Source organism: Methylobacterium sp. Leaf85, assembly GCF_001422125.1.
In the GTDB taxonomy this organism is placed as follows: Bacteria; Pseudomonadota; Alphaproteobacteria; order Rhizobiales; family Beijerinckiaceae; genus Methylobacterium; species Methylobacterium bullatum.
Genome location: NZ_LMME01000005.1, coordinates 1 through 55,647, shown reverse-complemented (window position 1 = coordinate 55,647; position 55,647 = coordinate 1). Strand labels below are relative to the sequence as shown.

General features: G+C 69.0%; 55 protein-coding genes and 1 pseudogene (1 of these 56 only partly in view). 24 read left to right on the top strand and 32 right to left on the bottom strand.

Going from position 1 to position 55,647, the window contains the following annotated elements:
• From ASF08_RS05160 to ASF08_RS05140, 5 genes are all read right to left on the bottom strand, one after another.
• Positions 1–376: the 5' portion of an urease accessory protein UreF gene (locus ASF08_RS05160; protein WP_056142211.1), read on the bottom strand. 323 nt of this gene lie to the left of the window's left edge; only the first 376 of its 699 coding nucleotides appear in the window; its start codon is at positions 374–376; its stop codon lies off the left edge, out of view.
• On the bottom strand, positions 376–840 hold the full coding sequence (ureE, locus tag ASF08_RS05155) for an urease accessory protein UreE (RefSeq protein WP_056142209.1): 465 nt from the start codon (positions 838–840) through the stop codon (positions 376–378). The genes ASF08_RS05160 and ureE overlap by 1 nt, the downstream gene beginning before the upstream one ends.
• Before the next feature lie 340 nt (positions 841–1,180).
• The gene (locus ASF08_RS05150) at positions 1,181–1,351 is read right to left on the bottom strand and encodes a hypothetical protein (RefSeq protein WP_244474460.1); all 171 of its coding nucleotides are present in this window, start codon (positions 1,349–1,351) and stop codon (positions 1,181–1,183) included.
• Between the two features lie 170 nt (positions 1,352–1,521).
• On the bottom strand, positions 1,522–5,139 hold the full coding sequence (locus ASF08_RS25970; protein WP_056142202.1) for a M10 family metallopeptidase C-terminal domain-containing protein: 3,618 nt from the start codon (positions 5,137–5,139) through the stop codon (positions 1,522–1,524).
• Between the two features lie 386 nt (positions 5,140–5,525).
• Entirely contained in the window at positions 5,526–6,221 is a 696-nt protein-coding gene (locus ASF08_RS05140; RefSeq protein ID WP_018043951.1) for a GntR family transcriptional regulator, read from the bottom strand.
• A gap of 139 nt (positions 6,222–6,360) precedes the next feature.
• Here ASF08_RS05140 and ASF08_RS05135 point away from each other — a divergent pair, with 139 nt between their 5' ends.
• Together ASF08_RS05135 and ASF08_RS05130 are read left to right on the top strand one after the other, a co-directional pair.
• On the top strand, positions 6,361–7,332 hold the full coding sequence (locus ASF08_RS05135) for a PfkB family carbohydrate kinase (RefSeq protein ID WP_200931830.1): 972 nt from the start codon (positions 6,361–6,363) through the stop codon (positions 7,330–7,332).
• 88 nt (positions 7,333–7,420) lie between these two features.
• Entirely contained in the window at positions 7,421–7,903 is a 483-nt protein-coding gene (locus ASF08_RS05130) for a hypothetical protein (protein ID WP_056142196.1), read from the top strand.
• Here the strand turns inward: ASF08_RS05130 and ASF08_RS05125 are convergent.
• Positions 7,894–8,724, bottom strand: coding sequence for a hypothetical protein (locus ASF08_RS05125; protein WP_056142194.1), 831 nt, complete (start codon positions 8,722–8,724; stop codon positions 7,894–7,896). The genes ASF08_RS05130 and ASF08_RS05125 overlap by 10 nt on opposite strands.
• A gap of 91 nt (positions 8,725–8,815) precedes the next feature.
• Positions 8,816–9,484: a LuxR C-terminal-related transcriptional regulator gene (locus ASF08_RS05120; RefSeq protein WP_187273511.1), complete on the bottom strand. Its 669-nt coding sequence runs from the start codon at positions 9,482–9,484 to the stop codon at positions 8,816–8,818.
• Positions 9,485–9,832: 348 nt separating this feature from the next.
• Here ASF08_RS05120 and ASF08_RS05115 point away from each other — a divergent pair, with 348 nt between their 5' ends.
• The 12 genes and pseudogenes from ASF08_RS05115 to ASF08_RS05065 all read left to right on the top strand — a co-directional run bounded on the left by ASF08_RS05115 (position 9,833) and on the right by ASF08_RS05065 (position 21,854).
• Positions 9,833–10,420 carry a hypothetical protein gene (locus ASF08_RS05115; protein ID WP_018043946.1) on the top strand — a complete coding sequence of 196 codons (588 nt, stop codon included), beginning with the start codon at positions 9,833–9,835 and terminating at the stop codon, positions 10,418–10,420.
• Positions 10,421–10,423: 3 nt separating this feature from the next.
• Positions 10,424–11,214 (top strand): annotated as a pseudogene (locus ASF08_RS26110) (AAA family ATPase); the annotation flags it as partial.
• Between the two features lie 17 nt (positions 11,215–11,231).
• Positions 11,232–11,615, top strand: a complete 384-nt coding sequence (locus ASF08_RS26105; protein WP_338011742.1) for a hypothetical protein — start codon at positions 11,232–11,234, stop codon at positions 11,613–11,615.
• Positions 11,616–11,681: 66 nt separating this feature from the next.
• Positions 11,682–13,706: an AAA family ATPase gene (locus tag ASF08_RS05105; RefSeq protein ID WP_056142187.1), complete on the top strand. Its 2,025-nt coding sequence runs from the start codon at positions 11,682–11,684 to the stop codon at positions 13,704–13,706.
• Positions 13,707–13,725: 19 nt separating this feature from the next.
• Positions 13,726–15,105 carry a hypothetical protein gene (locus tag ASF08_RS05100; RefSeq protein ID WP_056142184.1) on the top strand — a complete coding sequence of 460 codons (1,380 nt, stop codon included), beginning with the start codon at positions 13,726–13,728 and terminating at the stop codon, positions 15,103–15,105.
• The gene (locus tag ASF08_RS05095; RefSeq protein ID WP_056142183.1) at positions 15,102–16,463 is read left to right on the top strand and encodes a hypothetical protein; all 1,362 of its coding nucleotides are present in this window, start codon (positions 15,102–15,104) and stop codon (positions 16,461–16,463) included. The genes ASF08_RS05100 and ASF08_RS05095 overlap by 4 nt, the downstream gene beginning before the upstream one ends.
• The gene (locus ASF08_RS05090; RefSeq protein ID WP_056142179.1) at positions 16,460–17,839 is read left to right on the top strand and encodes a peptidoglycan-binding protein; all 1,380 of its coding nucleotides are present in this window, start codon (positions 16,460–16,462) and stop codon (positions 17,837–17,839) included. The genes ASF08_RS05095 and ASF08_RS05090 overlap by 4 nt, the downstream gene beginning before the upstream one ends.
• A 9-nt stretch (positions 17,840–17,848) precedes the next feature.
• On the top strand, positions 17,849–19,177 hold the full coding sequence (locus ASF08_RS05085) for a hypothetical protein (protein WP_056142176.1): 1,329 nt from the start codon (positions 17,849–17,851) through the stop codon (positions 19,175–19,177).
• A 44-nt stretch (positions 19,178–19,221) separates the two neighbouring features.
• Positions 19,222–20,043, top strand: a complete 822-nt coding sequence (locus tag ASF08_RS24575) for a hypothetical protein (protein ID WP_244474459.1) — start codon at positions 19,222–19,224, stop codon at positions 20,041–20,043.
• Positions 20,044–20,128: 85 nt separating this feature from the next.
• Positions 20,129–20,326, top strand: a complete 198-nt coding sequence (locus ASF08_RS05075) for a hypothetical protein (RefSeq protein ID WP_018043941.1) — start codon at positions 20,129–20,131, stop codon at positions 20,324–20,326.
• Between the two features lie 147 nt (positions 20,327–20,473).
• Positions 20,474–20,893 carry a lysozyme inhibitor LprI family protein gene (locus ASF08_RS05070; RefSeq protein ID WP_018043940.1) on the top strand — a complete coding sequence of 140 codons (420 nt, stop codon included), beginning with the start codon at positions 20,474–20,476 and terminating at the stop codon, positions 20,891–20,893.
• 124 nt (positions 20,894–21,017) lie between these two features.
• Complete coding sequence (locus tag ASF08_RS05065; RefSeq protein WP_056142173.1) at positions 21,018–21,854, top strand: alpha/beta fold hydrolase; 837 nt, start codon at positions 21,018–21,020, stop codon at positions 21,852–21,854.
• Positions 21,855–21,920: 66 nt separating this feature from the next.
• Here ASF08_RS05065 and ASF08_RS05060 read toward each other — a convergent pair whose 3' ends face one another.
• The 3 genes from ASF08_RS05060 to ASF08_RS05050 form a co-directional block, all read right to left on the bottom strand.
• Positions 21,921–22,313, bottom strand: a complete 393-nt coding sequence (locus tag ASF08_RS05060) for a response regulator transcription factor (protein ID WP_056142170.1) — start codon at positions 22,311–22,313, stop codon at positions 21,921–21,923.
• A gap of 201 nt (positions 22,314–22,514) precedes the next feature.
• On the bottom strand, positions 22,515–23,186 hold the full coding sequence (locus ASF08_RS05055) for a response regulator transcription factor (RefSeq protein WP_056142167.1): 672 nt from the start codon (positions 23,184–23,186) through the stop codon (positions 22,515–22,517).
• The gene (locus tag ASF08_RS05050) at positions 23,183–25,126 is read right to left on the bottom strand and encodes a PAS domain-containing sensor histidine kinase (protein WP_056142164.1); all 1,944 of its coding nucleotides are present in this window, start codon (positions 25,124–25,126) and stop codon (positions 23,183–23,185) included. The genes ASF08_RS05055 and ASF08_RS05050 overlap by 4 nt, the downstream gene beginning before the upstream one ends.
• A gap of 694 nt (positions 25,127–25,820) precedes the next feature.
• Here ASF08_RS05050 and ASF08_RS05040 point away from each other — a divergent pair.
• Positions 25,821–27,479, top strand: a complete 1,659-nt coding sequence (locus tag ASF08_RS05040) for an FAD-dependent oxidoreductase (RefSeq protein WP_056142157.1) — start codon at positions 25,821–25,823, stop codon at positions 27,477–27,479.
• 263 nt (positions 27,480–27,742) lie between these two features.
• On the opposite strand, the gene ASF08_RS05035 is transcribed toward ASF08_RS05040, so the two are convergent.
• From ASF08_RS05035 to ASF08_RS24570, 3 genes are all read right to left on the bottom strand, one after another.
• Positions 27,743–27,988: a hypothetical protein gene (locus ASF08_RS05035; protein ID WP_018043932.1), complete on the bottom strand. Its 246-nt coding sequence runs from the start codon at positions 27,986–27,988 to the stop codon at positions 27,743–27,745.
• Positions 27,989–28,172: 184 nt separating this feature from the next.
• Entirely contained in the window at positions 28,173–28,796 is a 624-nt protein-coding gene (locus tag ASF08_RS05030) for a response regulator transcription factor (protein WP_018043931.1), read from the bottom strand.
• 35 nt (positions 28,797–28,831) lie between these two features.
• Complete coding sequence (locus ASF08_RS24570) at positions 28,832–29,104, bottom strand: hypothetical protein (protein WP_156629466.1); 273 nt, start codon at positions 29,102–29,104, stop codon at positions 28,832–28,834.
• Between ASF08_RS24570 and ASF08_RS05025 the strand changes: the two genes are divergently transcribed.
• Both ASF08_RS05025 and ASF08_RS05020 read left to right on the top strand, forming a co-directional pair.
• The gene (locus ASF08_RS05025; RefSeq protein ID WP_156629465.1) at positions 29,087–29,983 is read left to right on the top strand and encodes a helix-turn-helix domain-containing protein; all 897 of its coding nucleotides are present in this window, start codon (positions 29,087–29,089) and stop codon (positions 29,981–29,983) included. The two genes, ASF08_RS24570 and ASF08_RS05025, sit on opposite strands and share 18 nt — an antisense overlap.
• A 210-nt stretch (positions 29,984–30,193) precedes the next feature.
• Positions 30,194–31,126: a helix-turn-helix domain-containing protein gene (locus ASF08_RS05020; RefSeq protein ID WP_244474458.1), complete on the top strand. Its 933-nt coding sequence runs from the start codon at positions 30,194–30,196 to the stop codon at positions 31,124–31,126.
• A 24-nt stretch (positions 31,127–31,150) separates the two neighbouring features.
• Here ASF08_RS05020 and ASF08_RS05015 read toward each other — a convergent pair whose 3' ends face one another.
• From ASF08_RS05015 to phnG, 9 genes are all read right to left on the bottom strand, one after another.
• Positions 31,151–31,771 carry a pyridoxamine 5'-phosphate oxidase family protein gene (locus tag ASF08_RS05015; protein ID WP_018043928.1) on the bottom strand — a complete coding sequence of 207 codons (621 nt, stop codon included), beginning with the start codon at positions 31,769–31,771 and terminating at the stop codon, positions 31,151–31,153.
• 148 nt (positions 31,772–31,919) lie between these two features.
• On the bottom strand, positions 31,920–32,456 hold the full coding sequence (gene phnN, locus ASF08_RS05010; protein ID WP_200931829.1) for a phosphonate metabolism protein/1,5-bisphosphokinase (PRPP-forming) PhnN: 537 nt from the start codon (positions 32,454–32,456) through the stop codon (positions 31,920–31,922).
• A complete protein-coding gene (locus tag ASF08_RS05005; RefSeq protein WP_056142148.1) occupies positions 32,456–33,598 on the bottom strand; it encodes an alpha-D-ribose 1-methylphosphonate 5-triphosphate diphosphatase in 1,143 nt (380 codons plus the stop codon). The genes phnN and ASF08_RS05005 overlap by 1 nt, the downstream gene beginning before the upstream one ends.
• Positions 33,599–33,627: 29 nt before the next feature.
• On the bottom strand, positions 33,628–34,341 hold the full coding sequence (gene phnL, locus ASF08_RS05000) for a phosphonate C-P lyase system protein PhnL (RefSeq protein WP_018043925.1): 714 nt from the start codon (positions 34,339–34,341) through the stop codon (positions 33,628–33,630).
• Between the two features lie 11 nt (positions 34,342–34,352).
• A complete protein-coding gene (phnK, locus tag ASF08_RS04995) occupies positions 34,353–35,141 on the bottom strand; it encodes a phosphonate C-P lyase system protein PhnK (RefSeq protein WP_082473066.1) in 789 nt (262 codons plus the stop codon).
• Positions 35,138–36,025 carry an alpha-D-ribose 1-methylphosphonate 5-phosphate C-P-lyase PhnJ gene (locus ASF08_RS04990; RefSeq protein ID WP_056142144.1) on the bottom strand — a complete coding sequence of 296 codons (888 nt, stop codon included), beginning with the start codon at positions 36,023–36,025 and terminating at the stop codon, positions 35,138–35,140. The genes phnK and ASF08_RS04990 overlap by 4 nt, the downstream gene beginning before the upstream one ends.
• The gene (locus ASF08_RS04985; RefSeq protein WP_056142140.1) at positions 36,022–37,134 is read right to left on the bottom strand and encodes a carbon-phosphorus lyase complex subunit PhnI; all 1,113 of its coding nucleotides are present in this window, start codon (positions 37,132–37,134) and stop codon (positions 36,022–36,024) included. The genes ASF08_RS04990 and ASF08_RS04985 overlap by 4 nt, the downstream gene beginning before the upstream one ends.
• On the bottom strand, positions 37,125–37,751 hold the full coding sequence (phnH, locus tag ASF08_RS04980; RefSeq protein WP_056142138.1) for a phosphonate C-P lyase system protein PhnH: 627 nt from the start codon (positions 37,749–37,751) through the stop codon (positions 37,125–37,127). The genes ASF08_RS04985 and phnH overlap by 10 nt, the downstream gene beginning before the upstream one ends.
• The gene (gene phnG, locus ASF08_RS04975; protein ID WP_082473065.1) at positions 37,751–38,194 is read right to left on the bottom strand and encodes a phosphonate C-P lyase system protein PhnG; all 444 of its coding nucleotides are present in this window, start codon (positions 38,192–38,194) and stop codon (positions 37,751–37,753) included. The genes phnH and phnG overlap by 1 nt, the downstream gene beginning before the upstream one ends.
• A gap of 120 nt (positions 38,195–38,314) precedes the next feature.
• On the opposite strand from phnG, the gene phnF reads away from it, so the two are divergent.
• Complete coding sequence (phnF, locus tag ASF08_RS04970) at positions 38,315–39,061, top strand: phosphonate metabolism transcriptional regulator PhnF (protein WP_056142131.1); 747 nt, start codon at positions 38,315–38,317, stop codon at positions 39,059–39,061.
• A gap of 91 nt (positions 39,062–39,152) precedes the next feature.
• On the opposite strand, the gene ASF08_RS04965 is transcribed toward phnF, so the two are convergent.
• Positions 39,153–39,596 carry a PACE efflux transporter gene (locus tag ASF08_RS04965; protein ID WP_056142128.1) on the bottom strand — a complete coding sequence of 148 codons (444 nt, stop codon included), beginning with the start codon at positions 39,594–39,596 and terminating at the stop codon, positions 39,153–39,155.
• 89 nt (positions 39,597–39,685) lie between these two features.
• On the opposite strand from ASF08_RS04965, the gene ASF08_RS04960 reads away from it, so the two are divergent.
• Positions 39,686–40,594, top strand: coding sequence for a LysR family transcriptional regulator (locus tag ASF08_RS04960; protein WP_056142123.1), 909 nt, complete (start codon positions 39,686–39,688; stop codon positions 40,592–40,594).
• Between the two features lie 26 nt (positions 40,595–40,620).
• Here ASF08_RS04960 and phnE (ASF08_RS04955) read toward each other — a convergent pair whose 3' ends face one another.
• The 6 genes from phnE (ASF08_RS04955) to ASF08_RS04930 form a co-directional block, all read right to left on the bottom strand.
• Positions 40,621–41,472, bottom strand: coding sequence for a phosphonate ABC transporter, permease protein PhnE (gene phnE / locus ASF08_RS04955; protein WP_056142120.1), 852 nt, complete (start codon positions 41,470–41,472; stop codon positions 40,621–40,623).
• Positions 41,469–42,347: a phosphonate ABC transporter, permease protein PhnE gene (gene phnE / locus ASF08_RS04950; protein WP_018043915.1), complete on the bottom strand. Its 879-nt coding sequence runs from the start codon at positions 42,345–42,347 to the stop codon at positions 41,469–41,471. The genes phnE (ASF08_RS04955) and phnE (ASF08_RS04950) overlap by 4 nt, the downstream gene beginning before the upstream one ends.
• A 42-nt stretch (positions 42,348–42,389) precedes the next feature.
• Entirely contained in the window at positions 42,390–43,316 is a 927-nt protein-coding gene (gene phnD, locus ASF08_RS04945) for a phosphonate ABC transporter substrate-binding protein (RefSeq protein WP_056142117.1), read from the bottom strand.
• 28 nt (positions 43,317–43,344) lie between these two features.
• Positions 43,345–44,148: a phosphonate ABC transporter ATP-binding protein gene (gene phnC / locus ASF08_RS04940; RefSeq protein WP_056142114.1), complete on the bottom strand. Its 804-nt coding sequence runs from the start codon at positions 44,146–44,148 to the stop codon at positions 43,345–43,347.
• Positions 44,149–44,237: 89 nt separating this feature from the next.
• On the bottom strand, positions 44,238–44,867 hold the full coding sequence (locus ASF08_RS04935) for a DapH/DapD/GlmU-related protein (RefSeq protein WP_056142112.1): 630 nt from the start codon (positions 44,865–44,867) through the stop codon (positions 44,238–44,240).
• Positions 44,868–44,878: 11 nt separating this feature from the next.
• Entirely contained in the window at positions 44,879–45,544 is a 666-nt protein-coding gene (locus tag ASF08_RS04930) for a DUF1045 domain-containing protein (RefSeq protein ID WP_056142109.1), read from the bottom strand.
• Between the two features lie 245 nt (positions 45,545–45,789).
• Between ASF08_RS04930 and ASF08_RS04925 the strand changes: the two genes are divergently transcribed.
• The 3 genes from ASF08_RS04925 to ASF08_RS04915 are packed head-to-tail and all read left to right on the top strand — an operon-like array spanning position 45,790 to position 50,691.
• Positions 45,790–46,806, top strand: a complete 1,017-nt coding sequence (locus tag ASF08_RS04925) for an endonuclease domain-containing protein (protein ID WP_244474457.1) — start codon at positions 45,790–45,792, stop codon at positions 46,804–46,806.
• 13 nt (positions 46,807–46,819) lie between these two features.
• Positions 46,820–47,530, top strand: coding sequence for a hypothetical protein (locus ASF08_RS04920; RefSeq protein WP_056142107.1), 711 nt, complete (start codon positions 46,820–46,822; stop codon positions 47,528–47,530).
• Positions 47,527–50,691, top strand: a complete 3,165-nt coding sequence (locus ASF08_RS04915; protein ID WP_056142103.1) for an ATP-binding protein — start codon at positions 47,527–47,529, stop codon at positions 50,689–50,691. Before ASF08_RS04920 ends, ASF08_RS04915 begins: the two co-directional genes overlap by 4 nt.
• A gap of 76 nt (positions 50,692–50,767) precedes the next feature.
• Here the strand turns inward: ASF08_RS04915 and ASF08_RS24565 are convergent, their stop codons facing one another.
• Complete coding sequence (locus ASF08_RS24565; protein WP_156629464.1) at positions 50,768–50,905, bottom strand: hypothetical protein; 138 nt, start codon at positions 50,903–50,905, stop codon at positions 50,768–50,770.
• Positions 50,906–51,369: 464 nt separating this feature from the next.
• Between ASF08_RS24565 and ASF08_RS24560 the strand changes: the two genes are divergently transcribed.
• Positions 51,370–51,978, top strand: coding sequence for a hypothetical protein (locus ASF08_RS24560; RefSeq protein ID WP_156629463.1), 609 nt, complete (start codon positions 51,370–51,372; stop codon positions 51,976–51,978).
• Positions 51,979–52,599: 621 nt separating this feature from the next.
• Here the strand turns inward: ASF08_RS24560 and ASF08_RS04905 are convergent.
• Both ASF08_RS04905 and ASF08_RS04900 read right to left on the bottom strand, forming a co-directional pair.
• Positions 52,600–53,850 (bottom strand): hypothetical protein, encoded by a 1,251-nt coding sequence (locus ASF08_RS04905; RefSeq protein WP_056142098.1) that lies wholly within the window; start codon positions 53,848–53,850, stop codon positions 52,600–52,602.
• A gap of 388 nt (positions 53,851–54,238) precedes the next feature.
• The gene (locus ASF08_RS04900) at positions 54,239–54,871 is read right to left on the bottom strand and encodes a recombinase family protein (protein ID WP_056142094.1); all 633 of its coding nucleotides are present in this window, start codon (positions 54,869–54,871) and stop codon (positions 54,239–54,241) included.
• A gap of 158 nt (positions 54,872–55,029) precedes the next feature.
• Between ASF08_RS04900 and ASF08_RS04895 the strand changes: the two genes are divergently transcribed.
• The gene (locus ASF08_RS04895) at positions 55,030–55,407 is read left to right on the top strand and encodes a hypothetical protein (protein ID WP_056142091.1); all 378 of its coding nucleotides are present in this window, start codon (positions 55,030–55,032) and stop codon (positions 55,405–55,407) included.
• Positions 55,408–55,647: the final 240 nt, after the last annotated feature.

The following is a 55,647-nucleotide window of genomic DNA, read 5'->3' as shown; positions in this document are numbered from 1 at the left end:
GAAGCGGGCCGTCGCGCACCGCCATGCGCAAGCCTTCGGCTCCCGGCGTCCCGATGCGGGTATGGGCGGCGAGCAGCGCCCCGCCGTTGCGTCGGCTGCCCGTACGCATCGGTTCCGCCAGGCAGGCCGCCTCCACGGCGGCGTCGATCCGGGCGAGGCGGGCGAGATCCCCTTGCGCGCGATGGGCCAGAACCAGGGCGACCCGGTCGCTGCCGGCCCAGCGATGACGCAGGATGACCTCGACCGCATGGCCGAGTTCCGCCCCGCCGAGACCGTCCGGGAGCGCCGCGAGCCCCTCGATCCCGTTCGAGAAGGCGAAGCTGCCGCTGGGAAAGGCCGAATCCGCCTGCTGGAGGGCGATGAGCCGCTGCAGCATCAGGCGGCCTCGTTCCGCCCGTCGACACCATGGACCACGCGGCGGGACGCCGTCAGATCGCCGAGCCGCGCCAGATAATCCTCCGGCGGGCCTTCGAGGGCCACGAGCAGGTCTTCGCCGTCGAAGCGCACGCGCCAATGCAGGTTGCCCGCGTGGTAGCCGAGTTCGAGGGCGGCGGCCTTGTCCGCAGGCGCCAGCCGAAGCCAGCGTTCCGCCCCGACCCGCACCACCAGGGCGCGGTCCGTGTCGAGGATCAGGACGGCACCGTCGAACAGGGTTTCCTCGCGGGGCAGGGCGATGGCGATGTCCTCGCCGCCCTGTGTCGTCGCCCGCAAACGCCGCCGGGCCATGTCGGCGCTGTCGATGGCCAGGATGTCGACGGCATGGTGGTGATCGAGATGATGCAGGCGGTGTGCGATCTCGGGATCGAGCCTGCTGCCCACGATACGGTCGATGACGCGCATTCGGTCTCCACTCTCCCGGTGGGGCCACTGGATTCACACATCCAGGCAGAGCGCGTCCCTCTCCCCCCTGTGGGGAGAGGTTAGGAGTGGGGGTGGCTCCGCCAGCCTCCGCAAGCTGAGGGTCGCCCAACCACCCCCACCTCCAACTCCTCCCCACAAGGGGGAGGAGGGCAGGGCGGCGCATCCCGCGAGATGTGTGAAGACCGTAGCGGCCAGGTCCAGGAGAGGAAACTAACCGGGTTCGCATCGGCACGCCAGCGCCTCCCCGCGCTCGGGCCTTCCGGCGCGGACGAAAGTCCGTGGTCGACCGACGCATCGGGTCGGGACAGCGCTGCGCGCGCTACGCCGTCGCCGTCCTGACGGTCGGCGGCGGGCGATAGAAGGCCCCGATCTCGCGGATCAGGTCGCGCCTCTGCTCCTCGACCAGATCGGAGAGGATATCATCGTGATCCCGGTTGATGACCGATAGCAGGCGCATATCGGGATACCGACCTTCGAAGACAACGAACACCTCCGATCCCTCATGGGGATCCAAAGGATCCAGGCAGTAATGGTTCGCCATGCCAGCCCTCCGAATCATCACGACGAGGGAAAACCTCTCCTCGACATCCTTCCGATCACACGAATCATAGGCCGTTTCCTCGACGCATCACGCATCTTCAACGGCTCGTCAGGTCGACGCTACAGGATGAAATCCGCCGTCTGGAGGGCAAAGGTGCCGCTCAGGAGAATGGCGAAATCGGCCTTCGCATCGCCATTCACATCACCGCTCACCAGGGTATTGCTTCCTGAGACGATGGAGCGAAGCTCGCCCGCCCTCATCGTGAACGCATCGTCCTCAATGAACCGGAAGGCCTGGTTCACCACGCCGCCGGCGACCGCATCGATGAGGTGAAGGTCGATCCGGTCCCCCTGGGACGTGCTGAAATCCTTGAGCGTATCCCGTCCGGCGCCGGACACGGTGCTGTCGCCGAGCCGGTCGAAGACGAAGGTATCGGCGCCCCCTCTGCCATAAAGCAGATCGGCCCCATCGCCGCCGGACAGGATGTTGAACCCGTCGTTGCCGAGGATCTTGTTGGCGAATTCGTTGCCCGTCAGGTCGATGGCGGCGGTGCCGGCATCCCGCACCGTCCGCAAGGTCTCGATGGATTGGCCGGCGGCGAGCACGTAATCGACCGCCGCCCTCACCGTGTCGGCACCGTCGTTGAGCGCTTCGAAAACTTTGTCGGTCGCCGCCGAGACGATGAACGTGTCGTCCCCGTCCCGCCCGTACAGGCTATCGGCCCCGGCGCCGCCGTCGAGAACGTTGGCCCCGTCATTGCCCACSAGCTTGTTGACSAGKTCGTTGCCGGTGAGGTCGATGGCGGTTGTGGCGGTGTCGAGGATCGTCCGCAGGGTCTCGATGGACTGGCCGGCGGCCAGCGCGTAGCTCACGGCGGCCCTCACCGTGTCGATCCCGTCGCCGAGCGCCTCGAAGACCTTGTCGGTCGCCGCCGAGACGATGAACGTGTCGTCCCCGTCCCGCCCGTACAGGCTGTCGGCCCCGGCGCCGCCGTCGAGGAGGTTGGCCCCGTCATTGCCCACCAGCTTGTTGACCAGGTCGTTGCCGGTGAGGTCGATGGCGRYKGTGSCGGTGTCGAGGATCGTCCGCAGGGTCTCGATGGATTGGCCGGCGGCGAGCCGGTAGCTCACGGCGGCGAGCACCGTATCGGCCCCGCCCCCCGCGACCTCGAAGACGAGATCGCCGCTGTCGTCGACGACATACACATCGTCGCCGCCGAGCCCCTGCAGGCTGTCGGCCCCGGCCCGCCCGTCGAGGAGATCGACCCTGAGCGTCCCGACCAGGGTATCGGCGAAGCGCGATCCCGCCACCCGCTCGATCCCGACGAGGACATCCCCCGCCGCGTCGCCGCCGCTCACGGCCCCGGTGGAGAGGTTGACCGACACACCGGCGGCGGAGGCGCCGTAATCCAAGGTGTCGAAGCCGGCACCGCCATCGAGCCTGTCCGCGCCCGCGCCGCCCAGCAGGGTATCGTCGCCGTCATAGCCGTAGAGCGCGTCGTTCCCGGCGGCGCCGCTGAGGATGTTGGCCAAGCCGTTGCCGGAGAGCTTGTCGTCGAAGGCCGAGCCGAGGATGTTCTCGAAATCCACCAGGGCGTCGCCCTCGGCGCTGCCGCCGATGCCGGCGACCTTGCCGGCGCTGATGTCCACGGTCACGCCCGCACTCGAGTCGCTGTAATAGGCCCAGTCGACACCGTCGCCGGCCGTCATGTAATCGGCCCCGGCCCCGCCCGTCAGGATATCGTTGCCGTCGCCGCCCCCGAGGAAATCGGCCCCTTCGCCGCCGGCGAGGGTGTCGTCTCCGGCCAGGCCGCTCAGCGTATTGGCGGCGGCGTTACCGACGAGGTTGTCGTCGTAGCCCGAGCCTTCCAGGTTCTCGATGCTGACGAGGGTGTCGTCGTTGGCATCGCCGTAGAGCACCTTGCCGAGGGACAGGTCGATATAGACGCCGGCGCTCGACCCCGCATAGCTCGCCGTGTCGATCCCGTCGCCGCCGTCGATCCTGTCCGCACCCGCGCCGCCCTCCAGCTTGTCCGCGCCGCCGTTGCCGGAGAGGCTGTCGTTGCCGCCGCGGCCCAGGAAATCGTCGGCCGAGGCCGCGCCGACGAAGGTGTCGTCGAAGTTACTGCCGGTATAGCGTTCGATCGAGGAGAACAGGTCACCGGCGGCGTCGCCGGCATGGTTTCCGGTGGTCAGGTTCACTGTGACGCCGGCGCTGCCGTCGAACCCCGCGATGTCGAACCCGTCGCCGCCGAACACGATATCCGCCCCGGCGCCCCCCACCAGGGTATCGTTGCCGGCCTCGCCATAGAGGATGTCGTTCGCCCCCAGGCCCCGCAGCCTGTCGTCGCCGCCGCCGCCGTACAGGCTCGATGTCGTGGATGCGCCGCTGAGCGTATCGGCGTAGGCCGACCCGTAGACGCCCTCGATCCCCGTGATCGTATCGCCGTTGGCGTAGCCGCCGAGCACCTTGCCGACCGACAGGTCCATCGTGACGGCCGCCGTCGAACCGGCATAGCTGGCATAGTCGAACCCGGCCCCGCCATCGAGGACATCGTTGCCGGCGCCCCCGGAGAGGGAATCGCTACCGCCGAAGCCGTAGATCCGGTCGTTCCCCCCGTTCCCCGTCAGGGTGTTTCCGCTGGCATTGCCGTAGATCGTGTCGTTGCCCGACCCGCCGACCGCCGCCTCGATCACCGTGTTCCGGGCGATGGCGACGTTGTCGGTCATGCTGCCGATGTCGGAGAAGGTGCCCGCGCCGAGATCGATCAACTGGTTCGTGGTGAATCCCGACACGTCCAGGGTGTCGTATCCCCCCGCATCGTAGATCGCGATGACGGGGTCGGTGTTCAGGGTGAAATCGAAGGCCCCGCGGCCCGCATTGGCGTTGAACCCGTAGGTCGTGTTGCCCACCCGGGTGTTGGGATCGGCCCCGTACTTGGCCTGGATCGCCGCGATGTCGTCGAGGAGCGGCGTCGCGCCGTAGGTCACGTTGAAACTGCGGCCGACATGATCGACGCCGGTCCCGTCCTCACTTGCGTCGAAATAGGACATGACGGTGTATTTCCGCGTGTCCTGCGCGTATTCGGCGTTGCCGTCATACGTGATCGACCCACCGGACCCGGCATTGTACTTGCCGGGATGCGAGAGGCCGAGGGTGTGGCCGATCTCGTGGACGTAGGTCTGGACCCCGTAGCCGCCATAGAACATATCGGCATCGGTATCGTGACTCGTCCAACTCGAATTCATCCAGACCCGCTGCTTGGTGATCGTGTCGACGCCGTTATTCCCCTGGGTCACGGTCGGTGAGGCATAGGTTCCGCCCCCCCGGGTGACGGAGGTATAGGCGAAGCTGATGTCGTGATTGGTCGCGGACGTGGTCTCCACGAGGTCGATGGCGATCAGGTCGTCCCAGAGCTCGAAGGCTTCGCGGGCCCGGTCGACCATCAGCGTGGTCATGACCCTGAACCCGGTCGCTTCGCTCGCATTACTGCTCGGCGGCGAGGTCGAGGGAATCGCGTAGGTCAACTGCGTCCCCGCCCAGGTCCGGGCGTCGTTCTCGGCCGGCTGGCCGGCGGCGACGGTCCACGAGGTGGTGAGCTGGTCGATGACCCTGGCGAGATCGCCGGGGGGAGGGGCGGAGACCGCCACCGCCGCGAGCGAGGCGCTCCCCGCCGACGGCCCGGACATCCAATGCCGGGACACGTAGCCCGGCTCATCGCTGCACAGGATGCACATCGCCCGATTTCTCCCATGAGTCCCCGAGCCCGCGCGCCGATCCAACGGCTCGCGAGAGGAAGAACTTTGCGTGGATGCCCTGGAAGCATCGCCCTCGAATCGGTCCGTCCGACCGACTCAAGCGCTACCATGCAGAAGTAATGGATGCTACCAAAACAGAACCAAAATAGTGATCGCGATAGTATTCGATGGCAAGCTTCAAAAAATGGTATCCTTCGATGGTACCAAAACCAGAAAATGCCGGCACAGCTCCCGCAATGGCGGGCCGTCGTCGAAACGCCGCCGCCGCGACATCCTCACGGACAGCGCAACCGTGGCGACGCGTCGAGATGTCGGCGTCGGATCGTCTTGTCGGGGAGCGGGTACCGATCGCGCGGGATCAGGCCCTATGCCCGCAGGCGCAGGCGGTAGGCGTAGGAATCGCCGCGAAAGAGCCCTTCGACATACTCGATCATACGGCCATCGGCGCCGTAGGAACGGCGCTTGATGAGCAGGCAGGGAAGCGGTTCGGAAAAGCCGAAGACCGCGCATTCCTGCGGCTCGGGAGAGGCCGCCTCGATGGTCTGCTCGCAATCGACGAGAGGCGCGCCGCATTCCAGGAGGCGGGCATAGATGGAGCCCGACAGGTCCGCCTCGGCGAGGCCGGGCGCGATGCCGACATCGTACCAGGCCTTCTCCACCGACAGGGGGATGCCGTCGCCGAGACGGACGCGCACGAGCCGGAGGAAGCGGGCCGTGGAGGAGAGGCCGAAGATCGAGGCGATGGAGCGGTCCTCGCCCACCGCCCGTTCGAGGATGCGGGTGGAGGGGACGCGCCCCAGTTCCTGCATCTCCTCGGTGAAGCCCTTGAGACGCTCCATGCCGGGCTTGATGCGGCGGAAGCCGTCCTCGACGATGTAGCCGTTGCGGCCATGCGCGCTCACCAGCCGCTGCTGGCGCAGGGCATCGTAACATTGCTGGACGGTCTTCCGGCTGATGCCGAGGTCGAGGGCCAGCTTTCGCTCGGCGGGCAGGGTGGCTCCGGCGGCAAGAAGACCATCCGTGATCATGGCCCGGAACTGGTGCTCCAGTTGCCGATACATCGGGAGAGCCGTGTCGTTCTGGATGCGGAGGCTCGCGAAAACGCTTTGTGTTCTGGTCAATGCGGCGGCATCGTAAGAAGGGCGGGCAGGGCGCGCGTCACACTCCCTCCCTTATATGACCTTGCGAGGGACTGGCCACATGGGAAGCGCCTTCGTGCTCGGCAGTTTCGTCACGGCGGGCACGTTCCGGGTCGACCGGCTTCCCCGTCCCGGCGAATCGCTACTGGCCTCCGCCGTCGTCTGGGAGGCGGGCGGCAAGGGGTTCAACGTCGCCGCCGGCCTCAGCCGCCTCGGCGTGGAGGTGGACGGCCTGATCCCGGTCGGCACCGACCATCTCGCGGCACTGGCCGAGCCGGCACTCGTGCGGATGGGCCTGCCGGCCTCGATGATCCGGGTCCATCCCGGCCCTACCGGCATCGGCGTCGGCTTCGTCGGAGCCGATGGCGAGAACTGCCTCGCGGTCCATCCCGGTGCCAACCTGCTCCTGTCGCGGGAGACCGTGCGGGCGGCAACGGCGCGCATCGCCTCCGCCGCGATGGTGCTCGCGCAGTTCGAGATCGGCGACGGCCCCATCGCCGAAGCCTTCGCGATCGCCCGCGCCGCCGGCGTCCCGACCCTGCTCAACCCGTCGCCGTTCCGGATGACGAGGCCGGAGACCTTGGCGGAAATTCTGGCCTCCACCACGATCCTCGTGGTGAACGAGACCGAGGCGGAGGCCCTTTTCGGATCCTTGTGCCCCGGACAGGCCGGCACCGGGACTCTGCGCGCGGCGGCGGAGGAGCTCGGGCGGGTGCTGTACGAGCGCGGCGTCGAGGCGCTGGCGATCACCTTCGGCGCGGCCGGGGCGAGGATCGTCCTCGGCGGTACGACGATCCTCGATCAGCCGGCCTATCCGGTGGCCGCCATCGACACGATGGGTGCCGGCGACGCCTTCACCGCCGGCCTCGCGGCCGGGCTCGTGGCGGGCAGGCCCTGGGATGCGAGTTGCCGGATGGCGGCGGCCTGCGGCGCCCTCATGGTGACCCGCGCCGGAATCCTCGACGGCTTGCCCGATCCGGGGGAGGTGACGGCCTTCCTCCGCGCCCACGTGCCCGGGACGGCGGCCCCATGAGCCGAAGACCATGACCCGCGCAAGACCCTGACCTGCGCAAGACCCTGACCCGCACCGCGTTCGCGCGCGCAAGACGAGGAGCACATTCATGGCTGTGACGATCCGTGCCCTGGACCCTTCCTATGCGACGCTGGGGATCGCCCTTCACTTCCTCGCCCGCCGCGCGCCCTTCTCCGGCTTCCGCTTCGGCGACCTGACCCAGACCGTGGACGACCAGATCCGCCGCGGCCATGCGCTCTTCGCCTTCGACGACAGGCGGGTCGTCGGCTATCTCGGATGGCATCTCTACAGCCACGCGGAGGCCCGCGACTTCGCCCGGACGGGCAAGCCGCCACCCCTCGACCGGCCCGACGGCGCCGATGTGGCCTGGGTGATGACGGCGGCCGCAGCCTTGCCGCAGACGCTGATGGCGCTCGTGGAGGCCGGCAAGGCCCTGAACATCGGCCGCCGGGCGATGGGCGTGCGCTACAGGACAACGGGCAAGCGTGTGATCTTCGATCAGCTGATCGCGCCGCGCCGCGCGACGACGGGCGCGGTCCGGGATGAGGATGGCGCCCGACCTCAGCGATAGGCGCCCTTCGCCTCGTCGAACGCGAAGGTCCTGGCATCCCGGTCCGTCGCGGGACGGACCTTTCCGTCCTCGCCACGGACCGTGCCCGTGAGGGTGACCCGGACGGGAGGCCATGCGAGGGGCTTGAACGACTCCTCCGGCAGGATCTCGAGCCGGCCCTCGCTCTTGCCCATCCGGCAGGGCTCGCCGTCATCGGTATCGCAGGCGGCGGTCTCGTCGGACCCGGCGGGGACCTCCCCCGCCACGCTCCAGCGCAGCGGCACCTTGCTGAATTGCAGCAGGAGAAACGAGAAGCTGCGCGCGCCCGCCGCTCCATACGAGGTGAGGCGCAGGCCCATCACCAGGCGCACCCGGTTCACGGCCCTGGTCACCGCCCCGAGACCCTCGTCCACCTGCGGAGCGTCCCCGTTGCGGTTGCCGGTGCCGATGCGCCCGATCTCGGTCTGCACACCCTTGAGGCGCCAGCGCGAATCCTCGAACGCGAAGGTCGCCGCCGCGACGGTCCGCCGGTTGGGCGTGTCCGCGTCCTCACCCGGCGCCGGCATCGTCGCGAAGCCCGTGAACCAGGTCCCGGTGGCGGCGGGGATCATCGCCCCGTACCAGAACGCCGCCGGGCGGCCGTCCTTCATCCGGCAGGTCCCGGTCTCCGTGCGCGCCGGATTCCCGCAGATCGCCGCCAGCACCGTCTCCTCGGGCGGCCCGACGAGGTCCGGATCGGCCGCGGCGGGGGAGACACCACCGATGGCCGAGGCCGCCAGAGCCAGCAGCGCCGGCGCGCTCACGCGGGCCGAACGCCCGCACAGCCCCTTCAATCGCTTCATGCCCTTCGATCGCCTCATGGGGCCGAGCAATGCCACGGGCGCCGCCGGTCCGACACCGGGACAGATGTACGATGGCCGGGACCGGGGCCGGTCACCCGCACACCCCGGCATCGGCCGCCTTCGCCGCAGCCGCGGAACGGGAGGTGACGTCGAGGGCCCGCAGGAGCGCCGAGACATGGACCCGGACCGTGAACGGGGAGATGTCCAGTTCGCGGGCGATCTCCTTGTTGGTGTGCCCCATGGCCACGAGGCGCAGGACGTCGCGCTGGCGCTGCGTCAGGGCCGGCAGGGGAGAGCGCGGCGCGGAGAGGCCCGAGGCGAGGTCGCGCCGGATCACGAATTCGCCATTGCGGATCGCCGAGATCGCCCGCGCGATCTCCTTCGCGGGCAGGGATTTGCGGATGAATCCGTCGGCGCCCTCGGCCATGACCGCGCGGATCACGGCGTCGTCCTCGATCATCGAGACGACGACGATCGAGGCCCTCGGAAGCTCCTGGCGCAGCGCACCGATGGCGCGATGGGGATCGAGGCCGGAAAACACGGGGTCGAGGAAGACGATTTCCGGCGGCGGCCCCGCGCGCGACAGCGCCAGAACCTGTTCCAGCGTGGCGGCCTCCTGCACGAGCGCTTCCGGGTAGAGCCGTTCGGCGATGTGCACCATCCCCGCGCGGAACAGCGGATGGCCATCGGCGACGATGATCGTCTCTTTCACCGTTCCACTCACTCCACTCCCGATCACAAGATCGGACTTAGCCCCCATGCGACCGGATTGGCTGCCTAGAGCTGCGCCCGACCACGTTGGGTCGGGGCACATCTCTAGACCTTTGTTGTGCCGCGCTCTTTTTCGCCGAACCGGCATCCACTTCGGCGGAGAGCGCTCTAGTGCCAGGCAAGGGGCAGGAGGGGTCAAGGCCAAGGCCATAGGTCATGTGTACTAGTAGACCGGTTTTTGGCGGGTGCATAGAAGCTCGAACGAATAACGAACGCATCTTCGCCGAGAATTTTTAGAATAATTTTAATTCATGCGATGAGCGATGTTCGTGCGAAAGACGAAATCCAACAAAAAGCAGCGAATAGGTTGAGTCAGTCAAGATAAAGGGCCGGATCAATGTCGAATACTGAGCACCAGACGCAGGCTCAGGTTAAGGGCGCCGAGAGCAAGGCCGCCCCGTCCGGACCGGGCCCGTCGAAGCCAGCCCTCTCTCCGAGCGTCATCGCCCTCGCGGGCGGCGTCGTGGCGGCGGGCGCCATCGCGGGTTTCCTGCTCCTGAGCGGCGGCGGGGAGACGGCCGGGACCGTGGAGCGGCCGGCCCTGAACCTCGTCAAGACGAGCGAGATCGACAAGGCCGCCGAGACCCTGGTGCCGGAGGAGAAGGAGAAGCTCGTCAGTCAGGCCAAGGCCTGCACCGCGCCCCTCGGCAACATGCGCCTGTCGAAGATGACGGCGAATGCCGGCGGCGTGGTGCGTATCCGGGCGGGCAACTACCTCTCGCCGGCCTTCAACGTCGCCGAGGGGCCGATCAACATCGCGGTCCCGTTCCCCGCCCCCTACGAGGTCGGCAAGGGAGAGATCGTCGTCGAGGGCGCGGCCAAGGACGTCTTCTTCGAGCTGACGCCGGGCCTGAAGATCGACACGACGGGCGGCGTCCAGCGGATCCCCGTCATCTGGAACACCAGCAAGCCCTGCGGAGGCTGACCGATGTCGAAATCCGCCATCATCCCGTTCGTCATCTCGGGACTTCTCGTCGCGATCCTGACGCCTTTGCTGATGAGCACGGAGTACGGGCCGGTGGCATGGTGGAACGCCGCCGGAAGCGAATTGCGCTGGCAAGCCGCCATCGGGTCGGCCGCCGCCCTGTTCGCCGCCCTCGGCCTCGTGGTGACGGCCACGGCCGCGCGGCGGGCCGAGGCGGGCCTGGGGCAACCGGCCGGGGGCTTGAGCCTGCCGCGCCTGCTCTTCGCCCCGCGCCGCATCGTCGAGGCGCGGTCGCCGGAAGAGGTCATCGCCACGCTCGAGGGCATGGTCGGCCTCGCGCCGGTCAAGCGCGAGGTCAACGCCCTCATCGCCCGGCTCGAACTGGAGCAGCGCCGCCGCGCGGAAGGCCTCCCTGTCTCGGCGATCAGCCAGCACATGATCTTCACCGGCCCTCCCGGCGTCGGCAAGACCGAGGTCGCCCGGGCGATCGGCGAGATCTTCCGCGCCCTGAACGTCCTGCGCCGGGGCCATCTCGTGGAGGTCGACCGCGCCGGGCTGGTGGCGGGCTATGTCGGGCAGACCGCCGCCAAGACCCTGGAGAAGTGCCAGGAGGCCCTCGACGGGGTGCTCTTCATCGACGAGGCCTACACCCTCGCGGGCGGGGCCGGCGGCGATTTCGGCAAGGAGGCGATCGACACCCTGCTGAAGTTCATGGAGGACAACCGCGACCGGATCATCGTCATCGTGGCCGGCTACACCAACGACATGCGCCGGTTCATCGACACCAATCCGGGNCACCCTGCTGAAGTTCATGGAGGACAACCGCGACCGGATCATCGTCATCGTGGCCGGCTACACCAACGACATGCGCCGGTTCATCGACACCAATCCGGGTCTCGCCGGGCGCTTCACCAAGACCATCGAGTTCCCGCCCTACAAGCCGAAGGAGCTGTGCGAGATCCTCCGGCGCATGGCCGCCCGCCAGCAATTCGCGCTGCCAGAGGGATTCGAGGCGGCGCTGACCCCATGGCTCGCCCAGCGTTCCCGCTCCGACGACTGGTCGAACGCCCGCGAGATGCGCACCCTCCTGGAAAAGGCCCGCGAGGCGCAGGCCGCCCGCGTCGCCCTGGAGGGCGGCGACATGCGCCGCCTGGAGATCGTCGACCTGCTCTTCGCGATCGGCGAGGACGCCTGAGGGCCAGCGCCCATTCCGGACCGCGACACGCACCGCGCCCGACCCGCATCAAGGCACGTCACATCCATGGAACGCCTCGACAAGCATCCCGCCGCCCTCTTCCTGGCCATCGTGCTCGGCGCGACCGCCCTGGTGGTCGCCCTGCGGCCGGACGTGCTCGCCCCCCTGGCGGCGACACCCTCGGCCCTGCTGCGCAACGTTCTGATCCTGGGGGGAATCGTCGGCGGCCTGCTCGCCGCCACCTACATTCCGGCGCGGATCGCCGGCATGCGGCGCGCGATGGATCAGGAGAGGGCGAACCGGAAGATCCGTCCGATCCAGTTCGAGGATGACGGCGCGGCGGTGGAGAAGAAGGACCTCCTCGCCACGGCGCTCGCGACCCTGGACGGCATGGTCGGCCTCGCGCCGGTGAAGGCGGAGGTGAAGGGCGTCATCGCCCGGATGCAGGTGGAGCAGCAGCGCCGCGCCCAGAACCTGCCCGTGGCGGCCATGAGCCAGCACATGGTCTTCACCGGTCCCCCCGGCGTCGGCAAGACTGAGGTGGCGCGGGTGCTCGGCAGCGTCTTCAAGGCGCTGAAGGTACTGCGCAAGGGACACCTCGTCGAGGTCGACCGGGCCGGGCTGGTAGCGGGCTATGCCGGCCAGACCGCGATCAAGACCCTGGAGCGCTGCAAGGAGGCCCTCGACGGCATCCTGTTCATCGACGAGGCCTACGCGCTGGCACCCGGCGGGGCCGGCGGCGGCGATTTCGGCAAGGAGGCGATCGACACCCTGCTGAAGTTCATGGAGGACAACCGCGACCGGATCATCGTCATCGTGGCCGGCTACACCAACGACACCCTGCTGAAGTTCATGGAGGACAACCGCGACCGGATCATCGTCATCGTGGCCGGCTACACCAACGACATGCGCCGGTTCATCGACACCAATCCGGGGCTCGCCAGCCGCTTCACCAAGACCATCGAGTTTCCGCCCTACAGCCCGCCGGAACTCGCCGAGATCCTGCAGCGCATGGCGGCCAACCAGGGCTTCGTCCTGCCGGAGGGCTTCCAGAAGGAGCTGCTCCCCTATGTGAGCGCCCGCTCCCGCGCCGAGGATTGGGCCAATGCCCGCGAGATGCGCACGGTGCTGGAGAAGGCCCGCCAGGCCCAGGCGATGCGGCTCTCCGCCCATCCCGGCGGCGACATCAACCGGTTCGAGCCCTCGGACATCGCCGCCGCCCTCGGCAGCCAGGGCGCCGGCGCGATCGACATGGAGGAGGCGCGCAGGGTCATCGGCCGCCTTGAGGCGATGATCGGGCTCGCCCCGGTCAAGCAGCAGGTGAAGACCGTGGTGGCGCGGGTCCTGGTGGATGCCAAGCGGCGCGCGGAGGGCATCGAGGTCGGCGCGGTGAGCCAGCACATGGTGTTCACCGGTCCTCCCGGCGTCGGCAAGACCGAGGTGGCGCGCATCATGGGCGACATCTTCAAGGCTTTGGGCGTCCTGCGGAAGGGCCACGTGGTGGAGGTCGACCGCGCCGGGCTGGTGGCGGGCTATGTCGGGCAGACCGCGGCGCGGACCCTGGAGCGCTGCAAGGAGGCCCTCGACGGCATCCTGTTCATCGACGAGGCCTACACGCTGGCCGCAGGCGGCGGCGGTGGCGGCAGCGATTTCGGCAAGGAGGCGATCGACACCCTGCTGAAGTTCATGGAGGACAACCGCGACCGGATCATCGTCATCGTCGCCGGCTACACCGAGGACATGAGCCGGTTCATCGACACCAATCCGGGGCTTGCCGGCCGCTTCACCAAGACGATCGAGTTCCCGGCCTACGATCCCTACGACCTCCTCGAGATCCTGCGCCTGATGGCGACCCGGCAATCGTTCCGGCTGCCGGCCCGGTTCGAGACCCTGCTGCTCCCGTGGATCGAGCGGCGCGCGCAAGGCCGCGACTGGGCGAACGCGCGCGAGATGCGCACGCTCCTCGAGCGCCTGCGCGAGGCCCAGGCCCTGCGGCTCTCGGCCGATCCCCTGGGCGATCACGGCCAGTTCGAACTCGTCGACGTCGAGCGCGCCATCGGGGGCGCGGCGCCCTCCGCCACGGCGTCGTGAGCGCATGAGATCCGGCACGATGACCCCGCGCGCGGCCGTCCATGGCAGCCTGTGGTACGAGGATCCCTGGTACAGGCTGGCCTGGCTCGCCCTGCCGCAGGCCGGCACCGTTCTGCTCGCCAACCTGCTCTTCGCCCTCGTGGCGCAGGGCGAATGGGGTCGCCCCGCCACCGGGTCCCGGCAGCGCGCCGCCGAACTCGAAATCCTGCGCGACCGCGCGGGCGGGGAGGGCGACGCCGCCGCGCTGAGCCAGCTCGCGGCCGGAGCCAAGGCGGGGGAGATCGACGCTCAGACCCGGCTGGCGACCCTCTACGATCCCCTCGTCGCCGGAAAATTCCCGCGCAAGGCCGTGCCGAGCGATCGTGCGCGCGCAACCGAGCTCTACCGCGCCGGCAGCGAGGCCGGAGACCTCGTGGCCATGGCACGCCTCGCCGACCTGCTGCTCGAGGAAGCCGGTTCCGAGGACGACCGGAGACGGGGATGCCGCCTGGCCAAGGCCTGGCTCGACCATCCGGCGACGACGCGGGACATGCTTCGCGGGGAGGAGCGCCTGGCCGAGAAGCTCGCCCGCTGCCTCGTCGATGCCGAGAGCGGCATTCCCCAGGATCCGCGGCGGGCCGGCGACCTCATCGTCGACACCCTCCGGCTGAAATACGAACCGTCGATCCGCACCTATGTGCGCGGCCTCGGCCTGCACAAGCCCGCGCTGATCCGCGCGCTGCAGGAGGCGATGGCGGCGCGGACCATCGGCCGCTACACCGGTCCGGTGGACGGGCTCGTCCACCCCGAGACGATCGCGGCGCTGGAACGGGAGGCGGGCCTGCGCCCGTTCCTGCCGGATCCCGCCCCGGAGCGCCGTGCCGAGACCGGCACCGGCCTGACGGCGGAGGAGTTCCGCAGCCTCGCCCAGGCGGCGACCCGGGATCTCGCCGCCCTGGCGCGGGTCCAGGCCATCGCCGACCGGGGGGATGCCACCGCGCTGGCGACCCTCGGCTACCTCTACAGCCCGTTCCTCAACAAAGGCGAGGTCTTCGCGCCGGACGCCCGGCGGTCCGCCGCCAATTTCGAGCGGGCGGCAGCGGCCGGCGCCCGCGACGCCGCCGCCCAGGCGGCGGGTCTCTACGACAAGGGCGCGGGCGCCCTGGAGAAGGACCCGGACCGGGCGGCCTCCCTCATCCTTCGCCAGCTCGAGCTCGATCCGGGCTACCAACTCTTTCTGACGGACCCGGTCTTCGGCGCGACCTGGAGCCCCGCCTTCTGGGGAGCGCTCCAGCGAGCGCTCGCCGCGCGCGGCATCTACACCAACCCGGTCGAGAACCGCCGCAACGACGCGGTCATCGCCGCGATCCGACGCTTCGCCCAGGCGAACGAAACGGCCCGGAGCCCATCGAGACCATGAGCAACGCGCGAGACGAGTGGCTGCGCGCACACGCGGCCCTATGGTACGGCGATGCCCGCTACCGCCTGGCCTGGTTCGGCCTGCCGCAGGTGGTGACGCTGGGGCTGGCGGGGCTGTGCCTGTCCCTGGCCGCGCAGGGGGAATGGGGACAGCCGGCCACGGTCTCGAAGGCGCGGGTGGCCGAACTGACGACCTTGCGCGACCGGGCCGGCAAGGAGGGCGACCTCAAGGCGTTCCAGGAACTCACCGCCGCGGCCACGCGCAACCAGATCGACGCCGCGACCAAACTCGGCACGCTCTACGACCCGCTGACCGCCGCCTATTTCCCGAAGAAGCCGTCGCCCAACGACTTCTCCCGGGCCGCCGCCCTCTATGCTCCCGGCGCCGCGGCGGGCGACCTCCTGGCGATCACGCGCCTGGCCGACGTGCTCCTCGACCCCGCCAACCCCAATGGCGACCTCAAGCGCGGCTGCCGCCTCGCCCAGACCTGGATGGACGACCCGGAGACGCTCAACCGGACGATTACCGGCGAGGAGCGCGTCACCATCAAGCTCGCCAAATGCTATGTCGAGCCCGAGAGCGGCCTGCCGCAGGATCCCGTCCGGGCGGGCGAGCTGGTGACCGCGGTGCTGTGGCGCAAGCACCAGCCGACCATCGACGCCTTCGTCAACAATCTCGGCATGCAGAGCCCGGCCCTGGTGGCGGGGATCCAGCGCCATCTCGCCAAGTCCGGGCGCTATATCGGCCTCGTGGACGGGCGCGCCAATCCCGCCATCGTCACGGCCCTCCAGGTGGAGGCCGGGATCAAGAACACCGTCGCGGCCCCGAGGCCCGAGCCGCGCAAGGTGGCACCGAGCGGGCCGGACCCGGAAGTCACGGCCCTGGCGGGGGCCGCCATGGCCGGAGACCGGGGGAAGATGGCGCAGCTCAAGGCCCGGGCCGATTCCGGCGACGCGGACGCGCAGATCGCCTATGCGCGCCTGTACAATCCGGTGCGGAACAAGGGACAGGTCTTCGCGCCGGATGCGCAGGTCGCCGTCGCCTATTACGAGCGCGCCGCGGCCGCCGGCAACGTCATGGCGGCGGGTGAGGCCGCCTCGATCTACGATCAAGGCTGGGGCAACGTCGCCAAGGATCCGAAGAAGGCGGCCGCCCTCGCCCTGCGCGGCGTCGACCTCAAGGACGACCAGGTCACCTTCTGGCTGTTGTTCGAGGAGGCGGGCAGCTGGAGCGGCCCGTTCTGGGGCGCCCTCCAGGCCGAGCTGACGGCGCGCGGCTTCTACACGCTCCCCGTCGAGAACAAGCGCAACCCCGCCGTCATCACGGCCCTGCGCGCCTACATGAAGGCGAAGTCGTGAGCGGGACCGACCGGCTCGGCGCGCACGCCGCGCTCTGGTACGCGGATGCGCGCTACCGTCTCGCCTGGTTCGCCCTGCCACAGGTGGCGGTCGCCCTCGCGGCCGGCCTGGCTCTCGCGGTGCTGAAGCCCGCCGGGGAATGGGGCAAGCCGGCCGACAGCAAGGAGAGCGAGAAGACCTATCTCGACCTCCTCGACAAAGCCGGCAAGGATGGCGACAAGGCCGCCTTCGACAAGCTGAAGGCCGCGGCGGATGCCGGCGACATCTCCGCCCGCTCGTTCATGGGCGCCCTCTACAATCCCGAATGGGCCGGGATCTACGTCAAGAACCCCGTCAAGGCCGATGCCGCCACCGCCCTGAGCTATTATCAGAAGCCCGCCGATCTCGGTTATCCGGGCGCCCAGCGGGGCATGACCGACCTCCTGCTCAACCGCGGGCGCGGCCAGTACGACCTGAAGCGCGGCTGTCGCTACGGGCTCGCCTTTCAGGCGAACCCGGTGGCGATCCGGAACAACTATCTGAACTCCTGGTCGACACTCTTCTGGATCGCCGGCTGCTACGCCGACGCGGAGAGCGGCGTGCCGAAAGACCCGCAGAAGGCCGCCGACATCTACATGGACACGGTGGCGGCCAGGCTGCCGCTGGCCATAGGCACCTTCACCGACGATCTCGGCCGCCAGCCCCCCGATCTCGTGGCCGCGATCCAGCGCAATCTCGCCCGGCGCGGCTTCTATTCCGGGCCGACCGACGGGGCGGCGACGCCCCAGACCCAGGCGGCCATCCGTGCCCTGTCCGGCACCGCCGCCGCTCCGCAGGGCCGGCCGGCCGATCCGGGCCAGCCGCCGCCCCAGGCGCGCCCCCCGGCACCGGCACCGGCGCCGGCGCCGAGCACCGACGAGATGATGGCGCTCTTCAAGAGCGCGACCACCGACGCCGCCGCCGAGGGGAAGCTTCGCGCCCTGGCGGAGAGCGGCGTATCGGTGGCGCAGTATCTCTATGCACTCCTCCTGTCCCCGGCCAACACCAACAAGCAGCGGATCACCGCACCCGACGCCGCCCTGGCGAGCCGGTATCTCGAACGCCTCGTGGCGGAGCGGTCCTTCGCGCCAGCGGCCGCGGCGGCGGCCTTCCTCTACGATGTCGGCGGCGCCAATTTCCCCCGCGCCCCCGGGAAGGCGGCGGACATGACGATCCGCGCCCTGGAATTGAAGTCCACCGACATCATTCAGAACCTCAGCGAGGACAAGTGGGGCGCCGGCTTCTGGGCCGCCCTGCAGCAGCGCCTGGCCGACCGGAATCTCTATCAGGGCCGCATCGTCGACCAGCGCAACGACCGGACCATCCAGGCGGCGCGCCGCCTCCTCGGCAACCCTTAGGAGATGCGCGTGGCGGCTGATCGCGAACCGAACATTCCCGACTCGCCTTGCCGGCGGGTCGGCCGTTGCCTCGCCCTCCTGGCGGGCATTCTCATGCTGGCCCTCGTCCAACCCGGCAGCGCCGAAGCGCAGATCAAGGTCCGCAAGGCCGATTGCTACGTCGAGGCCGATGGCAGGATCGCCATCAACGGCGTCTGCGAGTTCCTGACCGACGCGCGCAGCTACGGGACGGGCGGGTTCCGTCTCGCCACTTACGAGAACGGCTACCTCCGCTACGGGGTGGTGGTGGCGGTGACGAGCCCCGGAAGCGGCACGGCGACATGGAACGAGACGCCCGGCGGCAAGCCGGACGAGGGCCCCTCCGAAGCCGTCACCTCCGGCGGGGCCTGCTGGACGGGACCACGCACCCGGACCTGCGCCTGGAAGATCGGCGAGGGCCGTCCCGGTTTCGCCGGGGGCGGCGTCGCGCCGGCACCCGGGATCGGCGCGCCCCGCACCGCCGATTGTCTCATCGAGGTCAGGGGCGCGGCCCGGATCGACGGCCCCTGCCAGTTCCGGGTGGATGCCGGACAGGACGGGGCGAGCGGATTCGAGGTCCGCTCCTATGCCAGGGGAGGGCTGGACTTCATCGCGCGGCTCACCCGCGATCCACGGGACCCGCAGAAGGCCACCGCCTCGTGGAATGAGCGCCCCGGCGCACCGCAGGCGACGGCTCCCCTCGGCACCCTGGCGCCCAAGGGGCCGTGCTGGGAGGGTGCGGAGGCGCGTCTCTGTGTCTGGCAGGCCGGACAGCCTCGCGACGCGTCGGACCGGCCCGGTACCGATCCGGGCCGCGCCCCGCCCGCCGAAACGCCGCCGGCCGAGACCGCGCGCCCGGCCTCGCCGCCCGTGCCCCGGGACAATGCGGGGACGGAGACGGGAGAGACACCGCCGGGGATGGTCCTGAAGCTGACCTTCAAGGGCCACTGCGAATCGCTGGTGGTCGATGGCGAGGACATCACCGCGTCCTGCGCCCCCACCGCCAGGAATTCCTCCACCACCGGGTCGGCACGGGCCGAGTTCGTGTTCGGAACCACCGACGACCGGGAGGTCAGCTTCCTCGCATCGGCGAAGGGATGGGTCGAGAGCGGCACCCTGCGTCAGCCCATCGACGAAGTCATGTACGAGGAGCGCGGCCAGAGCCTCCTCGTGAAGGCCAAGGGCGTCTGCGAGATGCCCAACCCCATGGGCGGTCCCGTGGTGATCACGTGCAGCGCCCAGACGTCCAACAGCACCTACACCGTCCGCTTCCGCACGGATGGCGGCAAGCCGGTCCTGGAGCGGTCCAGCCCCGGCTGAGCGCCCGCCACGACACGCCCGTCCCGAAGCCGAGGAGAAGCCCCATGAAACACCGTCTCCCGAACTTGGCCTTGCGATCCTTGGCCCTGCGATCCTTTGCCCTCCGATCCTTGGCGCTCGCCGGCCTCCTCGGGCATGGCCTCGTGCTGCCGGCGCAGGCGGAGACGGAGAACAAGACCGCCCGCCCGGGCCAGCGGATCTTCCTCCAGGGCTTCACCCATTACTTTCCGACGCAAGGATGCCGCTCCAAGGCGGCCCTGGTCGATATGGTCTCGCCACCGCGCGGCGGACGCGTCGAAATACGCCGCGAGTTCAGGATCCTCAGCAACAAGATCGACGAGCGGGGCGCCACGATCCGGCAGGTGGATGGCTGCGAGGACGTGAAGAAGGATTCGATGTCGATCTTCTATACCGCACGGCCCGATTTCTCCGGTCTCGATACCCTGTCCGTCGCCGTGACCTTCCCCGACGGAACGACGGTGCCCTACACCTTCCGGATCACGGTGCCGGAGGGCGAACGCCGCCAGGCTCCCGCCGTCTCGCAGGCGCCCGCACCGCGCGGCAACGGCGCGGGCCAGGCCGCCGGGACCACCGCGACGGCACCGGCGGCGCGGGCCGCCAGCACCGGCGACTTCCTGCGCGACACGGTCCGCGGGGCGACACCCGCGCCCCGGCAGGTGCCGGCTTCTCCGCCACCGCCGGCGGCGAACGCGCCCGGCGCCACCGCCGCCGCCGGCGTGGCAGCACCTCCCGCCCGCGTCGAAGCCCCGCCGCCCGCGCGGATCGAAGCCCCGGCGTCTCCGCCCGCCCCGCGAGAAATGGCGCCCGCGCCCCGGCCCCGTCCCGCTGCCATGCCTCAGCTGTGATGTGTCCCGCCTCGGAATCCGCCGGTCCGAGCGAGCGCTGCCGCAACACCGCCGTCGATGACCTGCCGAGCGGTGCTGTGAGGCGATGACGCAGCTTCTCATCGGGGCGATCGTCGCCCTCGGCGCGATCCTCTCTGTCGCACGCGTGCGGCAGATGCTGAATGCCGCCACGCGCGCGCATTTCCCGCGACGAATCCTGCTGGTCTACATCCTCGTCCGGACACTGATCTTCGGGGCCGTCCTTGCAGGCGGCATCTGGCTGGTGTCCTGGCTGATGCGCTGACGGGGGGACGACCGGCAGCGCCTTGCGGAGCGGGGCGGGATCATTGCAGAACCGGGCGCCATGACGTCCGGCTTCCACGGCCACCTGAGAGCCGGCTTCATACCGGTCAGATCATGGCTGTTCTTGTCTGGAGAACCGAAGATCACAATGACTCGCACACTAGCCTTTCCCGTCGCCGTGATGGTCAGCCTGCTCGGCAGCATCGTCGTCGAGCCGTCCTACGCCGCCGGCATGAATACGCAGACCTATTCACCGGACTACGATAAATGCATGGACAAGTCCGGTGGCGTCACGGCCGAGATGCTGGATTGTGCGTCCGCCGAACTGTCGCTGCAGGACAAGAAGCTGAACGCCGCCTATCAGGCGCTCATGCGCAAATCGACGGACGAGGAGAAGACGGCGCTGCGCGATTCCCAGCGGGGTTGGCTGGCCTACAGGACCGCCTCCTGCAAGCTGACGATGATCTTCGGGGGAGGCGGGACCATGGACCTGATCGCCGCATCGAGCTGCAATCTCGATGAGACGGCGCGGCGGGTGTTCTTCCTGGAAAGCCTGCTCGCCGAATAGGGCCGTCCGGCCGAGGGCATCGGCAATGGCGCATTCGTCCAAGCGGTGACGCGAATCGTCAAGCCGGCTCGGCGCCTTGCTTCCATAGCTCGGACCAGCCCCCTCCCGAACCGGACATCCTCCCATGCCCTTCGTCACCACCCAGGACGGCGTCGAGATCTTCTTCAAGGATTGGGGTCCCAAGAGCGCCCAGCCCATCGTGTTCCACCACGGCTGGCCGCTCTCGTCGGACGATTGGGACGCGCAGATGCTGTTCTTCCTGCATCACGGCTACCGGGTCGTGGCGCATGACCGGCGCGGCCATGGCCGCTCGGCCCAGGTCGATACCGGCCACGACATGGATCACTACGCCGCCGACGCCTTCGCGGTGAGCGAGTCGCTGGATCTGCGCGACGCCGTGCATATCGGCCATTCCACCGGCGGCGGCGAGGTCGCCCGCTACGTGGCCAAGCACGGAGAGCCGGCCGGCCGCGTGGCCAAGGCCGTGCTGGTCTCGGCGGTGCCGCCGCTGATGCTCAAGACGGAGGCCAATCCCGAGGGTCTGCCGATCGCGGTGTTCGACGGGTTCCGCGCGGCCACCGCCGCCAACCGCGCGCAGTTCTTCCTCGACGTGGCGAGCGGCCCCTTCTACGGCTTCAACCGCGACGGCGCGACCGTGCAGCAGGGCGTGATCCGGAATTGGTGGCGCCAGGGCATGATGGGCAGCGCGAAGGCCCATTACGACGGCATCGCGGCGTTCTCCGAGACCGACCAGACCGACGATCTGAAAGCCATCACGGTGCCGACCCTGGTCCTGCATGGCGAGGACGATCAGATCGTCCCGATCGCGGATGCGGCGCTGAAATCGGTCAAGCTCTTGGCCAATGGCACGCTCAAGACCTATCCGGGATTCCCGCACGGGATGCTCACCACCCACCACGACGTCATCAACCCCGACCTCCTCGCCTTCGTGAAGGGCTGAGCCGGGTTTTCGCGACGGCCGACGCACAGGCGCGCCGGTCGCCGCCCGCTCACTGCTTGACGCCGATCACGCCGTCGCATCCCTCGCCGACCCGCCCATCAGGGCGTGCTCCAGGGAGCGGATGATCGTCGCGCCGTCGCACGGCTTGCCCAGGAAGTCGCTGGCGCCCGCCGCCAGGACGGTGTTGCGCAGGGCTTCGGTGGGGAACGCCGTCACGAAGATCACCGGCACCCGCGACCCCAGGGCGAGCAGGCCCCGGTGCATCTCCACGCCGGTCATGCCGGGCATCTGCATGTCGGTGATGACGCAGTCGGGCGCGTCCACCGGACAGCTCTCGAGGAAATCACGCGCCGAGGCGTAGATACGGGCGGTGTAGCCGAGGGAGCGCACGAGGCTTCCGGTCGCCACGCGCACGTCCTCGTCGTCGTCGACGATCGCGATCACAGGCAGAGTTGGCATTCCATTGACCTACGGGTTCGCCTTCCGGTCCCTGTGACCGGCGAGTCTTGGACTGGGAAGTCTTGGCCTGGGAAGTCTTGGCCTGGGAAGTCTTGGACCGGTAAACGTTGGCCCGAGCCGAGATATGGTCCCTCGCACCGTGGGTTGGAATCATACGGAGGTTTGCCGGCCTCCACCTTTCGCTAATGGCCGGCGGATCGGTCACCGCGTCGGCGCGCCGCCGGCATGCGAGACGCCGAGGGCTTCGGCGCTGCGAACCAGATCGGCCAGGGAGCGCGCCTTCATCTTGCGCATGACGTGGCCCCGGTGGATCTTCACCGTGATCTCGCTGAGCCCGAGATTGCCGGCCACCTGCTTGTTCATCAGGCCGGCGGTGACCTGCGCCATCACCTCGCGCTCACGCGCGGTGAGGGTCTCGTAATCGGCCCTGAGATCGTCGAGGGCCGCATGCGCGCTGCGCTGGACCGCGTCGCGCGCCAGGGCGGTGCCGATGGCGTCGAGGAGGTCCTGCTCGCGGAACGGCTTGGCGAGGAAGTCCACCGCCCCGGCCTTCATCGCCTTCACGGTCATCGGAATATCGCCGTGCCCCGTCATCAGGATCATCGGCAGGTCGATCCCCAGCGCGCTGAGCTGGCCCTGGAACTCGAGGCCGCTCACGCCCGGCAGGCGAACATCGACCACGAGGCAGCCGGCGCCCAGGGGGCGCGGCGCGGCCAGGAACTCCGCCACCGACGCGAAGGCGGCGCAGGCGAGATCGATGGAGCGGAGCAGGCCGGACAGGGCCTCCCGGATATCGGGGTCGTCATCCACGACGAAGACGGTCTGCCTCGCGGCCGACGCGCGTGCCGGCCCCGCCGCGTTGCCTCGGATCATGGTTCCCTCTCGGCCGTGGTCGGTATGGTGAAGTGGAAGGCGGCACCCGGATCGTCGTGACCGGTGATCCAGAGGCGCCCCCCATGCGCCTCGACGATCGAGCGGCAGATCGCCAGCCCCATGCCCATCCCGTCCGCCTTGGTGGTGAAGAACGGCTGGAAGACCCGCTCGACGGCCTCCGCCGCGATCCCCCCGCCGCTATCGGCGACGGTGACGCGGACATGCTCTGCCCCGTCCGGCGCGACACGGATCGTGAGGAGGCGGGGCCGTTCGGTGACCGTGGCCATGGCCTGGATCGCATTCACCATCAGGTTGATGAGCACCTGCTGCAACTGCACCCGGTCCCCGTGCACCAGGGTCACGTCGGAGGCGACGTCGCGGATCAGGCGCACGCCGCCGCGGACCATCTCGCGCTCCACGAGAAGGACCGATTCCCCGATCATCTCACGCAGGTCGAGCCAGTCGCGCGGGGGCGGCGTCTTGGCGAGGAAGGTCCGGATGCGGGACACGATCTCGCCGGCCCGGCTGCCGCTCGCCACCACCCGGGTCACCGCGGCCGAAACCTCGCCGAGGTCCGGCGGGCTCCGCCTCAGCCAGCGCAGGGCTGCCTCGCCATTGGTGACGATGGCCGCCAGGGGCTGGTTCACCTCATGGGCGATGGAGGCGGTGAGTTCGCCGAGCGTCGTCACCCGCGCGGTATGGGCCAGCTCGGCCTGGACCGCCAGCAGCGCCTCCTGCGCCTGCTTGCGCTCGGTGATGTCCACGGCGAAGACCAGCACGCCCTCGAACCCGTCCGCATGGGACGGGAACGTGATGCCGAAGAGGATCGGCACCGGATCGCCGGACAGCGCGCGGATCGTGGTCTCGCCCTCGAAGAAGGTCTCGCCCCGCGCCAGCGCCAGCAGCGCCTCGATGAAGGTGGGCTCGTCCTCGAACAGGAGCGCGTCGAGGGATCGCGGCGCCGCAGCGCCCGCATCGGCGCCGATCAGCCGCCGCAATTCGGCATTGGCGTCGACAATGGTGACGCTGCGGCGGAGATCGCGGACGACCTCCGGATGGGCGTGGAGATGGGCGCGAAGAGGCGTGGCCGCATCGGGCGGGACCGCGTCGAGGACAGCCTTCACCTCGCGCCAATCCTGCTGCAGGATCGCCACGCGGGCCGTATCGAAGATGGTGCGGTAGCGCCGCTCGCTCTCGGCCAGGGCCGCATGGGCGCGCTTGCGCTCGGTGATGTCGGTGTTCGTCTCGAGGACCGCGAGCGGCTGGCCGCCGGCATCGCGCTGGAGCGACCAGCGGCTCTCGACGACCACCCGGGCGCCGGACCGCACCGTCTGGACGAGTTCGCCCTCCCACCGCCCGTTCCGCATCAGCGCGTCTCTGATCGCCGCCTCGCCACCGGGGAAGGCCGTGCGCAGGAGGACGTGCACGTTGCGCCCCCGGACCTCGTCCCGGCGCCAGCCGTAGAGGTCTTCCGCGGCGCGGTTCCAGAACGTCACCGTATCGGTGGGCGTGCGCACGAAGATGGGATCGTGGGTGAGTTCGAGCAGTTCGGCCTGCTCCGCGAGGATGCGGGCCGCCGCCTGATTGCGCAGCACCAGGAGCGCGCTGATCGCGATGGCCGCCAGGCTGACCAGGGCGCGCAGCAGCGCCGAATCGCTGTCGAAGAAGCGATGCGACAGGAAATAGGCCACCGCCGTCAGAAGCAGGCAGCCGGACGCCGTCAGGATCACCCCGTTCCGCCGGAACGCCCGCGCCGAGACGAGCACGACGACCACGTAGAGCACGGCCACCGCGCCTTCGAGGGGCGTGAACGCATCGACGAGGAAGATCGCCAAGGCGAGACCGAGGGCAAGGACACCCAGGAGCCGGCCCGTCCGGCGGGTGTCCGGGACGATCCCGGAACGGGGAGGCGAGGGGGCCGCTACGACAGGCGCGTCCATCGCCCCTCCCTGGCCTCGACACGGCACCGAGGCGCCCCGTCGTCCGGCAGGTCGGCACACGGTAGCGTGACGGAGAACCGGGAGCCGACGCCCTCCAGCGACCGGACCGTCTGGCGCACGATCGCCGGACCCTGTGCATGAACGGCCTGACGCATCGCCATCTCCCCATTTCCGGCGGCCTGGACGGCGGATGAATGCCTCGGCCGTTCGAGCGGACCATGAAGCGTGACCGCATGCCGTGTGAACTATACTGTCGTTTATTGGCGAGGGGGCGCGGCGTTCGCGTGGACGACGAAGGGACCGGGCTGCACCGCCGATCCGGCCGGCATCGAGTCATCATGGGCCGGGCCACTCGTCTTGCACGGACGTTCCATGATTTGAACGATCCGCGTCAAGCAGAGCGACGCGTTAGCGAGCCAACGCTTCGCTCTCTGGTGTGTCGCAGGTTCTTGTCGCAGAACCGGGGGCCACTTCTGCGAAACCTGATTCGCCGGAGGACCATCCCTCTTCTTGAGCGCGTCACCCCGGCCGATCGAGCGGCAGCCGGGAATTGGCGCCGGACCGTGCAAAACATCGCGTGATCGGACAAGCCAGGGAGCGTGCCGTCCCTGCAGCTACGGTGGCGGCGGCGGGACGGGACGCCATCCGGGGCAGGGGTGGCAGGTTCGCCTTCGACGAGACGGAGTGATCCGAGATGACCGACCCCCTCCTCCCGGCGGAATCCGACGGCGACGACCGGACGGCGCAGACCTTCCCCCGCCTCGGCGCGGAGATGGAGAGCCGGGTCGCCGACTACGGCATGGAGCAGACCCTGCCGGCGGGTACGCTCATCTTCGCCAGGGGCCAGCGGCGGGTGGATTTCTTCCTCGTCCTCGCCGGCCGGATCGAGATGTTCGAGACCGACCACGAGGGGGCCGCCAGGGTCTTCGTCGTCCACACCGAAGGTCAGTTCACGGGCGAGCTCGACCTGTTCAACGACCGGGAGATCCTGGTCTCCGGCCGAACCGTGGTGGAGACGCGGGTGGTGCGGATCGACCGCGCCGCCTTTCGCCGCCTGGTCACCGCCGAACCGGATATCGGCGAGATCATCATGCGGGCCTTCATCCTGCGCCGGGTCGGCCTGATCCGCCACGGGCGGGGCGGCGTCGTCCTGATCGGCCCCGGCCATCAGCGGGAGACCCTCCGCCTGGAGCGCTTCCTCGTCCGGAACGCCTACCCGCACCGCATCCTCGACACCGCGAGCGACCCGGCGTCCCGCAACGCCCTCGACGGGTTCGGCCTCACCGAGGCCGACCTGCCGGTGGTGATCGCGCCGGGCGCGGCGGTGATGCGCAATCCCACCAACGCGGCGCTGGCGGACGCCCTCGGGCTGACGGAGGCGATCGATCCCGGCCGCGTCTACGACGTGGCGGTGATCGGTGCCGGACCGGCGGGCCTGGCGGCCGCCGTCTATGCCGCCTCGGAGGGGCTCGACACCATCGTCATCGAAGGGCTCGCGCCCGGCGGCCAGGCCGGCACCTCCTCGAAGATCGAGAACTATCTCGGCTTTCCGACAGGGATCTCCGGTCAGGCCCTCGCCGGCCGCGCGCAGGTCCAGGCCCAGAAGTTCGGGGCGCGGCTCGCGATCTCCCGCATGGCGACGGGGCTCGATTGCGGTGGGTCGCCCTTCCGGGTGATCCTCGAGGACGGCACCGCCGTCCCGGCACGCGCCGTCATCGCCGCCACCGGCGCCCGCTATCGCCGCCTGGATCTGCCGCGCTACGCGCATTTCGAGGGGCAGGGCATCCATTACGCCGCCACCGCCATGGAAGCGCAGCTCTGTGCCAGCGAGGCGGTGATCGTGGTCGGCGGCGGCAACTCGGCCGGCCAGGCCGCGATGTTCCTGTCCCGCACGGTGGCGCACGTGCACCTCCTCGTGCGGGCCGACGGCCTCGCCGCGACGATGTCCGACTACCTCGTGCAGCGGATCGCGTCGTCGCCGCGCGTCACCCTGCATACGCAGACCGAGATCACCGCACTCGTGGGCGACGACACCCTGACATCGGTGACCTGGACCGACCGGGCGAGCGGGGTCAGCGAGACGACGGTCATCGGCAACGTCTTCGTCATGATCGGCGCCGTGCCGAATACCGGATGGCTCGCGGACTGCCTCACCCTCGATCCGAAGGGGTTCGTCCCGACCGGCCTGCTGAGAGACGGCACGCCCGCCCTGTCGCCCTACGCCACAGTGGTCCCCGGTCTCTACGCCGTGGGTGACGTGCGCGCGGGCTCGGTGAAGCGGGTCGCCTCCGGGGTGGGGGAGGGGTCGGTGGTGGTCCAGGCCGTCCACGGCTTCCTGCATCCGGAACCGTGAGCCCCGCGCCGCCGGCCGGAACGCGAGACGCTTACTGAGGACGCCGATCCATGCGTCGATGGGCGTGGCGCCGATCGGGCCTGGCGACAATGGGAGCCGACGCCATCCAGGAGGACACGATCGGCCCCGCCGGAGGCGTGGAGGATCGCGCGAAGGGCATCGTCGACACCAGCGCCAGAATGGCCGCGAGAGACGGTCTGATGAGAAGGTTCATGGCCGCTCTCCCGGGTTCGAGGACCGCGCTGGCGCGATGGGTCGGAGGATCAGTCGGCGGGTCCGCCCGAGGTGGTGCCGAAGTTCGGAACCGCGTGGTTGGTCTCGTCGGCATTGCCGCCCTTGGCCGAACTGTCGATGGTCCGGGACGCCTGCGGCTCTCCGAAGGATCGCGGGGCGCTCTCCAGGTCGACCCGCTCGACGATGGTGTGGGACGGACGATGCTCCGGCATCGCCAGGGCAGGGGCCATCAGGCCAAGCTGAAGAAGGGTGATGGAAGCGAGATGCTTGATCATGGTGCGTCTCCTGATGTCGGACTGGTTTCGAGGACAGAACGGAGCCGCTCGAAATCTCTGCTGCAGCCCTGAGTTCATGTCCGGATCTTAGCCCGTCGGAGGATCCTGAATATTATACGGCGGATCACCGGATCGATGCTTAGGTTATGCCTCCTCATACGAAGGTTTCGGCTGCCCCTCTTTCTCAGCGCTGGCGGGTGGCGGCGACGCCGAGTTGATCCGCCATGCGGACGAGGTCGGCGAGGGATCGCGCCTGCATCTTCTCCATGACGCGCCGCTTATGGACCTTGGCGGTGATCTCCGTGATGCCGAGTTCGGCGGCGATCTGCTTGTTCATCAACCCGCCGATGGCGCAGCGCATCACGTCGCGCTCGCGGGGCGTCAGGGTGGAGAGCCTGGCCGAGAGGTCGTCCCGGGCGCGACGGTCGGCGAGCGCGACGGCATCGGCCGCCAGCGCCTTGCGGATGGCGGCGAGCAGAACCTCGGCGATGAAAGGCTTGGTCAGGAACTCGACGGCCCCGCCCCGCATGGCGCGGACGGACATGGGAATCGTGCCGTAGCCGGTCAGGAAGATGATCGGGACCGTATTGCCGTCCGCGCGCAACGAGTCCTGGACGGCCAGCCCGCTCTGTTCGGCGAGGCGCACGTCGAGAAGGACGCATTCGGGGGATCGGCGCCGGAGAGACTGCGCCAGTCCGCCGGGATCTCCGTGCCCGACCGCCGCCAATCCGTCGGACAGGCAGAGGCTCACCAGCGCTTCGCGTAGCACCGGATCATCGTCGACGATATGAACGGTCGCTTCGGGCATGGTTCTCGATGCGCACCTCGCCGATGCGAATACGTTCACCTGATACACGATTTGGGTCGCATGGCGATTGCAAGCTTGACGATTGCCTTCGCCTCGACATGAGCTTCGGCGTCTTCCGATGGCCCATACCCGGCGATCCGCATCGGGTGGGGACTCGGCCAGGCCACCGCGAAAGGACCGACGGCTTCCTCTCGCCCGCCCGGCTCGGCCGCGATGGCGGACAGAGCTCGTCTGGTATCCGATACATCTGTATAATAGCCGTCTTCGCGCACGGCTTGCACGGTGCCGGCATGGATCTTCACCGGCACGGCGCGCACAAGTTCCCGAAAGCCGGTCTCTTCGCCTCGTCGGCGGGGCGGCGTTGGGAGGGCGTCGCCGCGGAAGTCCGGTCCCACCCGGCGGGCGACCTGCCCGCCATCGTCCCGTCCCAGATGGAGATCACCCTGGCGATCCGGCGCAGCCCGGATGCGCATGTCAGCCGCAAGGGGGCCGGGATCCGGCAGCGGACGCCGGTGGAGGCGGGGACGATCTGGCTCTGTCCCGTGGGGGTCGGCGAGGACGACATCCACATCTCCGCGCCCCTCGACGAGATCCTCCACATCTATCTGCCGGCGGAGCGCTTCGAGACTCTCGCGGGGCTGTACGGCGATGCGCGCATCCGTGCCGATACGGTACGCTATCTCGCCGGCGTCGAGGATCCGTTGCTCGCCCAGATCGGGCTCTCGATCCACCAGGAGCTGATCCGGGAAAGCTCGGCCGGCCGCATGATGGTCGAGGCCGCCGCCCTCGCCCTGACGGCGCGGGTCGCGCAGGCTTACGGTCACGACCGGCCGGACACGCGCGTGCGCCCCGCCCCGGAGACCGCTGGCCCGGATCGGATCGACCGCGCCGTGGCGTTCATCCGCGACAATCTCGAACGGGACCTCTCCGTGGCCGAGATCGCCGCCGTGGCGTGCCTCAGCCCCTTCCACTTCAGCCGCATGTTCAAACGCGTCACGGGCAGGACACCCTATGCTTTCGTCAGCGAGGAAAGACTCGCTCGCGCACGGCGGTTGCTGAACGACACCAAGATCCCGCTGGTCGACATCGCCTTGTCGTCCGGTTTTTCGAGCCAGGGCGCGTTCAACACGGCCTTCAAGCGCGTCATCGGCAAGACGCCGGGCGAGTACAGGCAGCATGCCTCATGAATGCCGGTCCCGCGAACAGCAGGATTTGGACACGCCACCGCAGCCTCGCGAAAGACGGGTCCTAGCTTGGCCGTTTAGCATCTCGCCATCGTACGATGGGAGACAGACATGCTTCGAACGCTTGTCCACGAAGGGAATGCGCCGAGTGCCGTGCCGCCGGCGCCGGCCTCTCTCCGCCCCACCCCGACGCACGACGTCCGGTTCGGCGGCATGTCCCATGACTCCGTCCGCCAGGCGAGAATCCGGCCCGACGATTGGTCGGACGGCGCCATCGTCCTCGGCTGGCGGGACGGCATGGCCGGCGGCCTCCGGGTCGACCGGCACGATGCGCTCATCCTCCAGGTCCGGCTCGGCGAGACGGAAGGGCGATCCCCGCACCGGGAGGTCGTCGAGGGGGGCCAGCCCCCGATGGTCCTGCGCGCGGGGGAGGCGATCCTCCATGATCTGCGCCAGACCTGCATCGTGCGAACACCGAAGCGAACCCTCCTGATCGGGCTCGACAATCGACGTCTGAAGCGGGTGGCCGAGGATCTGGGCATCCTCGACGCCGATCCCCTCGATGAACTCGTGCCGGCCTACGGCGCGGTCCTGGCGGACCCCGCCCTGCACAACCTCGCCGTCAGTGTCGGGGAAACGCTGGCGCGGCAGGATCGCTGGGCCGACGTCATCCGCCGCCAGTTGACCCGCGCCGTCGCGGCTCATCTGCTCGGGACCTATACGTCGCTCCAGCCCGCGCCCGAGACGGTTCGCGGCGGCCTGGCTCCCTGGCAGCTCCGTCGCGCCCAGGACCATATCCGCTCCGATCTCGCCCGGCCGATCCACCTCCAGACGGTCTCGGAATCCTGCGGGCTCTCCGTCAGCCACTTCGCGCGCGCCTTTCGCCAATCCACCGGCATCGCCCCCCATTCTTGGCTGACGCGGGAGCGCATCGCCCAGGCCAAGACCATGATGCGGAAGGGAGATCGGACGCTCGCCGACATCGCGCTCGCCTGCGGCTTCGCCGATCAAAGCCACTTCACGCGCGCCTTCGCCAAGGATCAGGGCACGACCCCGGGACGCTGGCGTCGCCGGGTGGAACCGGACTCGCGGCACGCGTCGCGCGATCTTGGCCCGGTGGAGTCGGTGGTCGGCGGCGGTGGCTGACGACCTGCGCCCGCCTGTCCTCGATCACCACATGGTGTGCTTGGCCTTTTCAGCCCACGTCGAATCGTAGACCTCGCCCCCGACTCGACCATGGCTCAGTTCGGCCAGAATCTGCCCGGGCGACGGCAGTGTCTTTGGGTCTACGTGGTTGGCCTGCTGCCACAGGCCGGATCGGATGAGGGCGCGAGCACACTGGAAGTAGACCTCCCCAACGGTGATGACCATCACGGTGCGGGGCGCTTTGCCATCGACGGCGAAGGACGCGCACAGGGTTCGATCGTCGTCGATGACCGCTCGGCCATTCACCCGCAGGGCGTTGCCGATGCCGGGGATCAGAAACATCAGCCCCACCCTCGGATCGCGCACGACGTTGCGGAGGCTGTCGATCCGGTTGTTCCCCCGGCGATCGGGCAAGAGAAGCGTGCGGGGATCAGCGACGCGGACGAACCCTGGACGATCACCACGGGGAGAGCAGTCCAGGCCTTCGGGACCAGCGGTGGCGAGGGTCGCGAAGGGCGCGACCTCGATGAAGCGCCGGTAATGCGGGGTGATGTGGTCCGCGACCTTGGCGGTGGACGCGTCAGCGACGGCGCCCCACTCCCCATAGATGCGCTCGAGTCCCTCCACCGTTTCGATCACTGCCATCGCTCGTACACCTCTTGGCCAATGGATGGGCTCTACCCCTCTCGCATGAAGCGGGGCGGCCGAAGCAGAGCGACGGCATTCCGTCGCCGGCTCGGCCCCGGGACCTACGGCCTCGATGGAGTGCGAGCCGGGAGCCGGAGTCGAACCTTCAGGCCGCCCGCTCGCGCAGATGCGCGATCAGCTCGGCCGCCGCGCTGTCCGGGTCGGTATCGTTCCGGATGGTGCATTCGGCCTCGATCGGAACGACGCGGTCGAGGCGGGCGCGCAAATCCCCATCCTCCGGCCGGCCCCGCGCGGCGAGACGGCGGGCGAGGATGTCGGGCGAGGCCGTGACGAACACGACGCTGACGCTCGGCTGGGCGAGGCGGGCCGCCTGGACGATACGGCGTGAGACGTTGCAGACCACCACGCGTCCGGCTCGCGCGTGATCCAAAGTCTCGCCCGGGATGGCGTAGCCGAGGCCGTGCGCACGCCAATGCAGGGCGAAGGCGCCGGAGGCCGCTCCGTCCGTGAACGCCTCCTCCGAGATCGCGACATTGTCCTCGTGCGCCGAGGGCGCGCGGGTCACGAGGCGACGCGGGAACACGAAGCGGGACTCGTGGGCGAGGGCCTCGCGTGCCAGGCGCAGCAGGGTGTCCTTGCCGGCCCCGCTCGGGCCGACGACGAGAACGAAGCCGCCGGGCATCACACCACCCGCGTGCCGGCGCGCCAGACCTGACGCACCACCGGCACGCCCCGGGCGAGACGGACGCGGACGAGGTCCGCGCGGAGAGCCGGCTCCAGACGGCCGCGATCGGTCAGCCCGGTGGCGCGCGCGGGGTTGGCCGTCACCGTGGCGATGGCGTCCGGCAGGGCAATGCCGGGCACGCGCTCGGGCAATCCGAACGCCGCCATCAGCAGGCTCGCCGGCACGTAGTCCGAGGACAGAATGCTGAGATAGCCGGCCTCCGCCAGGGTCTGGGCCGCGACGTTGCCCGAATGCGAGCCGCCCCGGATCAGGTTGGGCGCCCCCATCATCACGGTGATGCCGGCCGCATGCGAGGCTTCCGCCGCCTCGAGGGTAGTGGGAAACTCGGCGATCGCCACCGATTCATCGCGGGAGAGGGCGACGTCGGCCAGAGTGGTGTCGTCGTGGCTGGCGAGCGGAATGCCGAGCTCCCGCGCCAGGGCGACGAGGGCCGGGCGGTTGACGGCATTGAGGGCGTGGCCATCGCGCATCTTGCGCTCGGTGCTGAGCTTGATCTCCTCCAGGGAGCGGCCACCGCGCCCGGCATAGACGTAGTACTTGGCCACATCCCGGAACTGGCGCTGGCCCGGCGTATGGTCCATCAGCGACAGGAGGCCGATGGCATAGCGCCCGGCGAAGGCGCGCACGGTCTCGACCACGTCGGTCGAGGGGATCTCGCAGCGCAGGTGCGTGCGGTGCTCGGCCCGGAACAGGTCCGCCCCTCGCGCCTCCGCCAGGGCGGCGGCCAGGAGCTCGAGCTCGGTGCCGAGGCCGCTGCCATCCGGGTCGGTGCCGGCGCGCAGCGAATCGAACACCGTGGTGATGCCGGATGCAGCGATCTGCGCGTCGTAGGCGAGCACCGCCCCGAGGGGGTGCCAGCGCACGCCGGGGCGCGGGGCGTAGTGGCTCTCCAAATGGTCGGTGTGGAGCTCGATCAGGCCCGGGATGATCGTGTCGCCGGCGCAGTCGAGGCCGCGCTCGGGGGCACGTCCCGTGCCGATCTCGGCGATGCGCCCGTCGACAACCGCGAGCCAGCCCGTCTCGACCCGGTCGGGCAGAACGAGGCGCGCGTTCTCAAGGATCTCGACCCGGTCCGTCATGCCTGTCTGCTCCCGATCCTGTATCCGGTTCATGCGGCCATCGCCCCGCGGAAGGCTGCGACGTCGACGATGCGCGTCGCCACCGCCTCGCGGACATCCGCGTCGTGGAAGATGCCGAGGATGCCGGCGCCCGCCGCCCGCTTTTCGGCGATGAGCTCCACCACCACGGCCCGATTCTCGGCATCGAGGGAGGCGGTGGGCTCGTCGAGGAGCAGGATGGGCCGGTCGGCGATGAGACCGCGCGCGATGTTGACCCGCTGCTGCTCGCCTCCGGAGAAGGTCGCGGGCGGCAGACCCCACAGGCGCTCGGGCAGGTTGAGGCGGGCGAGCAGGTCGGCCGCGCGGGACCGGGCCGCCTCGGGCGCCAATCCCCCTTCGATTCCCGCGGCCTCCACCACGGCGCGGGCGCCGACGCGGGGGATCACCCGCAGGAACTGCGAGACGTAGGCCAGCGTCGTGCGGCGCAGGCCCAGGATCTCGCGCGGCGCGGCCGTGGCGAGGTCGATGACGCGGGTTCCGTCGCGGACCCGGATCGCGCCCGCGTCGCAGCGGTAATTGCCATAGGCCATCTTGAGGAGGGAGGACTTGCCTGCGCCCGAGGCGCCGCCGAGCACGACGCATTCGCCGGGATGGACCGCGAGGGTGGCGCCGGCGATCACCGGCAGCACGGCGCCCCCGCGCAGGTGCAGGGTGAAGCTCTTGGCCACGTCGTCGAAGGCGAGGAGGGGCGGAAGGGACGTCATGACAGGGGACGTCATGCGGCGAGCACCGAGGAGACGAGGAGTTGGGTGTAGGCGGCCTGGGGGTCGTCGAGGACCTGGTCGGTCAGCCCGGTCTCGATCACCCGGCCAGCCCGCATGACGAGGACGCGGTGCGAGAGCAGGCGCGCCACGGCGAGGTCGTGGGTGACGATGATCACCGCGAGGCCGAGCTCGGCCACCAGCCCCCGGATCATGTCGAGGAGGCGGGCCTGGACCGAGACGTCGAGGCCCGAGGTCGGCTCGTCCATGAGCACGAGGCGGGGCGCGGTAACGAGGTTGCGGGCGATCTGCAGGCGCTGGCGCATGCCGCCGGAGAAGCGCGTCGGCGGGTCGTCGACCCGGTCGGCGGCGATCTCCACGCGGGCGAGCCAATCGAGGGCGGTGGCGCGGATGCGTCCGTAATGGCGGTCCCCGACGCCCATCAGGCGCTCGCCGACATTGCCGCCGGCCGAGACCGCCATGCGCAGCCCCTGCGTGGCGTCCTGGCGGACGAATCCCCAGTCGGTGCGCATCAGGGCGCGGCGGTCGACGACGCTCAGCGCGGCGAGGTCGCGCGTCACGCCGTCCCGCATCCGGTAGGAGACCGTTCCGGCATCGGCCGCGACCTCGCCGGCGATGAGTGACAGCAGCGTCGACTTGCCGGAGCCCGATTCACCGACCACCGCCAGCACTTCGCCGGGATCGAGGGTGAAGCCGATGCCGTCGCAGGCGAGGCGGCGGCCGTAGCGCTTGGTCAGGCCGTCGACGTTAAGCAAAGGTTCGGGGAGCGGGGGTTCGATCACGCGGCCTCTCCCGTATGGCCGTCGGCGCGGCGGGTCTCGCAATGATCTGTGTCCGAGCAGACGAACATCCGCCCGCCGGCATCGTCGAGGACGACCTCGTCGAGATAGACGTCCTCCGCCCCGCAGAGCGCGCACGGGCGGTCGAAGCTCTGGACCCGGAACGGATGGTCCTCGAAATCGAGGCTGCGCACCCGTGTGTAGGGGGGAATCGCGTAGATGCGCTTCTCGCGGCCCGCGCCGAAGAGCTGGAGCGCGGGGCAATCGTCCATCTTGGGGTTGTCGAATTTCGGGGTCGGGGAGGGGTCCATCACGTAGCGGCCGGCCACCTCCACCGGGTAGGCGTAGGTGGTGGCGATGTGGCCGTGGCGGGCGATGTCCTCGTAGAGCTTCACGTGCATGAGGCCGTATTCGGCCAGCGCGTGGAGCTGGCGCGTCTCGGTCTCGCGCGGTTCGAGGAAGCGCAGCGGTTCGGGGATCGGCACCTGGTAGACGAGCACCTGCCCCTCGGCCAGCGGCGCTTCCGGGATGCGGTGGCGGGTCTGGATCACCGTGGCCTCGGCCGTGCGCGTCGTGGTGGCGATCCCGGCGGTGGCGGTGAAGAAGCGGCGGATCGAGACCGCGTTGGTGGTGTCGTCGGCGCCCTGGTCGATCACCTTGAGCACGTCGGACGCGCCCAGGATCGCGGCCGTCACCTGCACTCCGCCCGTGCCCCAGCCATAGGGCATCGGCATCTCGCGCGCGGCGAAGGGCACCTGGTAGCCGGGGATCGCGATGGCCTTGAGGATGGCCCGGCGGATCATCCGCTTCGTGCCCTCGTCGAGATAGGCGAAGTTGTAGCCGGTGCCCGGCGACGGCGTGACCTGGATTTGGACCTGCGAATTCATTCGGCGGCCTCCCGCAGGGTGGGTTCGTCCGGCTCGGCCGTCCGGGCGGCGTGCTCGGCGCGCAGGCGCCGGACGAGTTCCAGTTCGGCCTGGAAGTCGACGTAGTGCGGCAGCTTCATGTGCTCGACGAAGCCCGTCGCCTGCAGGCTGTCGCAATGGGCCAGCACGAATTCCTGGTCCTGGGCCGGCACCACCACGGCCTCGCCGAGTTCGGCCGCCCGCAGGGAGCGGTCCACCAGCGCCATGGCCATGGCCTTGCGCTCGCCCTGGCCGAAGACGAGGCCGTAGCCGCGGGTGAATTGCGGCGGCACCGCCCCGTGGCCGTGGAACTGGTTGATCATCTGGCACTCGGTCATGTCCACCGTGCCGAGGCTGACGGGGAAGCCGAGTTCCTCCGGCGTGAAGTCGAGCTCCACGGTCCCGACCCGGATCTCGCCGACGAAGGGGTGGGTGCGGCCGTAGCCGCGCTGGGTCGAGTAGCCCAGCGCCAGGATGAAACCCTCGTCGCCCCGCGCCAGCCCCTGGAGCCGCACCGCGCGGTCGGCGGGGTAATCCACCGGCTCGCGGGTGAGGTCGCCCACGGGCGCGCCGTCGTCCGGCGGCGAGGGTTCGAGCAGGCCCGCCTGCCCCAAAAGATCGGTCACCCGCGGGCAGGCGGCATCGGCCTCCGGCTCGGCCTCGGCGGCGGGTTCGGGGACGGCGCCGTCGGCCAGGGCGAAATCGACGAGGCGGTGGGTATAGTCGAAGGTCGGGCCGAGCACCTGGCCACCGGGCAAGTCCTTGAAGGTGGCGGAGATGCGCCGTGCCAGGGTCATCGCGCCGGTGTCGAGGGCCTCCGTGGCGCCGAAGCGCGGCAGGGTGGTGCGGTAGGCCCGCACCAGGAACACCGCCTCCACCACGTCGCCGCGGGCCTGTTTCAGGGCGAGCGCGGCGAGATCGGGATCGTAGAGCGACCCCTCGGTCATCACCCGGTCGACGAGGAGGCGCATCTGCTCGCGGATCTGCGCCACGGTGAGATCGGGCACCGCCGGGTCGCCGCGCCGGATTTCGGCCAGCAGCCGGTGGGCATTGTCGATGGCGGCCTCGCCGCCCTTCACCGCTACGTACATGGGATTGCCTCCGGGGTGACGGGGCGGGCCGAGCGCGGGAGACCGGCGAGGCGCCCGGGCGCGACGAGGAGACAGTCGACGCCCAGCGGGAAGCCGGAATGGTTCGCGGCCCAGCGCGACGCCCAGTCGGCGGGCAGGGGCCCGGCATCGAGGCACACGGTACCGCGGATGCCCGGCCCCACAAACGCGAGACCCGTCGCGTCGGACAGGGTCTCGACGGCGAGGATCAGGGTGGCGGAGGCATCGGGGTAGGCGGGGGTCCCCTGCGCGAAATCCGTAAAGGCCGGGCAACGGGCGGGATCGGCGATCAGCGCGAAGGCGGCCTGCCCAGGGGAGGCGACGATCGGCGCCCCGGTGTGGAAGCGCAGGAAGCCGGCCACCGCGGGTTCGGCCCGGAGCGGAGCGTCGAGCCAGACCGGCGTGTCGGCGTCGATGAGCGCCAGCGCCACGGCCGCGAGTTCCGGCGTGAGCGGGGCAGGTGGCGTAAGGGCGGTGTCCAGGGGGCGGATGCGGCCGGGCCGGCTCAGGGCCTCCATCGCGGCGCGGAACACCGCCTGCCCGTCATGGACGGGATCGGCGAAGCCATGGGCGAGCTGTGGAGCGAGGGTATGCGCCATCAATCCTCTCCCCGCGCCAGGGTGAAGAAGTTCACCCGGGTCGCCGCCACCTTGCGGGCGGCCTGCCGCGCCGCCTCCGCCCGTCGCGCGGCGATGGCGGCCAAGGCCGCATCGAGGACCGGGCGCGTCTCCGGGCGTTGCCAGTGCGCGTCGAGGATGGCCGCGAGGCGGGCGCGATCCCGGTCGCGCCCGAGATGATAGGCGAAGCCGGTCTCGCCGCCGGGCAGCCGCACCGCCGCTCTCGTCACCGTGGCCTCGCCGGCGTTGAAGGGCCGGCCGTCGCCGCCGATCCGCCCCCGGACCATCACGAGGCCGGTCTCCGCCGGGCGCAGATCCTCCGCCTCGGGCGTGATTCCGGCCTGCACCAGGGCGGCCAGCAACTCGGCCGGGCTGGCCTGGCCGGCCCGCTCCATCGCATGCCGGCGGGCTGCGGGGTCTGGCATCCCCGGCTCAGGTGGTGTTTGGCTGGCACTCGGCATCGATCGGTCTCCAGACATGTCTAGATGTATAGACAAGAGGATGATCAGGCGCAAGGATTTTCGGGCGGGCTATGCGAGCGATCCATGAATGAGGCGGGCGACAGCCCCGTGACAGCGCTCCGGCGCGGGGGCGGTCTCGCCGCCTGGCGGCAGATCGCGGACGCGCTGGCGGGCGAGATCCGCAGCGGGGCACTTGCCCGCGGGGCGCAGCTGCCGGCCGAATCGGCGCTCGCCACCCGTTTCGGTGTGAACCGGCACACGGTGCGCCGGGCGCTCGGCGTGCTTGCCGAGGACGGGCTGGTGCGCACCACGCAGGGCAAGGGCAGCTTCGTGGAGCAGGGCCCGATCCCCTATCCGATCGGGCCCCGGACCCGATTCTCCGAGATCGTCACGCGCACGGGCCGCGAGGCCTGGGGCGACTTGATCGCGGCCGCGACGGTGCCCGCCGATGCGGGCTGGGCCGAGGCCCTGGGGATCGCCCCCGGCGCACCGATCCTCGAACTCCATACCGTGCACCGGGCCGACGGCGCCCCGATCTCGACGGCCCGGACCTGCCTGCCCCTGCCGCGCTTCTCCGGCTTCGACGCGGCCTACGCCGCCAGCGGGTCGATCACCCGCGCCTATGCGGGCTACGGGGTCGCCGACTACACCCGACTCTCGACCCGGATCGGCGCCCGCCCCGCAGACGCCGAGGAGGCGGCCCGCCTCGACATCGCCCCCGGCCGCAGCCTGATCGTCCTGTCGAGTGTGAACGTGGACGGCGACGGCCAGCGCATCCAGGCCACCCGCAGCCTCTTCGCGGCCGACCGGGTGGAGCTGGTGGTGGAGTGATCGGCGTCTGCGCGACCACGATATCGTCGACCCAGGCGACCGGGCGCGTGGACACGCAATCCAGCCGCCGGCGGAACGGCTCGCCTGCGGTTCAGGCGGACGGCTCGGCTGCGGCCTTGCCCCAGTTCGGCAGGGGAAAGGCGCGGTCGTAGGTCAGGTTGAAGAGGAAGGCGTAGACCACGTAGAAGGCCGCGATCGTCAGATCCATGAAGAAAGCCTGCGCGAGGCCGATGCCGAGATACCAGGCGATCGGCGGCAGCAGGATCATGAGCAGGCCCGCCTCGAACAGCACGGCGTGCCCCACCCGCAGGAGGAGCCCCTTGTGCGTGTGCCCAACGAGCCGCTGCATCGCCCGGTCGAAGCCGAGATTGTAGACATAGTTCCAGGCCGTCGCGATCAGGGCGCTGCCGATGCCGATCACCCCCATGTCGGAGGCGTGCAGCCCGAACAGCACGGTGCCGAACGGGACGATGAGGGCCAGCCCGAACAGCTCGAACAGGAGGGCGTGGCGGATACGGTCACGGGTGCTGCGCATGGTCTCGTCTCGAAAAGCCTCGTTGGTTCGTGGCTTTCTATCTGCCATACCCCGTCCGGCAAGTTAGAACGTATCTGAGGATCAGATAGATGGCGGTCTCGCTGGACCAGCTCCAGGCCTTCGTGGCAGCGGCCGAGGCTGGGTCCTTCTCCGGCGCCGCCCGCGTGCTGCGCAAGGCGCAGTCGGCCGTCAGCACCCAGGTGGCGAATCTCGAGGCCGATCTCGGGGTCACGCTGTTCAGCCGGGCGGGCCGGAACCCGGTGCTCACCCCGGCGGGGGAGCGGCTGCTGTTGGAGGCGCGCGTGGTGCTGGACCGGCGCGAGCACCTGATCGGCCTGGCGAGCAGTCTGGAGCAACGGGTGGAGAACCGGCTGGTGGTCGCCATCGACGAGCTCTATCCCGAGCATGCGCTGGGCGCCCTGTTCGCCGACTTCGCCCGGCACTTTCCCTTCGTCGAGCTGGAACTGCTCTTCCCGCTGATGGAGGATGTCAGCCGTATGGTGCAGTCCGGCGCCGCCGACCTCGGCGTGATGTGGCGCCAGGAGGTGCTGCCCACGGAACTCGGCTTCCAGACCATCGGCTGGGTGCCGCTCAAGCTCGTCTGCGGGCGCGACCACCCGCTCGCCAAAGCGCGGGTGGAGTGGGAGGAACTGAAGCGGCACCGCCAGATCCTGGTCGCCGCGCGCAGCGACGGGCCGGAGAAGCGCCGCCTGCGGGTGGCCGCCGAAGTGTGGTGGGTGGAGAGCCACTGGGTGATCCTGGAGCTGGTGAAGCACGGGATCGGCTGGGCCTTCGTCACCGACCACGTCATTGCCGCATCCCTCACCGCGCCGCACCTCGTCACGCCGGACCTGCAGTTCGACGCGGGCGACTGGCCCATCGCCCTGGAACTGGTCTGGCACAAGCAGCGGCCCTGCGGCCCCGCCGCGACCTGGCTGCGCGCGCGCTTCGCGGCGGAGCGGATCGGCCCCGTCTCCCGGGACGGACAGATGGGCTGACGGGGAGGGCCGGGCAGACCTCCCGCTCAGGTCGTCACGCCGCCGATCAGGGCCCGGCGCAGGCGGCCGGAGACGGCGTCGATGATCGCCACGGTGATGAGGATCATCAGGATCAGGAAGGCGACCTGGCGCAGTTCGAGGACACGGATCAGCTCGGTCAGGTACTGGCCGATGCCGCCCGCGCCGACGATGCCGATGATGGTGGCCGAGCGGGTGTTCGACTCGAAGAAGTACAGCACCTGGCTGCCGAGCACCGGCAGCACCGCCGGGATGAGGCCGAAACGGATGCGGTGCAACTCGGCGCCACCGGAGGCGGAGACGCCCTCGCCGGCCTTGCCGTCGACGGTCTCGACCGCCTCCGAGAACAGCTTGCCCAGCGCCCCGACATCCGCGCAGGCGATGGCGAGCGCACCGGCGAAGGGGCCGAGCCCGACCACGTTGATCCAGATCAGCGCCCAGATCAGCACGTCGACGGAGCGCACCACGTCGAGGCCGCGCCGGACGGTGAAATGCACGAAGGGATTGGGCACGACGTTGCGGGCGGCCAGGAACGCCACGGGAAACGCCAGGATCGCCGCCGTCAGCGTCCCGATGAAGGCGATGCCGAGGGTCTCGGCGAGCGCCTGAAGGAAGGCCCAGGCCCGCCCGCCGGTCTCCGGCGGCAGCATCAGCAGACTGAACTCGCCGAGGCGGCCGAGGCCATTGAGAAGGCGGGCAGCGGAGAAATCGAGGCGCACCAGCGCGTAGCCGGACAAGGCGACGAGGGTGGCGAGGGCGAGCCCCGCGAGGAGGCGGGCGCGCCAGGCCGGGCGGAAGCTTTCGGGAAAGCGCCGGCGCAGGGCGGCGATCTCGGCCGGATCGATCTCGGGACCGGTCATCGCAGGCTCCCGAGAAGGTGGTGGCGCAGGCGCTCGGTGCCGAGGTCGATCGCCATCACGGTGAGGATGATCAGGACCAGGATCGCGCTGACATCGGCGTAGTAGAAGTTGCGGATCGCCACGAGGAGCTCCTGCCCGATGCCGCCGGCGCCGACGAATCCCATGACGCCCGCGCCCCGCACGTTGATCTCGAAGCGCAGCAGCCCGTAGGAGACGAAGTTCGACAACACCTGCGGCAGCACGGCGAAGCGCAGGGTCTCGATCCGGCCGGCCCCGGCGGCGGTGAGGCTCTCCACCGGCTTCATGTCGATGTTCTCGACGACTTCCGAGAACAGCTTGCCCAGCGCCCCCGTGGTATGGATCGCCAGCGCCAGCACGCCCACCATCGGCCCGAGGCCGAAGGCGATGACGAAGAGCAGCGCGAACACGATCTCGGGCACCGTGCGGCAGAATTCGAGCCCGCGCCGCACCAGGAAACAGGCCGTCCGGCTGCCGGTCACGTTGGCGGCGGCGGAAAAGCACAGGAGGACGCCGCCGATGGCCCCCAGCAGGGTGCCGAGATAGGCCATCAATAGGGTCTCGCCGAGGAGAGCCAGCCATTTCGGCCAGCCCCAGTACCATTCGGCGAGGTCCCCCGGCAGGTTCGCCAGGGTCAGGTGGGGCAGGATCTGGGCGATGTAGTCGGTGAACCGGCCGATATTGGCCGCGAGCACCAGGGGACGCACCTCGGCGGCATGGGCGGCGAGCCCGGCGAGGACGACGATCACGGCGAGGCCGGCCCAGGTCCGGCGCCGGGTCGCGGAGACGGCCGCGTCGTAGGCCCCCGCCAGGGCGGAGGCCCGGTGCGGGGGCAGGGGCGCGATCCGCTCAGGCATCGGTCGTGACCGGCGTCGCCGCGTGGATCGGGACAGGTCCGGTCAAGATTTGCGGCGCTGGTCGTCGTTGAACTTCAGCATCTCGATGATCGGCTGGTAATCCTTCAGGGTCACGGCGGTGAAGCCCTGATCCTTGCCGTCCGAGAGCCGGTCGAACGCGGCCTTGTCCGCCGTCGGCATCGCCACGAGGGCGTCGCGGATCTTCGCCTTGAGGTCGTCGGGCAGGCTCGCCAGCATGGCGAAGGGCCCCTCGGGGAGGAAGTCGGACTTGAACACGACACGGAAATCGGCCTGCGTCAGGGGCGTGCCGTCGGGCTTCTTGAGCATGCCCTTGGCGGCCATGCGGGTGACCATGGTGTCGGTGTCGGTGTTGTAGAGGTTGGCGGCCGCATCCACCGTGCCCTGGACGAGGGCGAGGACGGCGTTCTCGTGGCTGCCGGCATAGACGGTCTTGCCGAAATGCGCGTCGACCGGGTGGCCGGCCTTGTGCAGGAAGAAGCGCGGCGCCTGGTTGCCGGAGGTGGAGTTGGGGTCGACCAGGGCGAGGTTCTTGCCCTTCAGGTCCTCGATCGTCCTGTAGGGGCTGTCGGCCCGCACGTAGATCACCGAGTAGTAGCCCGAGGCGCCGGTGTCGTGCTTCTGGTTGACGATGGGCTCGATCTTGACGCCGGTCATCACCGCGCGGGCGAAGGAGGCGGGACCGTAGAAGGCGAGCTGGGCGTTGCCGGCGCGCTGACTCTCGATCACGGCGGCGTAGTCGTTGGCGATGCGCAGCTTGACCGGCACGCCGAGGGCCTTCGACAGGTAGGCGGTCATCGGCGCGTAGCGGTCGGTGGTGCCCGACGCGTTCTCGGCCGGGATCACCGCCAGGGTCAGCTCCGGATAGGTCGCCTTCCAGTCCTGCGCGGCGGCCGGGACGGCGAGGAAGGCGAGCGCGAGGGCTCCGGCGAGGGATCGGCGGGTCAGCATGGGAATCTCCCGGAGGGGTAGCGAACGATCAGGCGACGAGGGCGGTGGGATAGGCTTGGGGCCGCGCCGGCGGGGCGGGCGCATCGAGGACCTCGCCGGCCTCCAGCCCGTAGAGCCGGCGCGCGACATCCTCGGTGAGGTCGGCGGGCGCGCCGTCGAACACGAGGCGGCCGTCGGCGAGGCCGACGAGGCGGTCGCAATAGCCGCGGGCGAGATCGAGGGAATGCAGGTTGCACAACACGGTGATGCCGTGGCGCCGGTTGGCTTCGGCGAGGGCATCCATGACGATGCGGGTGTTGCGCGGGTCGAGGGAGGCCACGGGCTCGTCGGCCAGGATCAGGTCCGGGGCCTGCATCATCGCCCGCGCGATGGCGACGCGCTGCTGCTGGCCGCCCGAGAGCTGGTCGGCCCGGTGGCAGGCGAAGTCGCCCATCCCGAATTCGTCGAGGGCGGCCAGGGCGAGGGCGCGCTCGCGCTCGGACCAGAGCTTGAACAGGGAGCGGTGCCTGGGGACCTCCGAGAGGCGGCCCATCAGCACGTTGCTCAGCACGTCGAGGCGACCGACGAGATGGAACTGCTGGAAGATCATCGCACAGCGCGTCCGCCAGCGCCGCAGGTCGCGGCCGCGCAGGGCCGTGACGTCGAGGCCGTCGAACAGGAGCCGCCCGCCCGTCGGCTCGGCGAGGCGGTTGATCATCCGCAGCAGGGTCGACTTGCCGGCGCCCGAGCGTCCGATCACGCCGACGAACTGGCCCCGGGGGATGGCGAGGGAGACGCCGTCCACCGCGCGACGGTCGCCGTATTGGCGGGCGAGACCTTCGAGGATCAGCATGCAGGGGTCCAGCGTTTCATGTCGAATGCCGGTAGACCCGCCCTGCACGACAGAAGAATGACTATTCTCCGGCTAATCAATTTTCTGAATTATTGTACCTCGACCTCGTGACGCTCCAGGAAAGCTTCGATCGACAGGGCGCGGAAGTCCGGCAAGGCCCGGCGGAGGCGCGCGTGGTCCCAGTCCCACCAGGCCAGCGCCTGCAGGCGCTCGGCGACCGCTTCGGGGAACCGCCGCCGCACGACGCGGCCCGGATTGCCGACCACGATGGTGTAGGGCGCGACATCCCGCGTCAGGATCGTGCCCGCGCCGACCACCGCCCCGGTGCCGATGCTGCGGCCGGGAAGGATGACGGCGCCATGCCCGATCCAGACATCGTGGCCGATGGTGACGGGCAGGGCGCGGCGCCGGGCGAAGAAGGCCGGCTCGTCCTCCTGGCCCGGCCAGTAGGCGCTGGCCCGGTAGGTGAAATGGGATTGGGAGGCCCGCTCCATCGGGTGGTTGCCGGGGTTGATCCGCACATGCGAGGCGATGGAGCAGAACTTGCCGATGGTCGTGTAATTCACCTGCCCGTCCTCGACGATGTAGGAATAGTCGTCGAGGCTCGTCTCGCTGAGGCGCGTGCGGGCGCCGACCTCGGTGTAGCGGCCGAGGCGGCACCTGGAGAGTTCGGCGGTCGGGTGGACGGCCGGTTCGAGGCCGAGGCGATCGGAGACCATCGGGGTTTCCTTCAGGGCGAGAAGGGCAGGCGGCGCAGGAGGCGGAACGGCGCCGTGCCGTCCTGGACGACGACGCTCACCGCATCGATCATCAGGTCGGGCAGGTCCGCGGCGGCCTCGGCCAGCAGGGGCAGAGCGGTCACGCGCTCCTCCGGGGCAAGGCGGCCGGTCAGGGTCATGTGGAAGCGGAACGTCTCGAACACGTGCGGGTAGCCCCAGCGCTCCAGCAGCGCCCGGCCCCGGGGATCGAGGCGCTCGGGGCGGCGGCGGGCGCGCTCAGGGGGGGTGAGGGGCGCGCGCAACGGATCGAGGGCGCAAACGCACTCGGCGGCGAAGAGGCCGAGAGAGGGCGGGGGCGCCTCCGGCACCAGGGCCATGAAATCCCCGAGGGCGGCGACCCGCAGGGGGCCGACGGGCAGGGGGCTCCGGTGCGCCGCCAGGGCCGCGGCCGCATGGAGGAGATCGGCTTCGGTCGCGTCCGGGGCGAGGCGCATCGGCGCCTTCAGGGTGGCGTGGAACCCGTAGACGCGCGGCTCGGCCGTGTTGGCCGCGAGGATGGCCCGGAGCGCGTCAGGACCGGGCGCCGGGCCGGCTCCCAGGATCGCGTCGCCGAAGGCGGCGAGCGCCGAACCCGGGGCGGGAGTGAAATACAGGGCGTATCGGGCAAGGTCGTCCAAAGGAGCTTTTCCTCGGCTGCGCGCGACGGGCCGAAGACCTCATAGGTCGTCGCCCGGACGCTGATATGACAGGCCGGGTGCCGAAGAAGAGAGGTCCGCCGTGGCCTGCCAGGCCTGATACTTCGTCACATGGGCGGTCGGGTAGCCAAGAAGGACAACCTGTGCTGGTCTGCAACCTTGACCATCGACAGGAGATCGAGGACGACCCGACGCGCGATGCACAGTCTCAGCGTAAGTCTCTCATCGTGAAAACGGCCGCCGCCTTTAGCGACAGGGCGAGGCCGCGCCTGGAGCGGACCGAACTCGCCGAACGGATCTTCCGGCTGGCGCCGGGCCGTCGGCTCGTCGTCGTCGACATCGGTTGCGACGGCATCGCCCAAGCCATCACCGCCGATGACGATCACGCCCGCGGCGCGTTCCTGCTCGTCACCGACGGTCTGCGAACCGGTGCGGCGGTACTCGACCGCCTCCTCGACGATCTCGCCGATCTCGCGCTCAGCCGCTGGCCGCATTGGCATGGGCGGGATGACGGCGGCCTCGCGGACACGGATCACTCTTTCGATCCGATCGTATCCGGTCCCTGGCTCAGGGCAGCACGGCGGCGGGCCGGCGCCGGCCACCCACCCCGGTTCCGCGAAGCCGCGCGGGAACTCCAGTTCGTTCAACTGCTGCACGCGATCGACCCGTCCGGCGTCGTCCTGATCGGCGAGATCAATCCCGCATCGCCAGCCCGCGCCGCGCCGGTGATCGAGGCCCTGGAATGGTGCATGGGCCATGGTGCGGCCATCGTCATGGCGCTGCCGGCTTGGCCGCCCGATTCCACCCCCTACGATCGCATCCTCTACGGCGCCTGCGAGATCGTGCGCGAGCCCCCTCCGGTCGCCGAGCGCTTCCTCCCGCCGCGTTCGAAGGCCCATCCCGCCAGCGCGATCGAGCAGCGGGTGGAGACGGCCCTGCAGCAGGACGCCGAACTGCGCGGTCTGTTCTGCTGCAACGAAGCCGTGCCCGTCGGCGGCTGGGGGCAGCCGCCGCGGGTCGACCTTCTCTGCCGCGCGCACCGCATCGTGGTGGAACTCGACGGACCCGAGCACCGCAGAGCTGCGAGATACGCCGACGACCGCCACCGGGACTATACCCTGCTGACGGCGGGCTACCTCGTGCTGCGGATCACCAACGAGCAGGTCGAGGCCGATCTTCGACGGGCCATCGAGAAGATCCGCTCCGTCGTCCGGCTCCGCAGCCTACCGATAGACGCGACATGAGGGGTTCGATCCGATGAGCCAGACGCCGACGCCGAAGCAGGCGCTGATCCTTTGGTGCCTGCTGGGCAAGCACGGCAGTGCCCTGCAGAGCGAGGTCGTGCCCAAGGTCGACGCCGCCGATCGCAGGGCATTGGTCTCCGGGCGGTACCTCTCCGAGGAGAAGCAGGGTCGCTCCATCCGGCTGACCGTCACGGACGGGGGCTGGAACTGGGCCGGCCAGCACCTGCGCGACCCGCTCCCTGCGAATTTCCGCGTCCTGCAGGACTGGCTGGAGCGTATCGACCGGCATCTCGCCACGACCGGCGAGACGCTGGCCGGCCTCATCGGCACGCCGGCGACGCCCGGGCCACGTCCTGCCGAGTCCCCCTCTGCCGAGTCCCTCCCTGCAAAGCCCACACGCAGCCGCACCGCGAAGGCGGCACCACCGGGTTCGGCAAAGCCAAGGAAGCTCACGAAGAAGCAGGTGCGCGCCCGCATCGAGGCCGCCTATCTCGCGCTCACGGATGGGCAGAAGGCACAGGCCGTGCGCCTCAGCGCGCTGCGCGCGCATCTGAGCGAACTCGACCGCGCCACCGTCGATGCCGGGCTCGCGGCCATCCTGGCCGGCGATCCGACGGCGCGGCTGAGCCAGCTCAGCGATCCGAAGTCGCTCTCCGCCGATGAGCGCGAAGCGGCGTTCAGCCCGGCGGGCGAACCCTTCCACATCCTCTGGATCCAGTCATGAGCGACGCCCTCGACGCCCTGCGCCGGGTCGATTTCGACTGGGTGCGCACCCTCGACAGCGTGTGGCTCGACGTGGAGCCGACCGGCGGCCCGAACGATGCGCTCCCACCCGGGATCATCGCGGATCTGCACAGGGAGGCGCCCGGTCCTGCCTCCCGCGCGATGGGGCGCGTGCTCATCGGCCCGTCGGGCGTCGGGAAGACGCATCTCGTCGGGCAACTGAGACGGGAGGCCTGGCGCTCGGGCAGCTGGTTCGTGATGCTCGACGTCCTCGGCCTGTCGGAGTTCTGGCGCAGCGCCGCGCTGAGCTTCCTCACCGCCATGCTGCATCAGATGCCGGACGGCCGGCGCCAATCCGACGCCGTGCTGGCCGGGGTGGCGCGCCAGTTCAAGGTCGAAAGGCATGTGGAGGAGGCATTCAACACCCCCGACGTCGACACGCGCAAGATCGTCGTCCTCCTCGTCAAGGCGTTGATGAGCGTCGACATGGGGAGCGCGCTCAAGCACCAGGACGTGTTCCGCGCCCTGTGTCTGCTGCGCTCGAACGATTTCGGCGCCGTGGGCCTCGCCCATGCATGGCTGCAGGGCTACGACGCCGACCCGGTCGCCCGCGCCGAACTCGGGTTTCTCCGCCCGCCGCCCACGCCGAAGGAACTCGTCGAGGGCATGTCGTGGATCATGAGCCTGAGCGGTCCGATCCTGGTCGCCGTCGACCAGATCGACGGTGTGATCGACGCGAGCCATTTCGTCGGACAGGACGAGTTCGAGGGCAGGCAGGGGCTGGCGGAGGTGCTCGCCTCCGGCCTGCTGGAACTCCACGATGTCCGTCACCGGGGCATGACGGTCATCACCTGCCTCCAGAACTCCTGGGAGCGGCTGCAGGAGCGGGCCCTGACGCCGCTGCTGCAACGATACGTGACGCCCGTCGTGCTGCAGGGCATGAACGACCGGGCCGCAGCGGCGGCGTTGATCCGCGCCCGGCTTGCCCCGGCCTATGCGGAGGCGGGCTTCGAGCCCCCTTACCCGACCTGGCCTTACAGCGACGCCGCGATCGCGGACTCGGCCCGCTCCGGCATGATGCCGCGCACGCTCCTGATGCGCTGCGACGCCTTCCGGCGCGATTGCCTCGCGCAAGGGGCCGTCACCGTGTGTGACAACCTCGTCCAAGCCCCTGACGGGCAGGCGCGTGACGCGACCGCCGACGCCGTGTTCGACCTCGACCGGGCCAAGCGCAACGCCGACATCGCCGGTTTGCTGGACGAGGAGGCGGCCCTCGGGGAGATCCTGCGCACGGCCTTCGACCTCTACGCGCTCGAGGACGATCCGGACGATGCGCTCGACGTGGCGAGCAAGGGCGAACCCGACCAGAAGATCCCGCCTCTGCACGGCCGGCTGATCCTGATCGACCGAGACCGGAACGACCACGAACGGCATGTGTGCTACCGCGCGCTGCTGCAGCAGAACGCCATCGCCTTCCAGGCGCGCCTGCGTGCCGCGCTGACCGCCTCCGGCATCTCGGCACGCATGCCCGACCGAAGCCTGGTGATCGTGCGCCGCGCTCCGGTGCCCGGCGGCGCCAAGACGAAGCAGCTGTTCGACGCCTTCCTCGCGGCGAAGGGTGTGCTGATCGACCCGGTGGAGGACGACCTGCGCACCTTTGTCGCCTTGCGCGACCTGCACGCGAGCTCCGCCGAGGAGGGGCGGCAGGACCGGTTCGAGGCTTGGCTGCGGGCGCACAGGTTCGTGCGCGCCACCGCTTTCTTTCGGCAAGCCGGCCTGGCCGAGTCGGGAGGAGCCGACATCCCCGTCCTCGCGGACGGGACGGACTCCACCGGGATCGTCGACACGAGTGCGACTTCCGTGGTGCGGATGCCGAGGGAGAACCCGGACGCGGCAAAGCCGCCGACGGCCCCTTCCAAGTCTGCTCCGACCGTTTTGCCCGACGCCATCCCGGTCGGTCATCGCCTCACGCCGGACGCGCCGCCGGTGTCACTTCCGCTGCGGTTGCTGCCGCGGCACACGTCCATCATCGCCGGCTCTGGCTCGGGCAAGACGGTGTTGGTGCGCCGACTGGTCGAGGAGGCTGCGCTCGCCGGCATCCCCGCCATCGTGGTCGATCCGAACAACGACCTGTCGCGGCTCGGCGATTCCTGGCCCGAGCGGCCGACGGCCTTCACCCCGGAGGACGCCGACAAGGCCGCCCGCTACGCCGAGCGCGTCGAGGTGGTGGTCTGGACGCCCGGAGTCTCCGCCGGCAATCCGCTGTTTCTGTCCGTCCTGCCGGACTTCTCGGGACTCGGCGAGGATGCTGACGAGCGGGGACAAGCCGTCGAGATGGCGGCCGAGACCGTGGGACCCCTCGCCGGTGCGAGGAAGACGATCCAGCGCGGCGTGCTGGCCGACGCGTTGCGCCGCTTCGCCGAGCGTGGCGGCGGCAGCCTCGCGGACTTCACCGCCTTGCTCGCCGACCTGCCGGACGGCGTCAGCGAGATCGGCGGCGCGACCAGGATCGCCGCCGGGATGGCCGACGAGCTGCACGCGGCCGTGGCCACGAACCCGCTCCTGAAAGCCAGGGGCAGCGTGCTCGACCCGCAGGTCCTGTTCTTCGGCTCCGACCCGGCGCGCACCCGCATCTCGGTGATCAACCTCGCCGGTCTCGCCTCGGAGGCGGCGCGGGAGGACTTCGTAAATCGCCTGCAGATGACGTTGTTCGGCTGGATCAAGACGCATCCGAGCCCGCGCGGCATGCTCTACGTCGTGGACGAGGCGCAGACCTTCCTGCCGTCGCAAAGAGCCTGTCCGAGTCTCGGCAGCGGCATCAAGCTCGTGGCGCAAGGACGCAAGTACGGGCTGGGCATGGTCGTTGCGACCCAGGTGCCCAAGGGCCTGCACAACCAAATCGTCTCGAACTGCACGACGCAGTTCTTCGGCCGCCAGAGCGCACCCGCGACCATCGCCGCAGCCCAGGAGATCATGGCGGCGAGCGGCGGCGCGGCCAGCGACATCGGCAAACTCGGCGCGGGCGAATTCTACTTCGCCACCGAGGGATCGGGGAAGCCGGCAAAGCTGCGCACACCTTTGTGCCTGAGCCACCATCCGGCCAACCCGCCGACCCCCGATCAGGTCGTCATGATAGCAAGGCGATCGATCGCCTCCGCATGACCCCGCGGCTGCCATGCGCCGGCCGGGCATGGAAGCGGGGGGCACGGTGCCACTCGCATGGTGCGCCTCGGGCGCGTCAGGATTTGAGAAGGCCGATCGGCTGGGAGCCATCGTCCTTTTGCGGAAGCTGGGCAGGTTTGCGCAGTTCGGCGAACAGTGCCTTCGCGCCTCCGGTGTTCACCCCGGCAGGAGGGGCAATCAGCCGATCGTGCATTCGGCTGCGGCCTCGAGCAGCGCGTGGAGCCTCACGTCGATCATGAGGATGGGCACTGCCATGGTCGGGCAGCGGGTCTGCTGCCGCCGGCGCAATCCCGCGGTTCCCGAGGGAATTGGCAGGAGGTCAAAAGCGCACCGCCTCGGAGAAGCGTCTCCAACGGCAACCGTTCGCTAAATCCTTGAGACTGCGCACGTCTCCCGCAACACGCGAATTCCCGTCGTTCGCGGGGAGGGAGTGGTGGGCCCGGCAGGACACTTACTCTTGCCGACCAAAACTGATTTAAAACAGATACTTAGCGCTCACCAACACGCCCGAATGTGTCACACCTTCGTGCCGCAACGCAAGGCGGTTTTCACAACCCAAGCTTGACCATTCTGCGGCCCTGTTTCACTACCGAGGACGTACTGGCGAAAGATATCCCTACTATGCACACACTGAGATTAATTTTGATAAAGCCAATCGTGATAGCAATTATCACCTTTGTATCTGCTTCTGTTTTTGTATCGCCTTCTAATGCCGTTGTAGATGTCGATGGCAGTTATGTAAGGGTCGACGATCATTCCAGAGAACTCATTGAACGCTTTGTTGTCAACAAATTACGCGATCCTGTTGCGGCTCAAGTTCGAAATTTGCACACAAAATCAAGCAGTCGCGGAATAGTGTTATGTGGTGAATTGAACGCTAAAAATGGATACAATGCCTACACCGGATTTGAGGCTTTCGCTGTAGTTAGCCACCAGAACGGAAAGCATTCAACATACAACCCGTCCATGTATGACCCTGAATTTCGCCCTATCATGCGTAAGACAGTTTTGGAGCACGGGTGCGGTCTAACAGACAACGATACACGCCCAAAGTCTCCCCCTAATAGCTTAATTCAAGCTTACTACGCCGAGAACGAAGTCTGTCGTGGCGGGGCGGGAGATGAGCCATCAACACTAGAAGCTTGTGGCCGTAGAGAAGATGTTAGCCACAAACTTAAGTCAGCCGGCTACTGTTACGGCCGTGAAGGAGAAGCTGGTTATCAGGAAAGCTGGCACGTTTGTGGTCCTAGATCGAACCGCCGTTGAGATGGAACGCAGCAGCCCATCATACGCGTTCGCGCACGCGACACCCTATGAAGAGAAGGAGCCAGAGCGGCCAGAGCACGAGAAAGGTAGCTTTGGTCATAAGGAAGGCTGCGTCCTCACCGAAGCTCAAGCCACCATGGGTCTCGCAGCATGCGAGTTGGCTGCCGCGATCCTGATGGATGACGAGTTTCCGCCATACAGTGGAGCCGGCGGCGAGGTAGGCAGCGCAAATCCCTAACGTCGTGATCATTTTGGTCCTCACATTCCCTTCGTGGGTCTCTGCCCATTATGTGCCCGTGAAACTTGGCTCGTAGAGTTGTGTTTCCGGGGTTCGCCGGATCGAGGCGATTTCGCCCGTCCTCCGGCAGACTTCACCGCCCCCCCGGCACTCAGTGCCGGTCCTGGACGTGATTTTGGTGGTCGAGGTGGTCAAGATGACCACCCGTGGCCCTTCTCACCGCTACTCAGTGGCGCCCCCGCTACTGAGTAGCGGTCGCGGTGGTCATTTTGACCACCCCCGGCACTGATTTCAGGGGGCGGCACTCAGTGCCGGGGGTGGCAACGGTTGCCGGGGGGGGCAAATTTTGCGGGGGGTCGCCGTGCAACAAGTTGCACCGAGCATCAGTGGAGAGTCGTTACCGCGTCGTTCCGGCCAAAAAGGCGGTCGAACATGCGGGACCACGTCGGCGCGAGGGCGTACCGTGCCGGGCCTCGTGTGACGATGCCCGCCGGAACCAGGACGCCTTCGCGAACAAGAGCACGACAGACGGTATCCGGCGCGATACCTGCGGGGACCGTGGCCGTGACGCGACGGTGATTGCCAAGCAGCGAGAGCATGATCCGTTGGTTCTCGTCGGGAACCTGCCGATTGAGCCGGGCCATGAAGTCGCAAATGTCGGCGGCTGCTTCACACGCTTTCGTCACCTGCATCACCGTCTTCCACACCTTGGCGAGCTGCTTCACGGCCTCAGCCCTGAGGCTCTGCACTCTATCAACGAAGTCATCGCTTGGCGATAGACCCATTCTCTTCACTACCTGTGAAATTCTCTGCGCCTTCGAGAAGACTACCTCAACCCGAATTCTGTAGGCATCCTTCGCATAGACCTTTAGAAGAACGTCTTGCGTGAGGCCTAGATAGGCGCCGACGGCATTTCTCTTGCCCTTGGTTCCGCGCCAATGTCGGCTTTCGGAGGCATCATCCGCCACGGACAAGGCGTTGCAGAACTCGCCCACCCACGTGGCTGCGTCACGATGGTAGAACTCGAACTGGACTTCCGCCTTCCGGAGGGGTCCAAACCCCGCGCGGTCCAGCTTCGCCCCGGAAATGGACGGTGTGAGGTGATCAACGATGAACTGGCGGACCTTGCCCGTGTAGGATCGAAGAATGCCATTCCACCAGGGACCGCGCTCACCGGGGGATGGCACCTGCGCCGGAGTCGTGAGGTAGTTGTCTCCTCCGTCGAGGGAGCGAGCCGAGAGACGTGCTTCCACAGCCGGGTCGGGCGTCAGCGCTTCACGGGCCGGTTTTAGGTGGATGGCGCCGGGCGCCGGGTCGGCCTGATGCGCGAGGAAGCGCGTGGGGTTGAGCTGGACCTTCAGCTTCAGCGCTAGGAAGCCCTGCCCCTCTGGGATTTCGACAAGGCCTTGCGCCTCGAAGAGCGCGGTGCCGGGCCGGGTATCGAGGTTCCACGTCGTCCGTGTCCGATCCCGAAGCCGGAACACGCTCTTGTCGTTCCTGCCACGCAACCGGCGGAGCACCGCTGCCAGTTCGGTCGGGGTGCCGCGCACACGTGCTGTGAACTCTGCCTCCATGTGATCATGCCGGGCCTCTTGGGCCGAGAAGAGCCAGTCGAAGCCGCGCTCCGGGAACATCCCCTTCAGGATCGGCCGCGTGCGCGTGCGGATGGCTGGAGCCTGCCCCTGCCGTTGGCGCTGGTTATCGAGGGAAAGACGGGTCGGTTCTTGTCCGGATGCGCTCTGCGCTACGCCCGCGAAGCATCCCGCGCCGCCGCTTCGCGACGTCGCCCGACTAGTACCTGTTTGATCTTGGGTCGCGACCGACGAAGGGCGGTGGTGCTCTGTCCCCACGGAAGAACCTGAGCCGCCGCTTCGCGACGTCTCGCTCTGGGGTCTTTTTCTTTGTCTTACTTTTGGAGCCAGTGCGGCAGACGTTGCGGAGGTCATAGAGTTGTGCCGCTATCTTATATGCACACGAGGCCGGCGGAGGCCCCGTGAAACTTGTTGCACGGGATGGGGGGCGTCACGCGGCCCACCGAGCGAGCGCGGCCTCAGCCTCGGCCCGGTTGTCGCGGATGCGATAGATGGTTCCCCGCGAGATGCCGGTGGCCTTGGCGACGGATTGGACGGCCTCGCCCCGGCCAAGCGCGTCCACGACAGCATCGAACTGCTCGCGGTTGTAGCTGGGCTTCCTGCCTAGGTACTTTTCGTCGAGGCTCTTGGCGTGCTCGATGCCGGCCTTCTGCGCTTCCTTCGTCGCCTCGGCCTGGGACTGAGCGGTGGCGGCCATGAACCCAATGAGGGCATCTCGCACGGCCTGTTGCATCGGGTCGGACGTGGCGCCGTCGAAAACCATCCCGTTGATAACGGTGCGGATGATGACACCCCGGCGCATGAACTCGCGGATCGTGTCCGTCACGTCAGCGTAGTTGCGGCCAAGCCGGTCTACCCACCGGACTACCAACACGTCACCACGACGAAGCATGTCGAACAGGCGCCGGCCTTGGGGGCGGTCCCTCAACGCGGTCGAGACCCCAGACTCGCCCTCATCCGCCACCACGACGTCGATGGCGAAGCCGGCGGCCCGCGCGTGCGTCTCCTGATGGGCGACCGTCTGTTCATTAGTGGACACGCGGGCGTAGAGGATCGTCTGCAAGGGGTGTCTCCATGTCCACAAAAGCTGTGTCCACATAAAGTCATGTCCACAAGACTAAAGCAACCCTAGTGGACAGGTTTTTAGGCGCTTTTTCGAAGTTCACTGGACCATACCCATACGGACACGACGTGGCCCGCGTCTGATGCATACCGGGCTCAATGGGTGGTGACCGCTTCCGACGTGGCCGCCTCACGCAGCCCTTGAAGCTCTGCCAGCGCAGCGGCCTCTTCGTCCGCACATCCCGCGAGCTGAGCGACCAGAAGACGCTCAAGCGCGAATATCGGATCACGCGGCGTGGCGGGCTCGGCCCATCCCGGCATCTGCCGAAGGCGGTCTGGCGGCACGAGGGCGTGGAACTGAAGGAGCGCACGGAGTTCACGCAACGCCCGGACGGTGACGCTGAGGTCATTCGCGGCGACAGCGGCAGCGTAGGTATGAGCAAGCCCGTCCACGAGAAGGCGAGCGTAGTCTTGCAGGGTCCGGCCGTTCTCCACGTTCGCACGGGTAAACAGGCCTTCCAGGACTTGTTCCGGTGAGGCCGCTGCCCCGGTGTCAGATGTGCCCGGCCCATTTGCCCCCTCGGACGGGCACGCCTCCTGATGTGCGGCATTTACCGTCACCGTGGCGACGTGTGGGGCGGCGGGCGGGAGGTGAAAGCGTACCTGTGTAGGGCGGTGACAAAACCATCCACTGGAGCGTCGGCGGGGTGCTGATGCGGGCGGAGTAAAATCCGGCCAGTGGAGAAGCTTCTCTTTCGAGAGGAGCTGAGGATGTTT

Excerpts from the sequence above, each read along its gene's own strand:
- ASF08_RS05095 (WP_056142183.1), top strand. The coding sequence starts at position 15,102 with ATGAGCAACGCGCGAGACGAGTGGCTGCGCGCACACGCGGCCCTATGG.
- ASF08_RS24575 (WP_244474459.1), top strand. The coding sequence starts at position 19,222 with ATGAAACACCGTCTCCCGAACTTGGCCTTGCGATCCTTGGCCCTGCGA.
- ASF08_RS04990 (WP_056142144.1), bottom strand. The coding sequence starts at position 36,025 with ATGAATTCGCAGGTCCAAATCCAGGTCACGCCGTCGCCGGGCACCGGC.
- ASF08_RS05105 (WP_056142187.1), top strand. The coding sequence starts at position 11,682 with ATGGAACGCCTCGACAAGCATCCCGCCGCCCTCTTCCTGGCCATCGTG.
- ASF08_RS05015 (WP_018043928.1), bottom strand. The coding sequence starts at position 31,771 with ATGGCAGTGATCGAAACGGTGGAGGGACTCGAGCGCATCTATGGGGAG.
- ASF08_RS05025 (WP_156629465.1), top strand. The coding sequence starts at position 29,087 with ATGGATCTTCACCGGCACGGCGCGCACAAGTTCCCGAAAGCCGGTCTC.
- phnL (WP_018043925.1), bottom strand. The coding sequence starts at position 34,341 with ATGACGTCCCTTCCGCCCCTCCTCGCCTTCGACGACGTGGCCAAGAGC.
- ASF08_RS05125 (WP_056142194.1), bottom strand. The coding sequence starts at position 8,724 with ATGAAGCGATTGAAGGGGCTGTGCGGGCGTTCGGCCCGCGTGAGCGCG.
- phnN (WP_200931829.1), bottom strand. The coding sequence starts at position 32,456 with ATGCCCGGCGGCTTCGTTCTCGTCGTCGGCCCGAGCGGGGCCGGCAAG.
- phnE (WP_018043915.1), bottom strand. The coding sequence starts at position 42,347 with ATGCCTGAGCGGATCGCGCCCCTGCCCCCGCACCGGGCCTCCGCCCTG.
- ASF08_RS05075 (WP_018043941.1), top strand. The coding sequence starts at position 20,129 with ATGACGCAGCTTCTCATCGGGGCGATCGTCGCCCTCGGCGCGATCCTC.
- phnE (WP_056142120.1), bottom strand. The coding sequence starts at position 41,472 with ATGACCGGTCCCGAGATCGATCCGGCCGAGATCGCCGCCCTGCGCCGG.
- ASF08_RS04895 (WP_056142091.1), top strand. The coding sequence starts at position 55,030 with ATGGGTGGTGACCGCTTCCGACGTGGCCGCCTCACGCAGCCCTTGAAG.
- ASF08_RS05135 (WP_200931830.1), top strand. The coding sequence starts at position 6,361 with ATGGGAAGCGCCTTCGTGCTCGGCAGTTTCGTCACGGCGGGCACGTTC.
- ASF08_RS04915 (WP_056142103.1), top strand. The coding sequence starts at position 47,527 with ATGAGCGACGCCCTCGACGCCCTGCGCCGGGTCGATTTCGACTGGGTG.
- ASF08_RS26105 (WP_338011742.1), top strand. The coding sequence starts at position 11,232 with ATGGAGGACAACCGCGACCGGATCATCGTCATCGTGGCCGGCTACACC.
- phnG (WP_082473065.1), bottom strand. The coding sequence starts at position 38,194 with ATGCCAGACCCCGCAGCCCGCCGGCATGCGATGGAGCGGGCCGGCCAG.
- ASF08_RS05100 (WP_056142184.1), top strand. The coding sequence starts at position 13,726 with ATGACCCCGCGCGCGGCCGTCCATGGCAGCCTGTGGTACGAGGATCCC.
- phnC (WP_056142114.1), bottom strand. The coding sequence starts at position 44,148 with ATGCTGATCCTCGAAGGTCTCGCCCGCCAATACGGCGACCGTCGCGCG.
- ASF08_RS04935 (WP_056142112.1), bottom strand. The coding sequence starts at position 44,867 with ATGGTCTCCGATCGCCTCGGCCTCGAACCGGCCGTCCACCCGACCGCC.
- ASF08_RS04965 (WP_056142128.1), bottom strand. The coding sequence starts at position 39,596 with ATGCGCAGCACCCGTGACCGTATCCGCCACGCCCTCCTGTTCGAGCTG.
- ASF08_RS05030 (WP_018043931.1), bottom strand. The coding sequence starts at position 28,796 with ATGCCCGAAGCGACCGTTCATATCGTCGACGATGATCCGGTGCTACGC.
- ASF08_RS05140 (WP_018043951.1), bottom strand. The coding sequence starts at position 6,221 with ATGTATCGGCAACTGGAGCACCAGTTCCGGGCCATGATCACGGATGGT.
- phnH (WP_056142138.1), bottom strand. The coding sequence starts at position 37,751 with ATGGCGCATACCCTCGCTCCACAGCTCGCCCATGGCTTCGCCGATCCC.
- ASF08_RS04960 (WP_056142123.1), top strand. The coding sequence starts at position 39,686 with ATGGCGGTCTCGCTGGACCAGCTCCAGGCCTTCGTGGCAGCGGCCGAG.
- ASF08_RS05130 (WP_056142196.1), top strand. The coding sequence starts at position 7,421 with ATGGCTGTGACGATCCGTGCCCTGGACCCTTCCTATGCGACGCTGGGG.
- ASF08_RS04985 (WP_056142140.1), bottom strand. The coding sequence starts at position 37,134 with ATGTACGTAGCGGTGAAGGGCGGCGAGGCCGCCATCGACAATGCCCAC.
- ASF08_RS05070 (WP_018043940.1), top strand. The coding sequence starts at position 20,474 with ATGACTCGCACACTAGCCTTTCCCGTCGCCGTGATGGTCAGCCTGCTC.
- ureE (WP_056142209.1), bottom strand. The coding sequence starts at position 840 with ATGCGCGTCATCGACCGTATCGTGGGCAGCAGGCTCGATCCCGAGATC.
- ASF08_RS05115 (WP_018043946.1), top strand. The coding sequence starts at position 9,833 with ATGTCGAATACTGAGCACCAGACGCAGGCTCAGGTTAAGGGCGCCGAG.
- ASF08_RS05050 (WP_056142164.1), bottom strand. The coding sequence starts at position 25,126 with ATGGACGCGCCTGTCGTAGCGGCCCCCTCGCCTCCCCGTTCCGGGATC.
- ASF08_RS05020 (WP_244474458.1), top strand. The coding sequence starts at position 30,194 with ATGTCCCATGACTCCGTCCGCCAGGCGAGAATCCGGCCCGACGATTGG.
- ASF08_RS05060 (WP_056142170.1), bottom strand. The coding sequence starts at position 22,313 with ATGCCAACTCTGCCTGTGATCGCGATCGTCGACGACGACGAGGACGTG.
- ASF08_RS05040 (WP_056142157.1), top strand. The coding sequence starts at position 25,821 with ATGACCGACCCCCTCCTCCCGGCGGAATCCGACGGCGACGACCGGACG.
- ASF08_RS05120 (WP_187273511.1), bottom strand. The coding sequence starts at position 9,484 with ATGGGGGCTAAGTCCGATCTTGTGATCGGGAGTGGAGTGAGTGGAACG.
- ASF08_RS04905 (WP_056142098.1), bottom strand. The coding sequence starts at position 53,850 with ATGTTCCCGGAGCGCGGCTTCGACTGGCTCTTCTCGGCCCAAGAGGCC.
- phnD (WP_056142117.1), bottom strand. The coding sequence starts at position 43,316 with ATGCTGACCCGCCGATCCCTCGCCGGAGCCCTCGCGCTCGCCTTCCTC.
- ASF08_RS05055 (WP_056142167.1), bottom strand. The coding sequence starts at position 23,186 with ATGATCCGAGGCAACGCGGCGGGGCCGGCACGCGCGTCGGCCGCGAGG.
- ASF08_RS05035 (WP_018043932.1), bottom strand. The coding sequence starts at position 27,988 with ATGATCAAGCATCTCGCTTCCATCACCCTTCTTCAGCTTGGCCTGATG.
- ASF08_RS04920 (WP_056142107.1), top strand. The coding sequence starts at position 46,820 with ATGAGCCAGACGCCGACGCCGAAGCAGGCGCTGATCCTTTGGTGCCTG.
- ASF08_RS05065 (WP_056142173.1), top strand. The coding sequence starts at position 21,018 with ATGCCCTTCGTCACCACCCAGGACGGCGTCGAGATCTTCTTCAAGGAT.
- ASF08_RS05005 (WP_056142148.1), bottom strand. The coding sequence starts at position 33,598 with ATGACGGACCGGGTCGAGATCCTTGAGAACGCGCGCCTCGTTCTGCCC.
- phnF (WP_056142131.1), top strand. The coding sequence starts at position 38,315 with ATGAATGAGGCGGGCGACAGCCCCGTGACAGCGCTCCGGCGCGGGGGC.
- ASF08_RS24565 (WP_156629464.1), bottom strand. The coding sequence starts at position 50,905 with ATGCACGATCGGCTGATTGCCCCTCCTGCCGGGGTGAACACCGGAGGC.